At 71.7% G+C, this 57,671-nt stretch carries 46 protein-coding genes and 1 other RNA gene (1 of these 47 cut by a window edge); 25 read left to right on the forward strand and 22 right to left on the reverse strand.

Going from position 1 to position 57,671, the window contains the following annotated elements; translation table 11 throughout:
* The 4 genes from LO762_RS18885 to LO762_RS18900 form a co-directional block, all read left to right on the forward strand.
* A protein-coding gene (locus LO762_RS18885; RefSeq protein WP_230616853.1) for a penicillin-binding transpeptidase domain-containing protein crosses the window boundary here: on the forward strand, positions 1 to 1,216 show its 3' portion. Its footprint begins 746 nt before the window's first position; only the last 1,216 of its 1,962 coding nucleotides appear in the window; its start codon lies beyond the left edge, outside the window; its stop codon occupies positions 1,214 to 1,216.
* 106 nt (positions 1,217 to 1,322) lie between these two features.
* Positions 1,323 to 1,697, forward strand: a transfer-messenger RNA (tmRNA) gene (gene ssrA, locus LO762_RS18890).
* 664 nt (positions 1,698 to 2,361) lie between these two features.
* Entirely contained in the window at positions 2,362 to 3,192 is an 831-nt protein-coding gene (locus LO762_RS18895) for a hypothetical protein (protein WP_230616855.1), read from the forward strand.
* Positions 3,193 to 3,257: 65 nt separating this feature from the next.
* Positions 3,258 to 5,369, forward strand: a complete 2,112-nt coding sequence (locus LO762_RS18900) for an acyl-CoA dehydrogenase (protein WP_230616857.1) — start codon at positions 3,258 to 3,260, stop codon at positions 5,367 to 5,369.
* Positions 5,370 to 5,469: 100 nt separating this feature from the next.
* Here the strand turns inward: LO762_RS18900 and LO762_RS18905 are convergent, their stop codons facing one another.
* Positions 5,470 to 6,303 (reverse strand): hypothetical protein, encoded by an 834-nt coding sequence (locus LO762_RS18905; protein ID WP_230616859.1) that lies wholly within the window; start codon positions 6,301 to 6,303, stop codon positions 5,470 to 5,472.
* Between the two features lie 84 nt (positions 6,304 to 6,387).
* Positions 6,388 to 7,137 (reverse strand): FkbM family methyltransferase, encoded by a 750-nt coding sequence (locus tag LO762_RS18910; protein WP_230616861.1) that lies wholly within the window; start codon positions 7,135 to 7,137, stop codon positions 6,388 to 6,390.
* Positions 7,138 to 7,222: 85 nt separating this feature from the next.
* Here LO762_RS18910 and LO762_RS18915 point away from each other — a divergent pair, with 85 nt between their 5' ends.
* Positions 7,223 to 8,458: an acyltransferase gene (locus LO762_RS18915; protein WP_304523669.1), complete on the forward strand. Its 1,236-nt coding sequence runs from the start codon at positions 7,223 to 7,225 to the stop codon at positions 8,456 to 8,458.
* Positions 8,459 to 8,483: 25 nt separating this feature from the next.
* Here the strand turns inward: LO762_RS18915 and LO762_RS18920 are convergent, their stop codons facing one another.
* The 4 genes from LO762_RS18920 to LO762_RS18930 form a co-directional block, all read right to left on the reverse strand.
* Positions 8,484 to 12,446 (reverse strand): alpha-(1->3)-arabinofuranosyltransferase family protein, encoded by a 3,963-nt coding sequence (locus LO762_RS18920; RefSeq protein ID WP_230616863.1) that lies wholly within the window; start codon positions 12,444 to 12,446, stop codon positions 8,484 to 8,486.
* A 109-nt stretch (positions 12,447 to 12,555) separates the two neighbouring features.
* On the reverse strand, positions 12,556 to 13,725 hold the full coding sequence (locus tag LO762_RS18925) for a glycosyltransferase family 4 protein (protein WP_230616865.1): 1,170 nt from the start codon (positions 13,723 to 13,725) through the stop codon (positions 12,556 to 12,558).
* Positions 13,726 to 13,728: 3 nt separating this feature from the next.
* A complete protein-coding gene (locus LO762_RS32635) occupies positions 13,729 to 13,857 on the reverse strand; it encodes a hypothetical protein (RefSeq protein WP_255686732.1) in 129 nt (42 codons plus the stop codon).
* Between the two features lie 50 nt (positions 13,858 to 13,907).
* Positions 13,908 to 15,395, reverse strand: a complete 1,488-nt coding sequence (locus LO762_RS18930; protein WP_230616867.1) for a hypothetical protein — start codon at positions 15,393 to 15,395, stop codon at positions 13,908 to 13,910.
* 79 nt (positions 15,396 to 15,474) lie between these two features.
* Between LO762_RS18930 and LO762_RS18935 the strand changes: the two genes are divergently transcribed.
* From LO762_RS18935 to LO762_RS18945, 3 genes are all read left to right on the forward strand, one after another.
* Complete coding sequence (locus LO762_RS18935; RefSeq protein WP_230616869.1) at positions 15,475 to 16,446, forward strand: DUF3068 domain-containing protein; 972 nt, start codon at positions 15,475 to 15,477, stop codon at positions 16,444 to 16,446.
* An 84-nt stretch (positions 16,447 to 16,530) separates the two neighbouring features.
* Positions 16,531 to 17,643, forward strand: coding sequence for a nitronate monooxygenase family protein (locus tag LO762_RS18940; protein ID WP_230616871.1), 1,113 nt, complete (start codon positions 16,531 to 16,533; stop codon positions 17,641 to 17,643).
* 389 nt (positions 17,644 to 18,032) lie between these two features.
* The gene (locus tag LO762_RS18945; protein WP_230616873.1) at positions 18,033 to 18,575 is read left to right on the forward strand and encodes a Uma2 family endonuclease; all 543 of its coding nucleotides are present in this window, start codon (positions 18,033 to 18,035) and stop codon (positions 18,573 to 18,575) included.
* Positions 18,576 to 18,588: 13 nt separating this feature from the next.
* Here LO762_RS18945 and LO762_RS18950 read toward each other — a convergent pair whose 3' ends face one another.
* Positions 18,589 to 19,401, reverse strand: coding sequence for a crotonase/enoyl-CoA hydratase family protein (locus LO762_RS18950; protein WP_230616875.1), 813 nt, complete (start codon positions 19,399 to 19,401; stop codon positions 18,589 to 18,591).
* Between the two features lie 201 nt (positions 19,402 to 19,602).
* Between LO762_RS18950 and LO762_RS18955 the strand changes: the two genes are divergently transcribed.
* The 5 genes from LO762_RS18955 to LO762_RS18975 are packed head-to-tail and all read left to right on the forward strand — an operon-like array spanning position 19,603 to position 25,884.
* On the forward strand, positions 19,603 to 21,168 hold the full coding sequence (locus LO762_RS18955) for an acyl-CoA synthetase (protein ID WP_230616877.1): 1,566 nt from the start codon (positions 19,603 to 19,605) through the stop codon (positions 21,166 to 21,168).
* Positions 21,169 to 21,182: 14 nt separating this feature from the next.
* Positions 21,183 to 22,112: a Zn-ribbon domain-containing OB-fold protein gene (locus LO762_RS18960; protein WP_230616879.1), complete on the forward strand. Its 930-nt coding sequence runs from the start codon at positions 21,183 to 21,185 to the stop codon at positions 22,110 to 22,112.
* Positions 22,109 to 23,152, forward strand: a complete 1,044-nt coding sequence (locus LO762_RS18965; protein ID WP_230616881.1) for a thiolase domain-containing protein — start codon at positions 22,109 to 22,111, stop codon at positions 23,150 to 23,152. Before LO762_RS18960 ends, LO762_RS18965 begins: the two co-directional genes overlap by 4 nt.
* Positions 23,153 to 23,155: 3 nt before the next feature.
* Positions 23,156 to 24,313 carry a thiolase domain-containing protein gene (locus LO762_RS18970; RefSeq protein ID WP_230616883.1) on the forward strand — a complete coding sequence of 386 codons (1,158 nt, stop codon included), beginning with the start codon at positions 23,156 to 23,158 and terminating at the stop codon, positions 24,311 to 24,313.
* The gene (locus tag LO762_RS18975) at positions 24,310 to 25,884 is read left to right on the forward strand and encodes an acyl-CoA synthetase (RefSeq protein ID WP_230616885.1); all 1,575 of its coding nucleotides are present in this window, start codon (positions 24,310 to 24,312) and stop codon (positions 25,882 to 25,884) included. The genes LO762_RS18970 and LO762_RS18975 overlap by 4 nt, the downstream gene beginning before the upstream one ends.
* A 104-nt stretch (positions 25,885 to 25,988) precedes the next feature.
* Here the strand turns inward: LO762_RS18975 and LO762_RS18980 are convergent, their stop codons facing one another.
* Entirely contained in the window at positions 25,989 to 27,341 is a 1,353-nt protein-coding gene (locus tag LO762_RS18980) for a glutamate-cysteine ligase family protein (RefSeq protein WP_230616886.1), read from the reverse strand.
* A gap of 165 nt (positions 27,342 to 27,506) precedes the next feature.
* On the opposite strand from LO762_RS18980, the gene LO762_RS18985 reads away from it, so the two are divergent.
* Together LO762_RS18985 and LO762_RS18990 are read left to right on the forward strand one after the other, a co-directional pair.
* A complete protein-coding gene (locus LO762_RS18985) occupies positions 27,507 to 27,938 on the forward strand; it encodes a Zn-ribbon domain-containing OB-fold protein (protein ID WP_230616888.1) in 432 nt (143 codons plus the stop codon).
* On the forward strand, positions 27,935 to 29,125 hold the full coding sequence (locus LO762_RS18990; protein WP_230616890.1) for a lipid-transfer protein: 1,191 nt from the start codon (positions 27,935 to 27,937) through the stop codon (positions 29,123 to 29,125). The genes LO762_RS18985 and LO762_RS18990 overlap by 4 nt, the downstream gene beginning before the upstream one ends.
* On the opposite strand, the gene LO762_RS18995 is transcribed toward LO762_RS18990, so the two are convergent.
* The 6 genes from LO762_RS18995 to LO762_RS19020 all read right to left on the reverse strand — a co-directional run bounded on the left by LO762_RS18995 (position 29,122) and on the right by LO762_RS19020 (position 34,677).
* Positions 29,122 to 30,369, reverse strand: a complete 1,248-nt coding sequence (locus LO762_RS18995) for a hypothetical protein (RefSeq protein WP_230616892.1) — start codon at positions 30,367 to 30,369, stop codon at positions 29,122 to 29,124. The two genes, LO762_RS18990 and LO762_RS18995, sit on opposite strands and share 4 nt — an antisense overlap.
* Positions 30,366 to 31,022: a cyclic nucleotide-binding domain-containing protein gene (locus LO762_RS19000; protein ID WP_308104243.1), complete on the reverse strand. Its 657-nt coding sequence runs from the start codon at positions 31,020 to 31,022 to the stop codon at positions 30,366 to 30,368. The genes LO762_RS18995 and LO762_RS19000 overlap by 4 nt, the downstream gene beginning before the upstream one ends.
* Positions 30,908 to 31,444: an RNA polymerase sigma factor gene (locus tag LO762_RS19005; RefSeq protein ID WP_230616896.1), complete on the reverse strand. Its 537-nt coding sequence runs from the start codon at positions 31,442 to 31,444 to the stop codon at positions 30,908 to 30,910. Before LO762_RS19005 ends, LO762_RS19000 begins: the two co-directional genes overlap by 115 nt.
* A gap of 164 nt (positions 31,445 to 31,608) precedes the next feature.
* Entirely contained in the window at positions 31,609 to 33,378 is a 1,770-nt protein-coding gene (locus LO762_RS19010; RefSeq protein WP_230616898.1) for a dynamin family protein, read from the reverse strand.
* Entirely contained in the window at positions 33,368 to 34,282 is a 915-nt protein-coding gene (gene grpE / locus LO762_RS19015) for a nucleotide exchange factor GrpE (protein WP_230616900.1), read from the reverse strand. The genes LO762_RS19010 and grpE overlap by 11 nt, the downstream gene beginning before the upstream one ends.
* Positions 34,279 to 34,677 carry a hypothetical protein gene (locus LO762_RS19020; protein WP_230616902.1) on the reverse strand — a complete coding sequence of 133 codons (399 nt, stop codon included), beginning with the start codon at positions 34,675 to 34,677 and terminating at the stop codon, positions 34,279 to 34,281. The genes grpE and LO762_RS19020 overlap by 4 nt, the downstream gene beginning before the upstream one ends.
* Before the next feature lie 126 nt (positions 34,678 to 34,803).
* On the opposite strand from LO762_RS19020, the gene LO762_RS19025 reads away from it, so the two are divergent.
* Positions 34,804 to 36,609 (forward strand): Hsp70 family protein, encoded by a 1,806-nt coding sequence (locus LO762_RS19025; RefSeq protein WP_230616904.1) that lies wholly within the window; start codon positions 34,804 to 34,806, stop codon positions 36,607 to 36,609.
* A gap of 109 nt (positions 36,610 to 36,718) precedes the next feature.
* Positions 36,719 to 38,119, forward strand: coding sequence for a dynamin family protein (locus LO762_RS19030; protein ID WP_230616906.1), 1,401 nt, complete (start codon positions 36,719 to 36,721; stop codon positions 38,117 to 38,119).
* A 1,272-nt stretch (positions 38,120 to 39,391) separates the two neighbouring features.
* Here the strand turns inward: LO762_RS19030 and LO762_RS19035 are convergent.
* The 3 genes from LO762_RS19035 to LO762_RS19045 form a co-directional block, all read right to left on the reverse strand.
* Positions 39,392 to 42,976, reverse strand: coding sequence for a hypothetical protein (locus LO762_RS19035; protein ID WP_230616908.1), 3,585 nt, complete (start codon positions 42,974 to 42,976; stop codon positions 39,392 to 39,394).
* Between the two features lie 153 nt (positions 42,977 to 43,129).
* Entirely contained in the window at positions 43,130 to 43,342 is a 213-nt protein-coding gene (locus LO762_RS19040) for a PspC domain-containing protein (protein ID WP_230616910.1), read from the reverse strand.
* A gap of 359 nt (positions 43,343 to 43,701) precedes the next feature.
* Positions 43,702 to 44,355 (reverse strand): HAD family hydrolase, encoded by a 654-nt coding sequence (locus tag LO762_RS19045; RefSeq protein WP_374201579.1) that lies wholly within the window; start codon positions 44,353 to 44,355, stop codon positions 43,702 to 43,704.
* Between the two features lie 80 nt (positions 44,356 to 44,435).
* Between LO762_RS19045 and LO762_RS19050 the strand changes: the two genes are divergently transcribed.
* Both LO762_RS19050 and LO762_RS19055 read left to right on the forward strand, forming a co-directional pair.
* Positions 44,436 to 45,464, forward strand: coding sequence for a phosphotransferase family protein (locus LO762_RS19050; protein ID WP_230616914.1), 1,029 nt, complete (start codon positions 44,436 to 44,438; stop codon positions 45,462 to 45,464).
* Positions 45,461 to 46,549 (forward strand): hypothetical protein, encoded by a 1,089-nt coding sequence (locus LO762_RS19055; RefSeq protein ID WP_230616916.1) that lies wholly within the window; start codon positions 45,461 to 45,463, stop codon positions 46,547 to 46,549. The genes LO762_RS19050 and LO762_RS19055 overlap by 4 nt, the downstream gene beginning before the upstream one ends.
* A gap of 61 nt (positions 46,550 to 46,610) precedes the next feature.
* On the opposite strand, the gene LO762_RS19060 is transcribed toward LO762_RS19055, so the two are convergent.
* Together LO762_RS19060 and LO762_RS19065 are read right to left on the reverse strand one after the other, a co-directional pair.
* On the reverse strand, positions 46,611 to 47,561 hold the full coding sequence (locus tag LO762_RS19060; protein ID WP_230616918.1) for an LLM class F420-dependent oxidoreductase: 951 nt from the start codon (positions 47,559 to 47,561) through the stop codon (positions 46,611 to 46,613).
* A gap of 23 nt (positions 47,562 to 47,584) precedes the next feature.
* Complete coding sequence (locus tag LO762_RS19065) at positions 47,585 to 48,352, reverse strand: SDR family oxidoreductase (protein WP_230616920.1); 768 nt, start codon at positions 48,350 to 48,352, stop codon at positions 47,585 to 47,587.
* Positions 48,353 to 48,436: 84 nt separating this feature from the next.
* Here LO762_RS19065 and LO762_RS19070 point away from each other — a divergent pair, with 84 nt between their 5' ends.
* From LO762_RS19070 to LO762_RS19085, 4 genes are all read left to right on the forward strand, one after another.
* Positions 48,437 to 48,835, forward strand: coding sequence for a hypothetical protein (locus LO762_RS19070; protein WP_230616922.1), 399 nt, complete (start codon positions 48,437 to 48,439; stop codon positions 48,833 to 48,835).
* A 273-nt stretch (positions 48,836 to 49,108) separates the two neighbouring features.
* Positions 49,109 to 50,764, forward strand: a complete 1,656-nt coding sequence (locus tag LO762_RS19075) for a serine/threonine-protein kinase (protein WP_230616924.1) — start codon at positions 49,109 to 49,111, stop codon at positions 50,762 to 50,764.
* Positions 50,765 to 50,792: 28 nt separating this feature from the next.
* Positions 50,793 to 52,403, forward strand: coding sequence for a serine/threonine-protein kinase (locus tag LO762_RS19080; protein WP_230616926.1), 1,611 nt, complete (start codon positions 50,793 to 50,795; stop codon positions 52,401 to 52,403).
* Positions 52,404 to 52,449: 46 nt separating this feature from the next.
* Positions 52,450 to 53,673 (forward strand): serine/threonine-protein kinase, encoded by a 1,224-nt coding sequence (locus LO762_RS19085; protein ID WP_230616928.1) that lies wholly within the window; start codon positions 52,450 to 52,452, stop codon positions 53,671 to 53,673.
* Positions 53,674 to 53,692: 19 nt separating this feature from the next.
* Here the strand turns inward: LO762_RS19085 and LO762_RS19090 are convergent, their stop codons facing one another.
* The 3 genes from LO762_RS19090 to LO762_RS19100 all read right to left on the reverse strand — a co-directional run bounded on the left by LO762_RS19090 (position 53,693) and on the right by LO762_RS19100 (position 55,382).
* Positions 53,693 to 54,325, reverse strand: coding sequence for a hypothetical protein (locus tag LO762_RS19090; RefSeq protein WP_230616930.1), 633 nt, complete (start codon positions 54,323 to 54,325; stop codon positions 53,693 to 53,695).
* A gap of 69 nt (positions 54,326 to 54,394) precedes the next feature.
* Entirely contained in the window at positions 54,395 to 54,793 is a 399-nt protein-coding gene (locus LO762_RS19095) for a DUF6114 domain-containing protein (RefSeq protein ID WP_230616932.1), read from the reverse strand.
* Positions 54,780 to 55,382, reverse strand: coding sequence for a DUF6230 family protein (locus LO762_RS19100; protein WP_230616934.1), 603 nt, complete (start codon positions 55,380 to 55,382; stop codon positions 54,780 to 54,782). The genes LO762_RS19095 and LO762_RS19100 overlap by 14 nt, the downstream gene beginning before the upstream one ends.
* A 310-nt stretch (positions 55,383 to 55,692) precedes the next feature.
* Here LO762_RS19100 and LO762_RS19105 point away from each other — a divergent pair, with 310 nt between their 5' ends.
* Entirely contained in the window at positions 55,693 to 56,298 is a 606-nt protein-coding gene (locus tag LO762_RS19105) for a TetR/AcrR family transcriptional regulator (RefSeq protein WP_230616936.1), read from the forward strand.
* 152 nt (positions 56,299 to 56,450) lie between these two features.
* Positions 56,451 to 57,662, forward strand: a complete 1,212-nt coding sequence (locus LO762_RS19110) for a CdaR family transcriptional regulator (protein ID WP_230616938.1) — start codon at positions 56,451 to 56,453, stop codon at positions 57,660 to 57,662.
* Positions 57,663 to 57,671 lie beyond the last annotated feature (9 nt).

A 57,671-nucleotide genomic window follows, 5' to 3' on the forward strand; every position in this document is an offset into this window, starting at 1 on the left:
CAAGGAACTGGAGACCCAGCCGATCCAGGCCGACGCGCTCCTCGGACTCGTCGGCCCCGCCACCACCGACGTGCTCAGCCAGGTCGGCGCCCCCTACCAGCCGGGCGACACCGTCGGCTCGTCCGGGCTCCAACTGCTCTTCCAGCGGCGGCTGGCCGGGCTGCCCGCCGTCAAGGTCGTGATCCTCGACGCGCAGGGCGCCCGCCGCAAGGAGATCCGCGACTTCTCCGAGGCCGACGCCGAGGTCGCCGTCGCCGGGCAGGACGACCTGACCCCGCGCGACGCCCTGCCCGTCCGCACCACGCTCGACCGGAGCGTCCAGTTCATGGCCGAGAACGCGCTGCGCGAACTGGGCGTGCCCGCCTCGCTCGTCGCGGTGCGCAGCCAGACCGGCGAGGTGCTGGCCGCCGCCAACCACCTGACCGCCGGGAAGAACCTCGCGTTCGAGGGACTCTACGCGCCCGGCACGACCTTCTCGCCCGTGCTGGCGGCGGCGCTGCTCGCCAAGGGGCAGAAGTCCGACACCGCGTCGGCCTGCTCCGAGGAGGAGACCGTCGGCGGCGTGGTGTTCTCGACGTCACGTCCGCGCACCAAGTCCACGCTGGGCCTGAACGTCGCCAACGGGTGCCGGACGGCGCTCGCCCGCGACAGCGCCGCCCTCGACCCGGCGACGCTCGCGGCGACCCTGGAGAAGTTCGGCCTGGACGGCTCCGGCTGGGACCTGTCCAACGTCAGGCACGCGCGGGCCGAGGGGCTCACGCCCGTCACCGAGGCCGAGAAGGGGCTGTTCTCCGTCGGCGAGGGGGCCGTCAAGGTCAGCCCGCTCACCATGGCGCTGTTCGCCGCCGCCCTCCAGAACGGGACATGGCGCGAACCCCTGCTCATCCAGGACCCGCCGCCGATCGCGTCGGCCGCCGCCCGGTTCGTGGAGCCCACGACGCTCAACGAACTCCAGAAGATCATGGCGGCCGGGGTGCGGCGCGGCACGGCCAAGGCCGCCGTCGAGGGCCGCAAGAAGTACCAGGGCGGCCTGAAGTCCACGGTGACCGACGAGAACGGCAAGACCGTCTCCTGGTTCGTCGGCTACTACGGCAACACCTACGGGATCGCGCTGGCCATCGAGGGCAACGTCGACGCCGCGCGCGTCGCCTCCCTGTTCCTCAACGCCGCCGCCACCCCGCCCGCCAAGGCGACCAGCACCGACGGGGCGGCCTGACGGCCGTCCCCGCCGTCGGGGCGCCGGGGCGTCGGGGCGGCGGGAATGCCGTTGGCAGGCGGCGCGTTCACCAGATAGGCTCAGTGCCGTTGACAACTTCATACATGGGGGTGATCGGTTTCGACTGCGGTAGTCGTGCCAGGGGAAGCGGGCCGAGGGCTGCGATCACGACCTCGTTAATCCCGAGATCGCAAACCAACAAGTGCCAACTCTAAGCGCACTGAGTTCGCCCTCGCCGCCTGAGGCGAGTTAGCGACTCTGTCGGCCTGGGAGCGTCTCCGACCCAGGATCCGGCATCGTTAGGAGACTCAACCCACCGACCCGGTCGCGGGGCCGGTGGGAACACCAAACAGCGACTGAGCCCGTCAGTGACTAGCCTGCGAGAGCACTGGGGCCGAGAAAAACGCCATGCAAGGCTGCGCCCGGAGAAGACCTGACTCACTGCTGTAGGACCAGGGTTCGATTCCCTGCACCTCCACTCGCTCGAGCCGTGTTCGCGCCCCTTTGGGGCGCTCCCACGGCTCGTTTCCTTTGTCGGGGGGGCGACCCCCCGAGCCCCCCGATGTGGGGGCTGCCGCCCCCACGCCCCCGCTGTCGTGGCTGGGGTTTGGCTGTGGTTGCTGTGGAAGGGTGTGTTGGGGGATGGGGGTGTGTTTTTGGGCACTTGGGGTGGGGGGAATGTGGGGGTTGTGGGGGGTGGGGGAGGGGGGTTCTAAGTTGTTATCGACTTGCGGCGTCCAGAATCTTGATCTTCGCGTAGCCTGTGCCGCATGTCCGATCAGGGGGAGCTTTCGGAGCGTCCGGAAAAGGCTGAGGGTGGCGTCGTGGGTGACGGTCCTGAGGGTGTGGCGACGTCTGGGCCGCAGCCGGTGTTCGCCGAACCCACGTGGTCCGGGGACGCGCACTCGGTGATCTCTGGGGCGGAAGGCCCCGAGGGGCCCGAGGCGTCTGGTGGGCTTGGGGTGCCGCAGCAGGCTGGTGCGGTCGCGGGTGAGGGATACCCGGTTTCTGGTCGGACCGAAAATGCGGCTGAGGACCTTGGCGGGCTGGATGACGGGCCCGGGGTCGCGGGATACGCGGGCGTCGACATGTCGGGGCCGGCCGGGCCGGTCAAGGCGGGGATCCCGTCCAGCGGGAACTGGCGCATGCCCGAGTGGATGCGCGAGGAGACCGAGGCCAACAAGCAGGCAGGGGTCGAGAACACCGGGCTGGACGAGGGCGAGATGCGGCGCGACCGCGGCCGCACGTTCCTGTTCGCCGGGATGGGCGTCGTCGCCCTCATCGCCTTTGTCGCGCTCACCGTCACCGTGCTGAACCAGGACGGGTCGGCGGACGACGGCGACGCGCGCGTCGGGCCGTCGGCGAGCGGTCCGGCGGCGGTGCCGAGCATGACGCCGGAGCCGGGCACCGTCTACCCGCTGAAGCCGCTCCGGCAGTTCAAGGGCGCGGGGTCGCCCGTCACCGGCGTCATCGAGGACCAGGGCGCCCGGCTGCGCTACCCGGCGTTCGGGGGCAAGTGGACGGTCCCGACAAAGAAGAACAAGCTTTTCCAGAGCGGCTGGTCCGGCCAGCAGATCCTGCCCACGGAGAAGAAGGGCACCCAGCTCTGGTACGGGACGATCCTGTCCAAGGCGCTGGGCCCGGTGGAGAAGCGCGCCGCCGCCGGAGGCGCCGACCTGCGCGAGAAGACCGAGAGGGTCGCCGCGGGCCTGGAGAGCCGGCTCTACGCGTTCCCGCACAAGAGCAGGCCGTTCGCCTCCCAGGAGATCACCGTCAGCGGCAAGAAGGGCTGGCTTGTCGCTTCGGTGTTCAGCTTCGACCGGACGCCGATCGTCGCGAAGAGCGAGGTCGTGGTGACGGCGCTGGTGGACACCGGGAGGAAGTCGCCCTCGCTACTGTTCATCTCGATGCCGAACACGGCGAAGAGCCTGTGGCCGGACATCAACGCGGTGATCAACGGCCTTGAGGCGGGCTGACCCCTCCCGTCACCGAACGGCGTTCTAGTAACCTGCCCCTTACCCGAGGGTGAGGAGGCAGGTTCATGGCGATCGGTCTGACCGAGGAGCACGAGGCGCTCGCCGCGTCCGTGCGCGGATTCGTCGCGCGGCACGTCGGGGCGGAGGCCGTCCGGGAGGGGGCGGCGCGGCCCGCGTTCTGGCCCGCGCTCGCCGCGCAGGGGCTGCTCGGCCTGCACCTGCCCGAGGGGCACGGCGGGCAGGGGTTCGGGCTCGTCGAGGCCGCCGTCGCGGTGGAGGAGCTCGGCAGGGCGTTGGCGCCGGGGCCGTTCACCCCGACCGTCCTGGCCGGGGCGCTGCTCGCGGGGTCGGCGGCGGCCAAGGAGGCGCTGCCGGGCCTCGCCGACGGGTCGCGCACCGCCGCCGTCGCGCTCACCGCGGACCTGACGCGGGACGGCGACACCGTCTCGGGAGCCGCTGAGATCGTGCTGGGGGCCGCGGGCGCCGATCTGCTCCTCCTGCCCGTCGCGGACGGCTGGGTGCTGCTGGAGGCCACTGAGGCCGTTGTGGCGCCCCTTGAGGCGCTCGACCTGACCCGCGGCGTCGCGTCGGTCACGGTGGACGGCGTCGTGGCGGCCCCGGTGCCGGGCGTCGGCGACGCGCGGGCCCTGGCCGCCGTCCTGCTCGGCGCGGAGGCGTGCGGGGTGGCCGCGCGCGCCCTCGACGACGCGGTCTCCTACGCGAGGATGCGCGAGCAGTTCGGCAGGCCCATCGGCCAGTTCCAGGGGATCAAGCACAAGCTCGCCAGGATGCAGGTGCTGCTGGAGCGGGCCCGCGCGACGGTGTGGGACGCCGCCCGCTCCCTCGACCCCTACGCCGTCGAGGCGGCCGCGGCGCTCGCCGCCGACGCCGCCGTGGCGTGCGCCGCCGACAACATCCAGACGCACGGCGGCATCGGCTACACCTTCGAGCACGACGCCCACCTCGTCTACCGCAGGGCGCTCACCCTGCGCGCGCTGGTGAAGGGCGGCCCCTCGCCCGAGGACAGGCTCGCCGAACTCGTCCTCGCGGGGGTGCGCCGGGAGGCGGCGCTGGAGCTGCCGCCCGAGGCCGAGCCGCTGCGCGCCGAGATCAGGGCGCGCGTCGCGGAGTTCGCCGCGATGGACGAGTTCACCCGGCGCGGCCCGATGGCCGCCGAGGGATGGGTGGCCCCGCACCTTCCCCGGCCGTGGGGGCGGGACGCGGGCGCGTTGGAGCAGGTCGTCATAGCGCAGGAGCTGAAGGCGGCGGGCGTCAAGCCGGTCAAACTGCTCATCGGCTCGTGGGTGGTGCCCTCGCTCGTCCAGTACGGCACCCCCGAACAGCAGGAGCGGTTCCTGCCGCCGACGTTCCGCGGCGAGTTCCTGTGGTGCCAGCTGTTCTCCGAGCCCGGCGCGGGCTCCGACCTGGCGGGACTGCGGACGCGCGCGGAGCGGGTCGAGGGCGGGTGGCTGATCTCCGGGCAGAAGATCTGGACGTCGCTGGCACGCGAGGCCGCTTGGGGCATCTGCCTCGCCCGCACCGACCCCGACGCGCCCAAGCACGACGGGATCACCTACTTCCTCGTGGACATGGCCTCACCCGGCATCGAGATCAGGCCGCTACGGGAGGCCACGGGTGACGCCGTCTTCAACGAGGTGTTCCTGGACGAGGTGTTCGTGCCGGACGAGCTTGTGGTGGGGCCCGTCGGATCCGGGTGGAAGGTCGCGCGGAACACGCTCGCCAACGAGCGGGTCGGGCTGACCTCGACCTTCCAGCTCGGCGCGGACCTGCCGAAGCTCGTCCGGCTCATCGACGGGCTGGGCCTCGCCGACGACCCCGTGGTGCGGCGCGGCCTGGGCGCGCTGGCCGCCGACGAGCACGCGTTCCGGCTGCTCGGCCTGCGCGCCACGATGAAGCAGCTCTCCGGCACCGATCCGGGCGCGACGGCGACCGTGCGGAAGCTCGTCGCGATGGAGCACGGCCAGCGCGTCACCGAGTTCGGGTACGAGCTGCTGGGCACGTCCGGCGGCCTGACCGGCGGCTGGCGGGGCGACCTGCGCGCGCGCTGGACGCGCTACCTCCTGGCGTCCCGGGCCATGACGATCGGCGGCGGCACCACGGAGATCAACCTGAACGTCATCGGAGAACGCATCCTCGGGCTACCCCGCGACGCCTGAACGGGTCACGGCCCGGGGGCGGGCGCTCCCGACGAAGTCGGGGTCGCGAAGCGTCCGCCTCCGGGCCCAATCGAACACAGCTGCGGCCCCGAGCGTGTGCTCAGCGCATGTTGGTGTGGACGACGCCGACGCCGATCGCGCCCACGGTGCTGGCGCCGTTGAACGAGGCGATGACCGAGTGGTCCTTGGCGTCCGAGAGGCCCTCGATCTTGACGCCGAGCAGCTCCGCGCCCGCGGGGATCAGCCCGCCGATGTCCTCGGGCAGGTACTGCAGGAAGTTGCCGCCCGCGGTGAGGTCGAGGGAGTGCTTGTAAAGCTTGGTCTTCTTGTCGTACCGCGTGTGGACGCCGGGCAGCCGCTTGATCTGCCGGGTGATGAACCGGGGGTCGGCCTGGCGCTTCAGCTCGGCCACCTGCTCGGGCGTCAGCTGCTCCCGCTCGGCGGGTTGTTTGCCGACCTTGGTGGTCTGCACGCCGTTCTTGATGGTGATGACCGTGGTGCTCACCTTGCGCCACTTCTGGCCGACCAGGCGGCTCTTGACGCTCGTCGCCTTCATGGTGAACCTCGGCTTGAGCGTGAAGTGCGCCTCCTCCTGGGTCTGCTCGCTTCCGTCCGGCAGGAACGTCACGGTGCCGGTGTAGCGGGTGAAGGAGGTGAGCTGCGCGGGCAGCGGCCCCGACTCGCCCGGGATCTCGGGCTTGGGCATGGTCGGCGTGGCGGGCGCGGGCGGGAGGACGATCTCGACGGTCTCGGCTTTCGGCGGCCGCTTGGGCGCGCCGGGGTAGTCCTCGGAGACCGGGGTGATCGCGACGTCGCTGGGGGCGCCGCCGTCGAAGCTCGCGTCCACCCGCACCAGGCCGAGGACGGCGGCGGGGACGGCGGCCATGGCGATGATCGTGACCAGGCCGACGGTGCGGTCGGTACGACGATCCACGGTGTCTCCTCCAGGGGGGTCGGGCACGATTCAACACCACTTGACCCACGGGTAACAACGCCTGCCGGGAACGGCCTCTTGCGGTCAGCGCGCCCGAGAATGATGCCGGAAGAGTACCGAGTTGAGGTATCCCGTCCCGGGAAACAGTACTCGGCTGGGAAACGAACGGGTCAGGTGCGCGGCGTGGGCCGCCTGATGCGATGCAAGATCGAAACCCGACAGTGACTGCCAACGGCCGCCGGAGCGGACGAACCCCGCATATCCCCAGGAGTCCAGCAGGTCGACGACCGGGTCGAGCGTGCCGTGCCTGGCCTCCAGCTCCAGCAGCAGGACCGGCAGATCACCCCGCACGAGCCCCTCAGCGCCCCGCAGCGCCGCCAACTCGTGCCCCTCGATGTCGAACTTCAGGAACCGCACGTCGGCCAGCCCCAGGCCGTCCAGGGCGACGGTGGGGACCTTCGCGCCGCCGCCAGCCTCCCGCTCCAGCGTCGAGAGCCCGACGATCGCCCCGGCGGGCGGGGACCACAGGGTGGCCATGCCGTCCCGGTCGGACGCGGCCGCGGCGACCACCCGCACGGCCGGGAACGTCCGCCCCAGCAGCGCCGCGAGCTCCGGATCCGCCTCGACCGCGACGACACGGTCCGCCCTGCGGAGCAGCCGCGCCGTCCACGGCCCGAACCACGCGCCGACGTCCACCGCCGTGCCCCCCACCGGGACGAACTCGTCAAGGTGCCGCAACTCAGGCTCCGCGCGGGGGTACACGGCCCTCACGGCCGCGCCCACCAGACGCTTGGGCAGCACCCGCGCGACAGCCCGGGACAGGCGTTGGCTCATCTGCAGAACGTACCCGTCACCCCTCCCCTGACGGCACACTGGTGCACACCCCGAACCACCGGGGCGGATCGGACCTGGAGGCAGCATGGGCGGGCCGCGCAGGGTGCCCACCGGGCACCTCGACGCCCTGGACGGCCTGCGCACGGTCGCCATCGCCCTCGTCGTCGGCGTCCACGTGGTCGGGCCCACCGGCATGCTCAACGACCCGGGGATCGGCTGGCGGATGCTGGCGGCCGGCGGTGTGGGCGTGCCGATCTTCTTTGTGCTGTCGGGCTACCTGCTCTACCGGCCGTACGCGCGGGCCACCCTGGACGGGACGCCCTTGCCGGGCACGCGGGACTTCCTGCGTCGCCGGGCCCTGCGCATCCTGCCCGCGTACTGGCTGATGCTGCCCTTCGCGCTGGTCCTCCTGAACCGCGAGCACGCCGCCGACCCCGTGCTGTGGCTCCAGATGATCACCCTGACCCAGAACTACGACCCGAACCCCCCGTGGGACCTGACGGCGCTCGGCCTGCCCGGCCTCGTGCCCATCTGGAGCCTCTCGGTGGAGGCCGCTTTCTACCTGCTGCTACCGCTGTTCGCCCTGGGGCTGCACCGGTTCGCGCGGGGCTCACGGCGCCGGCTGCTCGGGGGGATCGGCGCGCTGTTCGCGCTGTCGCTCGTCGAGGCGCTCGGGCTGCGGTTCGTGGAGTACACGGGGCCGGTCTTCGGCTACGACCCGATCGCCGTGCTGTTCTACAACGAGCGGCTGCTACCGCGCTCGCTCCTGTACTTCGCCTTGGGGATGGCGTTGGCCGTGCTGGCGGAGCGTCCCGGACGGCTGAGCGAGGCCGTCGGACGCGCGCCCGGAATCGGCTGGACGGTGGCGGTCTCGGCGCTGGCGCTGCTTTCGACGCCGCTGGCGACCCCGCTGTTCGGCGGCGACCAGACGGCCCGGCAGTACGTCGTGTTCTCGCTGCTCACGGTGGTCGTCGCCGCGGCCGCCGTCGCGCCCGCCGCGCTCGCCCCCGACCACCCCTTCACCCGCGGCCTCCTGGCCAACCCCGTGATGCGCAGAATCGGCCTGGTCTCCTACGGGGTCTTCCTGTGGCACGCCGTCGTCATCGAAGGCTGGTACGCCCTCACCGGCCGTGACCACTTCGCCTTCGACTTCTGGCTGGTCCTGTCCGTCACCGTGCTGTTCTCCCTCGTCCTGGCCTCCCTCAGCCTCGTCCTCGTCGAACAGCCCGCCCAACGCCTGGCCCGCCACCTCCAGTCCCGCGCCCGCCGGAACCCGCCTCGCGAGGAACCCGCCCCGCGTCCCGTCTCCGCCGGGAACTGACTCCGGCGTCGGCTGGGCGGACGGTCTAACGGGCCGTCCGGGTGTCGTGTCCTACGGACTGTTCCTCTGGCGCCGCCTGGTCATCGAGGCGTAGGGCCGCATCGGGCGCGCCCCCTTGGTCTCGCTGGTCCTGGCGTCGTTGCGCCTTGGGCTGGCGGAGCGGCCTGCTCGGGGGGCGGAGGGTGAGGGTGATGAGGACGACGCAGAGGGCGGTGGGGAGGTGGTTGGAGAGGAGGGGGTGGAGGAGGGGGAGGCCCTTGGAGAAGAGGTAGGTGGCCAGGAGGGTCGAGGTGGAGGCAAGGGCGGTCAGGGCGAGGATGAGGCGGGCCGGGGGGCGGCGGCGCTGGAGGAGGCCCCAGGTGAGGAGGCCGCAGCCCAGGCCGAGGGGGCCCGCCGCCCAGAGGCCGAGGAGGGGGGCCGTCCAGGAGAGGTCGCGGTCCTTGGGGTGTGTGGGGAGGAGCGTGGGTGCGCGGCGGGAGGGGAGGGCGGCCAGGAGGGCGATGGCCAGGGCCATGAGGGCGCCGGTGAGGAGGGCCAGGCGGTAGGGGCGGTCGGGGGTGTAGGTGAGGTGGACGGTGCCGGACGCGTCGGCGGGGAGCTTCCATGCCTGGCGCCAGCCGTCCAGGGTGACGGGGGTGAGGGTCCGGCCGTCCAGGACGGCTTTCCAGCCGGGGTTGAAGTTCTCCGGGACGGTCAGGTACCCGCCGGACGTCGTACGGACCTCCACGGCCCGTTCGGAGGCGTCCCAGCGGGTGACGGAGGCGGCGGCGACGTCGGCCTTCGCGGGCGCCTCCCGGACGGGCCGGACGGCCGCCGTCGCGACGAGGAAGGACCCCGGCTCGGCTTCGAGCGTCTGCCCACCCGAGGGAAGGGACGCCTTCCCGCACGACGCGAAAGGCACGGGCCGCCCGGCGAGCACGTCTTCGACGGACCCGCCTACGAGCCGCGTCTGGAGCCGTCGCCCTCCGGCGGTGAAGACGGGCCCCGTCCCGCACCCGGAAGGCACCGACTTGGCGACGCCCAAAGGAGGCACGCCCGGTATGGACACGTCGGAGATCTGGATGCCGGGCGTGCCGGGGAACTCGACGGTGAGCGTCCTGGTCCGGATCGCGGCGATCCGGACGACGCCCTTGGGCGAGATGAACGTCTCCTGCGGCCCGCCCCTGTCGCCGGTGACGGTCACCCGGGTGACGCCCCGTCTGGCCGGGAACGTGAAGCGCAGCGAGGAGACCGTGACGGGCTCGGCGAACGTCCGGGTCAGGCTGGGGTCGTCGTCGCCCACGTCGGGCGTCCAGGTCGTCGAGGGGTCGCCGTCGAAGGCGGACCGGGCCTGGGCCGCCGGATGGTCCACCAGCGCCGAGGAGGCCCGGACGGCGTCCGTCCCGGTGTACTCGGCGGCGAGGCCGGGGTGGGAGACGATCGCGGTGCCCGTCAGCCTGACCTCGCCGCCCGGATGCGTGAACGCCCTGACGAACCCGGTGCCCTCCTCGCCGTGCGCGGCGAGGTAGCCCGAGCACACCCAGGCGCGGGAGCCGCGTGTGCAGCCGGGCGAGTACCCGTTCAGCCCGGTGAACAGGAGGGTGCCCGCTCCGTCCGGCACCGTGATGGCGCGTTCTGCTTTCACGCCGGGCACCCGCAGTTCGGTGATCCCGACCCTGGTGCCGAGGGTGACGGCCCGTTTGGTCCGCAGCCCTGTGATCTCCACCTTGAGCCAGCGGGTCTGCCCGGAAGGCACGCGCAGTTCCTGCGGCCGCGCCGTCTTCCTGACCTCCTGGACGATCCGGCCCGCCTCCGTCTCCACCGCGACCTCCGAGACCGACGGCCCCAGCAGGTCGCTGACGGAGAACGCGGCTGAGATCCGGCCCGGATCGCGCGGCTCTGTGAACGCCACCTTGAGCCACTCGCCTATCGCCCCGCTCCAGCTCGCCGACGTCCACTGGGTCGAAGGGTCGCCGTCCAGGGCGGAGAACGGATGCTGGGAGAGCAGGCCCACGTTGGAGCCCGTGGTGATGTCGGCCGCGCTGGTGGAGGCGGTGACGTCCTTGATGCCCCGGTATTCGGCGACGGAGGTGTGCGCCTCCCAGCCGGGCAGCGTGAAGTCCTTGGTGGACGCGTCGCCCAGGTACTCCTGGTCGGCGGTCATCGTGGTGGAGACGCCGCCGCGCAGGTCGGAGAAGGCGAGTTCGCGGCGGCGCAGCGTGTCGGTGGCGACGTCGGGGCCCGCGCCGGACCCGTCGGCGTCGTTGAGGACGACGGGACGGCCGTCGCCGAGCATGCCCTGGTCGGCGAGCGCGATCAGCGCCTCGGGCCCCCCGGTGACGCGCAGGGGCTCGGCCTCCACCACGGTGGCGCGCGGCGCGGCCGCCGGGATCTCGTAGATCTCGACGGCCCGGTAGCGCTGGTCGTAGGAGGCCGTCGCGTCCGAGAAGGGCAGGCCGACGTCCTTGCCGAACGCGGCGACCTTCCGGACGCCCGGCATGGCGTCGATCGCGTCGTGCACCCGCGACGGCCACGCCCCGGCCAGGACGCCGCGTTCCACGTCGTTGCGGACGAACAGATAGCGGACGCCCATCCTGGCGAGCACCTCGGCCATGCCGGGGGAGCCGCGCCCGGTGGCGAACCTGTCGTCGAACGTCTGGAGCAGCCGGGCCAGGCCGACCGACCCGCTCGGCGTGACGATCCGGCCCGCCCACCGGCCGGTGAGGAGCGACTGGAGGGGGTCGTCCATCATGCGGCCGTAGGTGTACTGCCCGAACCCCTGGCCTGGCACGGCGAGCACGGTGCCCTCGCGGGCGTTGAGCCAGCCCGCGGCCTCCCGCATGTACGACGGGACGCCGACCGGCGCCTCGCGGATCCCGAGCCCCGGGGTCACCGCCGGGACGGCCGTGAGCGCCACGAGGACGGCCGCGACCCGGTGGGTCCGTATCTTGACCGCGACCTGGGCCAGTCCGAGCGCCAGCGGCAGTCTGACGAGCGCGTCGAACTTGTGGAGGTTGCGCAGCGGCGCGAGCGGCCCGTCCAGGAGGTCGCGGACCTGGTCGGCGAGCGGCCCGCCCGGATGCCCGGAGACGATCACCGCGAGGCCGAGCAGGAGGCTGACGCCGAGGAACACGCGGTGCCGGGAGCGGTGGATCCCGAGCAGACCGAACCCGGCGAGGAGGCCGGTCGCCAGGACGAGCCACCAGGAGGCGGCGAACATGTTCCCGGCGGGCCACCACGGGCTGAACCCGGACGGCAGGTAGCCCGGCCATTGGGCCGCCCCGCGCAGGATGTTCGGGAGCGACGTCACCGAGGTGGTGGTCGTGGCCGTCTCGGTGTAGGGGAGGAACGGGAAGACGTACCGGCCCATCAGGAACGTGGGGGCCAGCCACCAGAAGGACGCGGCGGCCGTCAGCGGCACCCACCACAGCAGGAGGCGCCGCCGGTAGAACAGCAGGTACAGGCCGGGCACCAGCAGGACCGCGAAGACGGCCGTCGCGTTGATCCCGCCGCAGACGACGACGCCGAGCGCCGACAGGGCCGCCGCCTTCCGGGGCGAGCGGACCGTGACCAGCGGAAGCAGGGTCCAGGGCAGCACCGCCGTAGGCCAGAACTCCGAGGAGTTCACCCCGAGCAGCGTCTGCGCGCGGGGCGCGAGCGCGTAGGCGAACGCGGCGACGAGCCGCGCGTTCGGCCCGCCCAGGTCCATCGCCCTGGCCAGCCGCAGGACGCCGAAGTAGGCGGTGCACAGCACGAGCGCCAGCCAGAGCCGCTGGGTGATCCACGGGGGCGTCCCCAGGGCGTCGCCCAGAAGGTAGAACGGCCCCATCGGGAAGAAGTAGCCGTACGCCTGGTTCTGGACCTGCCCGAACGCGCCCGACGGGTCCCACAGGTGAAGCGCGCGCGCGAGGAACCCGTCGGGGTTCAGCGCCATGTCGAGCTTGGTGTCCGGCAGGATCCGGCCGGGCGCGGCCGCGAACGCGAGGGTGAGCAGAACGAGCGCCCCCACCCAGATCCGCACCTTGTCGCGCGCGGTGCGTTCGTTTGGGCCCGGGGGCAGGCGCTTCGCGACCCCGACTTCGTCGGGAGCGCCCGCCCCCGGGCCCGGGGAGGGCCCGTCAGAACGCATCGAGGTCGTCCCTGATCAGCCGGTGCAGCCGTTCGCCGCTCGCCTCCCAGGTGAACCCGGACGCCCAGGCCCGGCACGCGGCCCTGATGCCCGGTCCGCGCGCCTCAAGCTCCTTCAGGGCCCGTCGGACGGTGTCGGCGAGGTCCTCGTCGGGGGCGGCGAGCCAGCCGGTCTCTCCGTCCCGTACGGCGTCGCGCAGGCCGTTCACGTCGTAGGCGACGGTCGGCAGCCCGTGCGCGGCGGCCTCGATCACCGACAGGCCCCAGCCCTCGTGGCGGGACGCGGAGATGTGGAGGTCGGCGCCGGTGAGCAGGTCGTCCTTGGCCCGTTCGGAAAGGTAGCCGTGCAGCGTCACGTGCTCGTCAAGGCCGAGCGCGCGCACCCGCGCGGCGAGCCGCTCGTGCTCCTCGCCCCGCCCGACGACGTGCAGGTGGACGCCGGGATGGTCGGCGCGCAGCCGTCCGACCGCCGCGACGACCTCGTGCACCCGCTTGTGCGCGACAAGGCGGCCCACGCACACGATCGCCGGGCTCCCGGCGGCGTAACCGCGCGGCCTGGGCACGGGCGTAGGCGCGCCGTTCGGGACGATGTAGATAGGCCCGCGCCAGCCCAGCCGTCCGCGCAGCTCACGGGCGGTGGACGCGGAGACGGCCACCGTGGGCCGCCCCCGATAGACGACCTTGGCGACGGGCCCCTCGATCGTCCGCCCTACGGCCGCGAGGAACCGTCCGAAGTACACCGAGAACTGCGCGTCGTGCACGTGGTGGACCAGCAGGATGATCTTGGTGCGGGCGGCGAGGGCGAGCGGCGAGAGGAACGGGATGCCGTTCATGCAGTCGATCGCCACGTCGAACGCCGACCGGTGCCGCAGCAGCCAGGCCAGCACCAGCGGGTACCGGGAGTAGACGCCGCCCATCCTGACGATCCGGATGCCGTCCCTGACCTCGTGGCGGGCCTGGCCCGGCTCCCGGCTCGTCACGAACGTGACGGCCGCGCCCCGGTCGCGCAGCTGCTCGCCCATCCGCCACGCGTACAGCTCGGCGCCGCCCGCCGCGCGCTGCCACGGGTCGCGCCAGTTGACGATCGCCACGCGCAGCGGCACGGGCCGTCCGCCGAGGGAGCGTTCCGCGTCGTCGACCGTCCCCGATGACAGCGCCAAGGTCTACCGCTGGCCGTAGCCGAAGATGTTGAGCGGCTTGGGGTCCGGCTTGGCGGTCGCGGCGTTCACGATGGCCACGGACGAACCGGTCGCCAGCAGCACACCGGCGAGGATCGCGACGAGGATGCGCATGGTCGGCCTTTCAGTCCAGGGGGGCCAAGAGTAGAGCCATTTCTACCAAATCAGCCAGTGTGGTCGAGGCGGAGGACGAGGAGTGCGGGGCCGTCGAGCAGCGGTTCCGCTCCCGTGAAGCGCGCGCGCAGCGCGGCGGTGGAGGCGTCCTTGCTGATCACGACGTACCGGTAACCCGCCTCGGCCAGTGGCCGGGTCAGGCCGCCTGGGCCGTCGAGGAGGCGGGCCGCCTCGACGGCCAGGGGGTCCTCGTTGGCCAGAGTCCTGTCCCCGACGGTGAAGCCGTCATCCCAGACGACGTGCCTGGACACCATCCGGGGGAGCGGATCCATGACGGCCCTGCCATGGTTCCACTCGAACCTCCGATAGGCGCCCCACGGCAGGGAGAGGACCTTGCCTTCCACCGGATCGGCGTTGATCGCCTTCTGGGCGCGGAGCCAGTCGTCGGGGAAGTCCACCGAGCGGAGTGTGCCGAAGGCGCCCCAGGCGAGGCCCGGAAGGAGCGCCACCGGGACGATGACGGCCCAGGGCGCGGAGGCGGCGAGCCGTCCGAGGCCCACGGCGGCGGCCAGGGCGAGGACGCCCACGTAGAGCTGGCCGTCACGCAGGACACCGAACGCAGGGGTCCACTCCACGAGCCCGCGCAAGGCGGCCCGTCCAGGCCCGGTGATCCCGATCGACGCCAGAGCCAGGCCCACCGAGCCGGCCAGTAGGGCGGCCCGCTCCAGATCCGTCCGGGGGGCCCGGACGAGCGCGGCAAGGCACGCGCACACCAGGAGCAGCCGTAGCAGGGCGGTGAAGAAGCTCGCGTAGCCGGGCGGCACCGTCTCGGCGTTCCAGATGCCGCCCAGGGAGAGCAGGCTCCCGAACGTGCCGAAGGGCGTGTCCGCCCGCGCCGCGAAGAGGTCGACGCCCAAGGGGTCGGTCCGGGTACCGGAGGCTTGCAGCAGGGCCGGGACGAGCCAGGGCAGGGCGAGCACCACGAACGTCACGCCTGCCTTCACCGCGCCCCTACCGCGCATGACGACGAGGCCCGCCACGACGACGAGAAGGGTGAGGTTCATGGCGGCGAACCCGCCTATCGCGGCCGGAAGGAGAGCCGCCCAGAGCCGTCGCCTCCGCAGCACCGCGTCCAGCACCCAGGGCAGGCCCGCGTAGCCGAGCAGCAGAGCCCAGTGCCCCAGCAGCAGCCTTTCGGCGACGTAGGGATTCCAGACGTAGAAGACGGCGGCCGCGGCCTTTCCCGGCCACGGCCCCGGAACCAGCCGGGACATCCCCCAGGCGGCGAGAACGAAGATGGTCAGGAGGATGAATTGTTGGCTGTAAGGAACGAAGGAAAGGGCGGCCGCCACGGCGTCGCTCGGAACCTGCCGGGGGAACCCGCCCGTCGTCCCGAACATCGCCCCCGTCCGCGCCGGATCCGGCACGAACACCATGTCGTAGGACAGCACAAAGCCGGGGGCGAGCGCGGGCCCGAGCACGAGGAGCCCGGCCGCCAACCCGAGAAGCGGGAGAAAGTACCCCGGACGCAGTGTCACGGCCAGATACTAGGTCGCATAACAAGTTGTCTGACGCCTGAGCCCCGAATGTCCGCTCCGGTATGGTTACGGCCCAGTAATGAGGGGGCTGCACGGGGGCCCCACCAAACGCGCGGAGGTGCGGGCGATGCGGCGGGGCGGCTTCTTGCTGGTCATGCTGGGAGCTTTTTTTCTGACGCTCGCCCCGCTGACCCGGTTCTACGTGGCCGACAAGGTCGTCGCGGCGCCGCTGGACTTCCAGCAGAAGGTCACCCTGGTGGCCGCGGACGCGTCCTACTACGACCTGGTGACGAACAAGGTCAAGAAGGGCGCGGAGATCACCGGCGAGCTCAGCCTCTCCGGCGACGTCCGCAACGGCACCGACGAGGTGCTCGCCCTCGCGGGCACCTACTACCTGGGCCAGAAGGACGGCCAGCTCGCGCTGATCGAGTTCCAGCTTTCGCCCGACCGCCGCACCGGCCTGCTCACCAACGCGGCGGGCGCCAACCTCGACCGGGACCCGTCGGTCCGGCAGACCGGATATGGCCTCATGCTCCCGATCGGCGAGGTCGAGCGGCGCACCTACCAGGTGTTCGACCTGCCGACCGGCCGGACGTGGCCCGCCGTCTTCGCCGGGGTCGAGACGGTCGCGGGCGTCACCGCGTTCCGGTTCGAGCAGAAGGTCGAGCCGACGCTCGTCGCGAAGTCCAAGAAGAAGGTGGACCCGACCGTCGTCGGCCTGCCGAAGAAGGCGAAGGCGGTCAAGATCGACCGCTACTACGCGTCGACGAACACCTTCTGGATCGACCCGCGCACCGGCATGCCGATCAAGCTGCGCCAGGACGTCGACTCCACGCTGCGCACCGAGGACGGCCACGAGGGCGTGTTCATCAGGGCCGACCTCGTCACCCGGGACAGGGACGTGCGGGCGCTCGCGCGGCGTTCGGAGGACTACGCCGCGAACATCACGCTTGTCCGGGTGACGCTGCCGACCGTCGCGTTCGGCGCCGGGCTGGTGCTGCTCCTGGCGGGCGGCGTGCTCAGCCTCGTCGGCGGATCGCGCAAGAAGTAGAACCCGTTCCGGCGGCGCCGCTGGCACTGCGGAACAAAATAGAACATGTTGCAGTTTCTCCCCCGGGCGGGTTACCGTGCGGGGGTGCGGACACGTGTAACCGAACTCTTCGGTATCGAGTACCCGATCTTCGCTTTCAGTCACTGCCGCGACGTCGTCGCCGCGGTGAGCCGCGCGGGCGGCATGGGCGTGCTGGGTGCGCTCTACTTCACGCCGGAGGAGCTCGAACTCGAGCTCAAGTGGATCGACGAACACGTCGGCGGCAAGCCGTACGGGGTGGACGTCGTCATGCCGGCCAAGTACGAGGGCGCGGACCTGGGCGACGCCGAGGAACTGCTGGGCAAGCTCCAGACCATGATCCCGCAGCAGCACCGGGACTTCCTGGAGGACCTGCTCACCGAGCACGGCGTCGAACCGTCCGCCGAGACCGCGGGCCGGGCCCTGCTCGGCTGGACCGACCAGACCGCCCGTCCCCAGGTCGAGGTGGCGCTCAAGCACCCGATCGCGCTGCTCGCCAACGCGCTCGGCCCGCCGCCCGCCGACGTCGTCGAGCTGGCCCACCAGCACGGCGTCAAGGTCGCGGGCCTCGCGTCCAGCGCCCACCACGCGCGTAAGCAGGTGGACGTAGGCGTGGACATCATCGTCGCGCAGGGCACCGAGGCGGGCGGACACACCGGCGAGATCTCCACCATGGTCCTCATTCCGGACGTCGTGGACGCGGTGGGCGGCGAGGCGATCGTGTTGGCCGCCGGCGGCATCGGACGGGGCCGTCAGATCGCGGCGGGTCTCGCGCTCGGCGCCGAGGGCGTCTGGACGGGCTCGATCTGGCTGACCGTGGACGAGGCGGACACCCCCGAGCAGGCCGTGCCGAAGCTCCTGGCCGCGTCGAGCCGTGACACCGTCCGCTCCCGCGCCTGGACGGGCAAGCCCGCCCGCTTCCTCAAGACCGCCTGGACCGAAGCCTGGGAGTCCGACAAGTCCCCCGGCTACCTCCCCATGCCGATGCAGTTCATGCTGGTCTCCGACGCCCTCCGCCGCATCTCCCGCTCCGGCGACGGCGAACTCGTCACCTTCCCCGTCGGCCAGATCGTCGGCTCCATGAACCAAGTCAAACCCACCGCCCAAGTCGTCTACGACCTCATGTCCGAATTCATCGAAGCCACCGACCGCCTCAACTCCCTCGTCTCCGACGACTAACCCCAAACCCCCCACCCAAAGGCGCCCCCGCCCCCCTCCGGGGGCGCCTTCTTTTGGTGTGTCTTCGCCTTGGTGACCGAGATCGTGGAAATCTCGGACAGGGGGTGAATGCTTACGGTAGTTTCGCGGTGACTTTCGGCGGCTGTCGGGTGCCAGGAGGGGGCTTGCGTCCTATGCTGGCGGTGACGGGGAGGAGTGGCATGACAGCGCAACCCATCGTGAGAGGGAGCGACATGACGTCACAGCCCGGCGCGAACCCGCCTGACGCAGGTCAGTGGTTGTTGGACGCGTTTCTTCGTATGGAGACCCCCCCGGGGCTGCGTGCGGAACTCATCGAAGGGGAGATCGTTGTGTCGCCCATCGGAAGCTTGTCCAACGACGGTCAGTGGTTGTTGGACGAGTTTCTGCGCCTGGAGATCCCGGAAGGGTTCCGCGCGGAGCTCCTGGACAAGGAGATCATCGTGTCGCCACCCCCGTCGGGTAGGCACGAGCGCGCGATTTCCGCGATCATCACGCAGGTGATCCGGCGGTCTGCGGTCGACATGAGCGTTTCGGGCAACCGCGGCCTGCTGCTGCCCGGGGAGCAGGGGACGGACGTCAGGCACGTCATCCCGGACGCGGTGTTCGCCCCCGAGGAACTCGACGTGTTCAACACGGACAGCTCCTGGATGGAGCCGGACGGGGTAGCCCTCGTCGTCGAGGTCACCTCGCAGCGGCCCAGAGACGACCGACTCCTCAAACACCGCGCCTACGCCCGGGCCGAGGTGCCGCTCTACCTCCTGGTGGATCGCGACACCGAGACGGCACACCTGTACAGCGAGCCAAACCCGAACACCGAGACCTACACGCAGACAGCGTCCGCGCCTTTCGGCTCCCCCCTGCCGTTCCCCGCCCCCTTCTCCTTCACCCTCGACACCTCCCGATTCGACTAACCCCGGGCGGGGGTCAGGCGCCCTTGAAGTTGGGGGGGCGTTTTTCGCGGAAGGCTCGGGTGCCTTCCTTGGCGTCTTCGGAGGCCATGACCGCCCAGCCGATCTCGTCCTGGAGCTTGAGGGCTTCGGCTTCGGGGAGGTGGGAGGTTTCGCGGTGGACGCGGAGGATGGCCTGGACGGACAGGGGGGCTGAGGCGGCGACGGCCTCGGCGAGTTCGAGGGCGGTCTTGAGGGCGGTGCCGGGTGGGACGACCTTGTTGATGAGGCCCAGGGAGAGGGCTTCGGCGGGGGAGACCTCGCGGGCGGTGATGAGGATGTCCATCGCGGCGGCGTAGCCGATCTGGCGGGGCAGGCGGATGGCGCTGCCGCCCATCGGGAACAGGCCGCGGCGGGCCTCGAACAGGCCGAGGGTGGCGTTCTCGGCGACGACCCGCAGGTCCGTGCCGAGCAGGAGTTCGGTGCCGCCCGCGACGGCGTAGCCCTCGATCGCGGCGATGATCGGCTTGGTCGGGACGGCCTCCCGCAGCAGGCCCTTCCAGTGGTAGTTCTCGATCTCGGCGGCACGCTGCCGGACCCGCTCGTCGGGGGAGGGCGTGCCCATGGCCTTGAGGTCGGCGCCCGCGCAGAAGTCGCCGCCCGCGCCGGTGAGCACCCCGACCCGTACCGACGGCTCCTCCGAGATGTAAGCGAAGGCGTCGGCCATCCCGATGAGCATGTCGCTGCTCAACGCGTTCTTGGCTTCGGGTCTGTTCATCGTCACGATGACTGTGGGACCGTCCTGCTCCACGGTGCAGTGTGCGGTGCTGATCGGCAGCTTCTCCGGCATCGTCAGGGCTCCTCGGGGAACGCGGGGGCGGCGCGGCGATGGCCCCTGCCCGGCGGCAATAACAAGAACAGATTCTAGGTTCCCCTTCACCAGTACAACAAGAGAAAACATCCCCTTGCCGACTCAAACTAGAACGTGATCTACTCAGGTTCTGGACTTGAGTCTCACGGCACCCCACCCCCGAGTGCAAGGGAGATGGTCATGGGCACGCTGGGCTTCTGGCGGCTCGCGGAGAAGGATCCCGCGTGGATCGCCGCCGTCGACCCCGACGGCACCGAGTACACCGCGGGGGACCTGCTCGCCCGCGCGAACCGCCTCGTGCACGCGCTGCGCGGGCTCGGCCTGGCGAAGAACGACGGCGTCTGCGGCCTCGTCCCGAACGGCGTGGACGGCCTTGTGCTGTACCTGGCCGCGCTCCAGGCGGGTTGGTACTACACACCGATCAACTGGCATCTGACCGGCCCGGAGATCGGCTACATCGTCGCCGACAGCGAGGCCAAGGCGTTCTTTGTGCACGAGCGGCACGCGGCCGAGGGTGTGCGCGGCGCGGACGAGGCGGGCCTGGCGCCCGAGCGCAGGTTCGCGTTCGGCGACGTGCCCGGGTTCGTCCCGGTCGAACGCCTCACCGAGGGCCATCCGGACACCAAACCGGACGACCGCAGCAACGGCGCGACGATGCACTACACGTCCGGCACGACGGGCAGGCCGAAGGGCGTGCGCCGCACCCTCATGGGCATCGACCCGGACGACAGCGCCGAGCTGATGACGTTCCTGCTGACGTTCTTCGGCTTCACCCCGGGGATCGCGGCGGGCGGCGCCCACGAGGCCCATCTGGTGACGTCGCCGAACTACCACACGGCCGTCACCCAGTTCGGCGGCTCCGCGCTGCACATGGGCCACACCCTCGTCTATACGGACAGGTGGGACGCCGAGGACACGCTGCGGACCATCGAGAAGTACCGGATCAGCAACACCCACATGGTGCCGACGCACTTCAAGCGGCTGCTCACGCTGCCCGAGGACGTCCGGACGCGCTACGACGTCTCGTCCATGAAGTGGGCGATCCACGCGGCCGCGCCCTGCCCGGTGCCGATCAAGAGGCAGATGATCGACTGGTGGGGCCTGTGTATCTGGGAGTACTACGCGGCAACCGAGGGCGGCGGCACGGTCGCCTCGCCCGAGGACTGGCTGAAGAACCCCGGCACGGTCGGCACCGCGTGGCCGATCTCCGAGCTGCTCGTCGTCGACGAGAACGGCGAGGAGGTGCCGCCGCGCACCCCCGGCACGATCTACATGAAGATGGCGGGCGTCCAGTTCGAGTACAAGGGCGACCCGGAGAAGACCGCCAAGGAGCGGCTGCGGGACTACTTCACGGTCGGTGACATCGGCTACCTCACCGAGGACGGCCACCTTTTCCTGTCCGACCGCAAGTCCGACATGATCATCTCGGGCGGGGCGAACATCTACCCGGCCGAGATCGAGAACGAGATCATCCTCCACCCGAAGGTCGCCGACGTCGCGGTCTTCGGCATCCCGAACGAGGAGTGGGGCGAGGAGATCAAGGCGGTCGTGGAACCGGCCGTCGGCGTCGCGCCGGACGAGGCGCTGACGGAGGAGATCTTCGCGTTCCTCAGGCCGCGCCTGTCCCGGATGAAGTGGCCTCGGACCATCGACTACACCGACGCGCTGCCCCGCGAACCCAACGGCAAGCTGCTCAAGCGCAAGCTGCGGGACCCGTACTGGGCCGACCGCGCGACCTCGATCTGAGCCTGGAGTCCTCTTTGCCCACCAACCACGCACTGGAGTTCCCGGGCGGCTACACCCGCTCGGTCGGGCCGGTCATCGGGCGGTTCCTGTCGGAGCTGCGGGACGGGCGGCTCGTCGGCGTCCGGGCCGGATCCGGCCGGGTGATCTTCCCGCCGCTGGAGTACGACCCGGACAACGGGCACGCGGTCACCGACGAGTACGTCGAGGTCGGCCCGTCCGGGACGGTCGAGTCGTTCGCCTGGGTCGGCGAGCCGCTGCCGTCGCATCCGCTGGACCGGCCGTTCGCCTGGGCGCTGGTCCGCCCGGACGGCGCGGACACCGCGATCCTGCACGTCCTGGACGTCGGGGAGTACGAGCGCGGCGCGGCCCCGCCGAAACGGTTGAAGCCGGGCCTGCGGGTGCGGCCGAGGTACCGGGCCGCCGCCGAGCGCAGGGGCGACATCTCCGACATCGAGGCGTTCCAGCCCGAGGTCACGATGATCACCGCGCCGTCCCGGCTGGAGTACGACCTGAAGCCCGGCCGCGCGCTCGACCGGTTTCTCGAAGGCGTCTCCGAGGGACGGATCCTCGGGCACCGCTGCCCGGTCTGCCGGAAGGTCATGGTGCCGATGAAGGGCCTGTGCCCGAAGGACGGCGTGCCGACGACCGAGGAGGTCGAGGTCGCCGACACCGGGACCGTCACCACCTTCGCCGTCAACAACCTGCCCGACCCGCGCGCCCCGCAGGTGCCGTTCGTCTCGGCCTACGTGCTGCTGGACGGCGCGGACGTGGCGATGGTCGCGCTCGTCTCGGGGCTGCCCGCCGACCAGGTCCGGATGGGCATGCGGGTGCGCGCCCTGTGGAAGCCCCGCGAGGAGTGGGGACGGACCATCACGAACATCCGGTGGTTCGAGCCCATCGACGAGCCCGACGTCCCCTTCGACCGCATCGCGGAGTACATGTGAAAGACATCGCGATCGTCGCGTTCGCCCAGACGCGGCACAGCGCCGAGGACACCGGGCTCGCTGAGACCGAGATGCTGCTCCCGCTCATCTCGGGCGTCAAGGAGCAGGTCGGGATCTCCCGGTTCGGCTTCACCTGCTCCGGCTCCAACGACTACCTGCAGGGCGCGCCGTTCTCGTTCGTGTCCGCGCTGGACGCCGTCGGGGCCTGGCCGCCGATCTCCGAGAGCCACGTCGAGATGGACGGCGCGTGGGCGCTGTACGAGGCGTGGGTCAAGATGCAGTACTCCGACGAGGTGGACACCGCGCTCGTCTACGGGTTCGGCAAGCCGTCGCAGGGGTCGCTGCGCGAGATCATGTCACGGGGCTACGACCCCTACTATCTCGCTCCGCTCGGCGTGGACTCCGTCTCCATGGCGGCGCTCCAGGCACGTGCCTATCTGACCCGCTCGGGTGCCAAGGAAGGCGACCTGACGGCTGTCGCGGCCCGCTCCCGCGCCGCCGGAAGGAACAACCCCTACGCGCTGCACCTTGACGAGCCTTCGCCGGACGCGCCCTATGACGTCGCGCCTCTACGGGCCCATGACGTCGCCCCGGAAGCCGACGGCGCCGCTGTCGTCGTCCTGGCTACGGGCGACAGGGTCGCGGAGATCTCCGCCCGGACGGGTCTGAAGCCCGCGTGGATCCGGGGCATCGACCACCGGGCCGACCCGCACTCGCCCGGCGTCCGCGACCTGTCGGTGTCGCCGTCCGCGCGGCTCGCGGGCGCGAAGGCGGGCGCGACCGGCGTCGAGGTGGCCGAGCTGCACGTGCAGTTCAGCCACGAGGAGCTGATCCTGCGCGAGGCGCTCGACCTCGGCGACGACGTGCTGGTGAACCCGTCGGGCGGGCCGCTGTCGGCCAACCCGGTGATGGCCGCCGGGCTCGTCCGGATCGGCGAGGCCGCCGCCCGCATCCACCGCGGCGAGAACCGCCGCACCCTGGGCCACGCCACCAGCGGCCCGTGCCTACAGCAGAACCTCGTCGCCGTCCTGGAGGGCTGAGCCATGGGCAACCCCTGCGCGATCATCGGGATCGGCCAGACCCGCTACCAGACCAAACGCCTCGACGTGTCCATCGCGGGCCTCCTCCGCGAGGCGGCCGTGCGCGCGCTTGAGGACGCCGACCTTACGTGGGACGACATCGACTGCGTCGTCATCGGCAAGGCCCCCGACATGTTCGAGGGCGTCATGATGCCCGAGGCGTACCTCGCCGACGCGCTCGGCGCCGCGGGCAAACCCGTCATGCGGGTGCACACCGCCGGATCGGTCGGCGGCTCGACCGCGATCGTCGCCGCGAGCATGATCCAGTCGGGCGTGCACCAGCGGGTGCTCACCATCGCCTGGGAGAAGCAGTCCGAGTCGAACGCGACGTGGGCGCTGACCGTGGGCGGCCCGCACAGCACGTCGCTCGTCGTCGGCGCGGGCGGCTACTTCGCCCCGCACATCCGTGCCTACATCCGCAGATCGGGCGCACCCGACCATGTCGGGACGCTCGTCGCGGTGAAGGACAGGGAGAACGCGCTGCGCAACCCCTACGCGCACCTCCGCATCCCGGGCATCTCCCGCGAGATGGTCGAGAGCACCCCGATGCTGTGGGAACCGATCCGCTACCTGGAGACCTGCCCGTCGTCCGACGGCGCGTGCGCCATGGTCCTCGCCAGCGAGGACGCCGCCCGGCGCGCCCCCAACAAGCCCGCCTGGGTGCACGGGACGGCGATGCGGTCGGAACCCATCTTCTTCGCGGGCCGCGACACCGTGAACCCGCAGGGCGGCAAGGACTGTGCCGCCGACGTGTACCGCCAGGCCGGAATCACCGACCCCAGGTCCGAACTCGACGTCGCCGAGGTGTACGTCCCGTTCTCCTGGTACGAGCCGATGTGGCTGGAGAACCTCGGGTTCTGCGGCGAGGGCGAGGGCTGGAAGCTCACCGAGGCGGGCGCGACCGCGCTCGACGGGGACATCCCGTGGAACGCCTCGGGCGGCGTCCTGTCGTCCAACCCGATCGGCGCGTCGGGCATGATCCGGTTCGCCGAGGCCGCGCTCCAGGTGCGCGGGATGGCGGGCGAACACCAGGTCGAGGGCGCGCGGCGCGCGCTCGGCCACGCCTACGGGGGAGGCGCCCAGTTCTTCGCGATGTGGATCGTCGGAAGCGAGAAGCCATGACCCTCTTCCAACACGCCGACCTGTTCGAGGGCGTCGCCGACGCCCTGCCGGACCGGCTCGCCGTCATCTGCGGCGACGACCGCCTGACCTTCGCCGAACTCGACAGGGCCGCCAACCGGCTCGCGCACGCGCTGGCCGCCGACGGCGTCCGGCCGGGGCAGCACGTCGGCATGCAGCTCTACAACGGGATCGAGTACGTGACCGCGCTCGTCGCGGTGATGAAGATCCGCGCGGTGCCGGTGAACGTCAACTACCGGTACGTCGAGAACGAACTCCGCTACCTCTACGACGACTCCGACATCGTCGCGCTGCTGTTCGACACCGAGTTCGACGAGCGGGTCGCCGCCGTCGCGCCCGAGGCGGCCAAGCTGCGGCGGCTCGTCGCGGTCGGCGGGCCGACGACGGTGCCGGGCGCCGTCGAGTACGGCGCGTTCGTCGCCGACCAGTCCGACGCGCGCGACTTCCCGCCGCGCGGCGAGGACGACCACTACGTCATCTACACCGGCGGCACGACCGGGATGCCCAAGGGCGTCATCTGGACGGCGAAGAACATCCTGTGGGGCTTCGCCAACCCGACCTACGAGCCGCCCAAGACGCCCGAAGGCTGGGTCGCGCACGCCGCGAACAGCGGGCAGCTCATCATGATGGCCGTCGCGCCGCTCATGCACGGCGCCGCCCAGGTCGGCATGTGGATCGGCTGGTGGATCGGCGCGACCATGGTGTTCGTCCGCAAGTTCGAGGCCGACACCGTGTGGCGGGCCATCGAGCGGGAGAAGGTCAACTCGCTGACGATCACCGGCGACGCCATGGCCATCCCGATGGCGGACGCGCTGGAGCAGAACAGCTACGACCTGTCCGCCCTGTTCGCCTATGTCTCGACAGGGGCGATCATGACGGGCGCGGTGGCGGCCCGGCTCCAGGCACTCCTGCCGAACGTGATCATCATGGACCGGTTCGGCTCCACCGAGTCCGGCTCGACCGCGCAGGCCACACCCGGATCGTCACCCGAGAAGGGGCTGCGGTTCGCGCCGGACGCGCCCGACATCGCCGTCCTGGACGACGACCTCCAGCCCGTCAAGGCCGGATCGGGCGTCATCGGGCAGGTCGCGCGCAGCGGGTACATCGCGTCCGGCTACTACAAGGACGCCGAGAAGACCGCCAAGACCTTCCCCGTGGTGGACGGGCGGCGCTGGCTGCTCACCGGCGACCTCGCGACGGTCGAGGACGACGGAACGATCGCCGTCTACGGGCGCGGCTCGCAGGCCATCAACACCGGCGGCGAGAAGGTGTTCCCGGAGGAGGTCGAGGCCGTGCTGAAGACCCATCCGGGGGTGTTCGACGCGCTCGTCACCGCGATCCCGGACTCGCGGTTCGGCTCGCGGGTGGCGGCCGTCGTCCAGTTGCGGGCGGGCGCCACCACCGAATCCGACCTGGACGCCCACTGCCGCTCCCTCCTGTCGGGCTACAAGGTGCCGCGCACCTACGCGTTCGTGCCGGAGATGCGCCGTTCGCCCGCCGGGAAGGCCGACTACCGCTGGGCCAAGGAGACCGCCGCCAACGCGGCGGGCTGAACCGCACGCGGGCCCGTCCTCGGGCGACGGGCCCGCGCGCACCTTCCCTGGCCTGGGGGAGCTCTCGGCGGCGTCGGGTTGTCGAGCGTCTGTCCCGCGTGTGGTCAGCGCCAGCGGTGGTCGGTGACGTAGGCGGCGGGGTTTTCGGCGTATGTGGTGGGCCAGTCGGCCAGGAGGCGGTCGGCGGCGGTTTGGCCGGAGGCGGCGATTTTGTCCAGGGGGGCCAGGTAGGTCAGGACGTCTTCGGGTTCGCGGCCGGAGGCGACGAGGCGGGTCAGGCCCTCGTGGGCGATGGTGACGAGGTCGGCGCATTTCTGGCGGATAGGGATGCCGTCCAGGTGGGCTTCGAGGCCGTGGATCGCGACGTCGTCGATGAGGGCGTCCAGGTCGTCCACGGATCTGCCGCGCATCAGGGCGGCGGCCTCCTCGCGGGCGGTCGGGTCGTAGCCGAGCGCCGTCCACAGGGTGGGGACGGCGGCCCAGTCGGTGTAGTGGGGGCCGTCGGCGACGCGGAGTTCGAGGGTGTCGCGTAGCCGGACATACGGCCACAGGGTGGACAGCAGCGCCTTCCAGTCGGACTCGTCCGGGTATGTCCCGTCGCCGTAGCCGTGCTCCAGCAGTTCGCGGAACGCCTTGCCGTCCGGGGCCGGCGCGCTGATCCCGGCCACCCGCCGGAAGATCGGCGGCAGGCCGGTGAGCGTGTCGAGGTACTTGTCGGGATCAAGCGGATAGTCGAGGGAGTGCGGGAGGAACCCGGCGCGGGTGCGGTCCACTCGCTGCCAGACGCGCAGGCGCTGCGAGCGCAGGCCCGTCGGCGCGCCCTCCCAGACCGGGGAGTTCACGAACAGCGCCGCGACCAGCGGGGACACCGCGTTCGCCATCCGGTGTTTGGCGTCGCGGTCGGCCGGGTCGGTGTAGTCGAGCGTCGTCTGGACCGACAGGATGCGCGACATCGCGGCCCAGCCGGACGACCCCGGCACGTGCCTGTCGAAATAGCCGAGCATGAGCGGAATCTGGGCCTTCGGCGCCCAGGTGCGATGGCCGGGCCCGTTGTACGGCATGAGCGCGCCTGACAGCAGCGCGACCCCCGCCTCGGCGGCCAGGTGCGCGAGGCGCGTCATGTCCTCCCTGACGCGCGGCACAAGATCGCCGAGCCGGGGCGCGGGCGCCGAGCCGTACTCCAGCGCGCACCCCGACTCCAGCATGATCTCCGCGCCGTCCGGCCTGCGGAAGCCGATCAGCTCCCCGGCCTCGACGAGCGGCGTGCCCGTCCACCGCTCCGCGACCAGCGCGAGCAGCGACCGCACGCCCCGTGCCCCGTCGTACGGCAGCGACACCCCGCTGCGCGGATCGACGACCGCCGCCTCGATCTCCACCCCGACGAGCTCGGGCCGCCCCGGCACCCCCCGGAACGTCGAAGCCAGCCGATGCCCCGCCACCCGGCGCGCAGAACCCACCCCAAGCCCCTCTTCCCGCCCGACCGACCCCCTCTCCAGCGTCCCACAACCGCCCGTCGATGGAAGGCCCTTCTGCCCCTAACCACCCCCTCCCCCCGGGGTGTCGTGGGCGGGCGGGCACGGGTTATAGTCAAGCGGTCGCTTGGTTGGTTTTGGAGGTGTGCCTTGGGTCGGAAACCCGCGGTGGACGGGTGGTTCTCGGTCGATCCCGCGGCCCTGGTCGGGACACGGTGCGGCGACTGCGGGACGCCCTACTTCCCCCGGAACGAGATCGCCTGCCGCAACCCCGGATGCGCCGGGCCCAAGGACGGGTCGGAGCTGGCGCCCTACACCTTCTCGACCAGGGGGAGGATCTGGTCGTACGCCGACTCGCGGTACAAACCGCCGCCGCCGTACGTGTCGCCGGAACCGTTCCGGCCCTACGTCGTCGCCGCCGTCGAACTCGACGTCGAGAAGATCGTCGTCCTCGGGCAGGTCGTGCCCGGCGTCGGCGTCGACGACCTCGCGGTCGGCCAGGAGGTCGAACTGACCGTCGGCACGCTGTACACCGAAGGCGACGACGACCACCTCGTGTGGATGTGGAGGCCCGTGGCATGAGCGGAGACGTCGCCGTCGTCGGGACGGGCATGCACCCCTGGGGCAAGTGGGGGAAGAACTTCGTCGGCTACGGGCTCACCGCGGCGCGTGAGGCGCTCGCGGAAGCAGGGCTCTCGTGGCGGGACGTCCAGTACGTCGCCGGAGCCGACACCATCAGGAACGGGTACCCGGGGTTCATCGCGGGCGCGACCTTCGCACAGGCGCTCGGCTGGTCCGGGGCGCGCGTGTCGTCGTCCTACGCGGCCTGCGCCTCCGGCGCCCAGGCCATCGCGAACGCGCGGGCGCAGATCCTCGCCGGGCTCGCCGACGTCGCGCTCGTCGTCGGCGCCGACGCCGCGCCCAAGGGGTTCTTCGCGCCCGTCGGCGGCGACCGGCCCGACGACCCCGACTGGCTGCGCTTCCGCCTCCTCGGCGCCACCAACCCGCTGTACTTCGCGCTCGCCGCCCGCCGCCGGATGGCGCTGTACGGCTCGACGCCCGAGGACTTCGCGCTCGTCAAGGTGAAGAACGCGCGGCACGGCGCGGCCAACCCCAACGCGCGCTACCGCAAGGAGACGACGGTCGCGGAGGTGCTGGAATCGCCCGTCGTCGCGTCCCCGCTGCACCTTATGGACATCTGCGCGACGAGTGACGGCGGGGCGGCGCTCGTCCTGACCTCGGTGGAGTTCGCGCGCTCGCGGGGGCTGGCGCGGCCGGTGCGGATCGCCGGGCTCTCGACGGTGACGCCGACATTCCCCAAGACCGTCATCGACCTGCCGGACTTCGCCACGGACGCGGCCATGACGGTGCCGGAGCCCGCCCGGCCGTTCCGCGCCGCGCTCGCCTACGCCGCGTACGAGGAGGCCGGGATAGGGCCGTCCGACGTGTCGGTCGCGGAGGTCTACGACCTGTCCACCGCGCTGGAACTGGACTGGATGGAGGACATCGGCCTGTGCGCGCCCGGAGAGGCCGAATCCCTGCTCCGCGCGGGTGAGACGACCATCGGCGGCCGTATCCCGGTCAACCCCTCCGGCGGCCTGGCCAGCTTCGGCGAGGCCGTCCCCGCCCAGGCCATCGCCCAGATCTGCGAACTCACCCGCCAGTTGCGGCACCGCTCAGGCCCCCGCCAGGTCCCGTCCCCCAACACCGCCATCGCCGTCAACCAGGGCCTTTTCGGCCACGGCAGCGCCACCCTCCTCACCCACTAGATCGCCCCATCCCACCCCTCAACCCCCCGATCCACCCCAAAGCCACCAAACCCAGGACAGAACCCCTCCACGGTTCCCCCCGTCTCCTCCGTCAGGAACCCATCACCAGAAACCTCCGAAAGAAACACGTCACCGACAGTCAACGGCCCACCCAGGACAAACCCGTCCGAGGGCACACCCGGCCCGCCCGGAAGGAGGACGTCTCCGGAAGCCACCGGCCCGCCCAGGAGGAACACGTCTGAGGGGTCCGCCGGTGTGCCTGGTGGTAGCGCGTCGCCGGGAGCCGCTGGCCCGCCTGGGAGGAGGACGTCCGCAAACGACAGCGGCCCGCTTGGCGGGAACGCGTCGGTGGGGGTCGCCGGAGTGCCGGGGAGAAGCGCGTCGGGGGGAGGGAGAAGTCCGCTTGGGGGAGGTATGTCGGGGGTGATCGTTGATGGGGGGTTGGTGGGGATCGTCGGGTTCTGGGGGGAGGTGGGATCTGGGGGGAGGGGGATTCCGGCCAGGATCTCCGACATGTCGGGCATCTCGATGGGTGGGAGGGGCTCGTAGTCCGGTAGGTCCGGCAGCATGAGTTGGCTGAGGACGAGGAAGGGGATCGCCTCGGCTGCGACACCGACGATCACTGACACCGTGAGCGGATGCCGCGCGGCGAACCCCCTACCGCGTCCTGCCGTACGGTCGTTGGTCCCGGTCGTTTCGTCTGCGTCGTGTCCTGCGGTACGGCTCCTGGCCCCGCCAGCCTCGGCCGCGTTACGTCCTGGTGGGCGAGCCGGGGTTACGGGTGTCCCGGCCGTGTGGTGCTCTGTCGTGTGGCTTGGGGTCTCGGCTGGTTCGGCTGGGTGGTGTGTGGGCGTGCGGTGCTCGGCTTCCGGGAGGAGGGACGGGGGGAGGGCGGCCAGGACGGGGGTGGGGGAGGGGGTGGTGGCGAGGGTGGCGGTGAGGCGGAGGGCGGTGGTGACGGCGGGGCCGGTGAGGTCGGGGGTGGTGGCGCCCTCGGTGACGGCCGCGTTCAGGGGGGTGGGGGTGGCTCTCAGGGCGGTGAGGAAGGTGGGGATGGTCGGGGAGAGGGGGGTGTCCGGGGGGAGCAGGAGGATGAGGGTGGTGGACTCGTGTCTTCGGGGGCAGTGGGCGGGGTTGAGGTGGGCGGCGGACAGGGCGGTGTCGGCCAGGGCGTCGAGGTGGGCCGGGAGCAGGGGGGCGCGGGCGGTGAGGGCGATGACGACGCGGGAGGGAGCGGCGGTCACAGGGTCGCCTCCTTGAAGACGAGGTTTTCCAGGCCGGGACGGTCGAGCAGGACGAGGCGGCGGTAGCCGGTGGCCAGTAGGCGCATCTCGCGGACGCCGCCGAAGCTCACCCGGTACTCCGTCGCGGCCCGCAGCTTCGCCGCGACGGACCTGTGCACCGCGAGCGACGCCGCCGGGTCGTCGCGCAGGAAGTGGGTGAACTCCTCGGCGCTGAGCAGCCGGGCGGGCGTCGCGCGGGCGGTGAGCGCGGACGCCGAGCGCGGGCCGCCGTCCAGCGCGGCGAGTTCGCCGACGAGGTCGCCGCCGGTGCGCAGCGCGAGCAGCGCCGCCGACCCGCCCGGCGTCACCCCGACGATCTTGACGCAGCCGCCCGTCAGCACGAGCACGTGGCTGCTGAGGTCGCCTTCGCTGAACAGCCCGACGCCCGCCGGGTAGACCCGCTCGGTGCCGAGCCTGAGCAGCGCGGCCGTCGTGGCGGTCCCCAGGCAGCCGAGGAACGAGTCGGGCGGCCACGGCCGGTCCTGGGGTTCGCCGACGTTCAGGACGCCGCCAGCGTGAGCCTGAGCGCGTGCCTGGCCCGGTGCAGCCTGCTGCGCACGGTCGCGGTGGCGATGCCGCAGCGGCGCGCCACCTCGCCGTCCGGCATGTCGCAGTAATCACGCAACAGCACGACGTTCCGGTAATGCGGGGCGAGCCGCGCCAGCGCCCAGCGCAACTCGGCGTCGCGCACCGTCGCCGCCTCGGGTCCCGGTGCCGCGTGCGGCGGTTCCGGCATCCGCGCGACGGGCGTAGGCAGCCGCGACCGCCTACGGTGCTCGTCCACCGCGAGGTTGGCGACGAGCCGGTACAGCCACGTGCGCAGGGAGGACCGCCCGTCGAACGCCCGCGCCTTCAGCCACACCCTCAGCATCACCTCCTGACGCAGCTCGTCGGCCTCGTCGGCGTCGCGCGTCTGGTTCCGGCAGAACGCGTCGAGGATCGTGCCCGCCTGCGCGAGGAACTCCTCGAACGCCGTGTCGTCCCGCGCCGCGATGCGGCGCATCAGCGCCAGTTCGGCTTCGTTGTCCCGTTTCATGCCCGTCCTTCTGCCTCCGTTGGGACGGAAGGTAGGCCGGTTCCGAATCGGACATCCCATCAAAAGAGGGAATCCGCTCCGGGTTGTCGAGACCGTTACCGTGCCGGTTACGGTTCGCCGCTCCCGGTGTGATGGCAGGGGTCAGAGGGGCAGGTGCGACGCCCTCAGCGGGCCGCAGCGAGCCGGGCGGCCAGCGCTTCGAGCGCGGCGACGTCGGCCTTCAGCGCGGCCCGGCGCGGCGCCCGTTCGGTTTCGGCGGCCTTGAGGGTTTCCGCCCGCTCGGTGAGGGTCCGCTCCAGTTCCGCGCGCCGGGCGGCCAACCTCGCCGCGACGGCGTCACGCACCTCCTCCAGCATCCGGGCGATGCCGTTCTTGAGCTCTGCGGGTACCTCCTGGTTGAGCCTGCGTATGAGTGCGTGCAGGTGCCTCGTAAGGTCGGCGCGTGTCCTTGCCCGCTCCTCACGCAGTCGGCGCTGGCTGTGGATGCCGTGGCCGATGAGCCCGCCGATCCCGAACAGCACGAGCGGCGACAGCGTCAGCACGTTGCCGATCATGAACGCGACGCCCATGCCCGGCAGATACCGCTCGACCGCGGTGAACAGGGCGCCGCCCCGCTCGTCCTGGCCGCTCCAGCGCGGCGCGCCCAGGTCGTCGACGCCGGGCGGGCGCACGACGTGCAGGGTGAGCGCGTCCACGCCGTCGGCCGCGAGGTCGGCGGCGAGCCCGAACGCGATACGGTCGGCGCCGCGCCCCGCCGCCGTCTCCATCCGCGCCCACACCGCGCGCAGGCCCGTCTCGATCTCCCTGACGGCCTCCTCGGCGTCCTCAGGGTCGGTCTCGGCTATGAGCTCCTCGGCGGCCGTCTGGACGTCCGTGATGAGCCGCTGGTAGAGGCGCATCAGCTCCTGGTCGAGGGCGGCGAACTCGCGGGCGAGCCTGGTCCGCCAGGCGGCGTCCTCGCGGCCGAGCGCGGTGAGCGCGTCCCGGTCGGCGGTGATCTCCTTGAGCAGCGCCGGATCGCCCGCGAGCGCGAGCAGCCCGCGCCGCCGCTCTCCGGCGAGCCGGTTCAGCACCAGCGCGGCCGTGCGCGCCGCGTTCGCCCGGCGTAGGGCGGTGATCCGGCCTGCGACGCCTTCGATGAGGGCCGCCTCCAGGGGCCCGAAGCCACTCGCCTCTGCGCGCGCCGCGTCGCCCGTGCGGATCGCGTCCAGGCGGAACCTGCTACTGACGGCGTACCACGGGGCCTTCGCGAGCCTTGGGGCGTGCTCGGCGACGAGAGCCAGGTTCCGGTCCAGGACCGCGCGCCAGGAAGGGTACTTGTCGGTCTGGGTGAGGACGAACAGGACGGTCGCGACACGGTCGGTCGCCCGGTGCAGGAACGCGCACTCCGAGGCGGTCAGCTCGCTCGTGCCGCTCACCACGAACAGGACGGCGTCCGCGCGGTCCAGCGCGGCGAGCGTCACCGCGCCGTGCCCGGCGACGAGCCCGCCCACGCCGGGCGTGTCGTACAGGACGAGCCCGCGCGCGAGCGTCTCGGACCGCACGGTCACCTCGACGTGGGTGACGTCAGGGTGCGCGGCCTGGGCAGTCACCGGATCGAGTGCCGCGTACTCGGCGATCCCGCTCAGCCCTGTCTCGACGCGCTCACCTTGCGCGTCGACGGCCACGGCACCCTCCTGATCGCCGTAGCCGACCGCTATGTACGTGCTCGTGGCGAGGTCGGCGTCTACCGGGAGCAGCCCTGGACGTCCCAGGAGCGCGTTCAGCAGCGAGCTCTTCCCGCGCTTCTTCTCCCCGACGACGACGACCCGCGCCGCCCCGTCCGGCAACCCCGCCAGCTCCGCCCTGACCGGATCGGCCGTCCCGGCGAGGCCCATCCGCCCGGCGGCGTCGGCGACGGCGGCGAGGACGTCCTCGATCCGGTCAGCGGACACGGTCGTCGTCGAGCATCCGGTAGACGACGACCTCCGGCTCGCGCAGCACGGCGCCCCGGTCGAGGTAGCCGACGAGCTCCGTGCTCGCGATCGTCTCGTTGTGTTCGGGCACGTCCGTCTTGCGGAAGGTGAGGGATTTGTGCCGGTAGGGGTCGAACCGTTCGCCGTCCGGCGTGTAGACCGTCACCCCGACCCGCTCCAACTGCCGGTTGACCATCCGCCACAGGCCCGGGTTGTGCTCCTGGAGCCGGTCGGCGAGGTCGATGAGGGCGCGCACCAGCAACGTCCGCTCACGCTCGGCAGCGGCGCGCTCAGGGCGCTGCGCGCGCCACGCCCGCTCGGCCTCCGCCGCGTCGGGACGGCCGTCGCGCGCCGCCGGGAGCATCCGGTCGCGCAGCGCGTACCAGCACAGCAGCGCGCCCAGGACGAGGCCCGTGGCGAGCGTCGTGACGAGCGTGACCGTCCCACGGAACCCGCCGCCGTCCTCCACGGGCCGCGGCGGCTGGACGCCCTCGGCCTGCGTGTTCACGTAGACGTCGAAGCCCTCCGCCTTTCTGCCGTTGAAGAGCCACTTCCCGTCGGAGTGGTGGACGACGTCACGGATCTTGTCACCGTTCTGGTCGGGGGCGAGGCCCAGAAGGCGGTCGGGGCCCACGATGGTGCCGCTCTTGTCGAGGATCTCCATGTCGGAGCCGTAGGTGAACCCGGACTCCGGGTTGTAGATGCGGCCGTCAGGGGCGAGGAGCGCCTTGTCTTTCAGATCCAGGGGAGCCTGCTTGCCCGACTCGTCGATGAGGAAGCCGCCGGGATCGAAGGAGAAGCCCTTCGGGAGCTCCGGCTTTGGCGGGGCGAGGTCCGGAAGGGCGGCGGCCAGCCAGGACAGCGCCTCGTGCGCCAGGCTCATGAGTCCAGGCCGTACGTCCAGCGGGCGTAGTCGGTGTAGACGCTCGTCGTGTTGATGTCCGCCAGGCGCGGCCCCGCCGTCGGGTCCCGCTCCGGATCGGCCACGGGCGGGGCGTCCTCGGCCGCTGCGAGCGCGTCGTGGTAGGCGTCCATCGCGGGCGCCAGCGTGGCGTTCAGGTCCGCCAGGAAGTCCGTGTGGACGCCCGCGGGCTCCGCAGGCAGCGACCCGATGTCCAGGATCGTCTGGTACGCGCCCAGCGACGCGTCATGGGTCAGCGCCGTGATCGCGTCCAGCGTCGGGTTCCCCGTGAGGACGGGCGGGGCCGGCGGCTGGAGGTCGTCCAGGCCCGCGTACTCGGCGAGCGTCATGTCATGCCCGGAGAAGTCCGGTTCCATCGGGTTTGCCTCCCGGTGCGTTGGCGGTTCTGCCCGGTTGGACGGATCCGGAACGCACCGGTGTTCCCGGAAACAGCCGGGTCGGTCCGTCTCGTCCAACCCTGTACTGAGAAAGGTGGTGACCCCATGGCCGGTTGGGTGCTGGCGATCGACTTCGGCACGTCCTTCAGCACGGCCGCGACGCTCCGGGACGGCTCGATCGACCTCGTGGAGGTCGGGAACTCGCGCTATCTCCCCTCGGCCGTCGCGCTCGGCGGGGACGGGGACCTGATGGTCGGAACGGCCGCGCTGAACTATCGCAACAGCTCCCCCGAATCCGCTGAAAGGTGCCCGAAACGGGCGCTGTTGCTGGGGCACGCCGTCCGGCTCGGCGGGACCGACGTGCCCGTCTCGTCCCTCGTGGCGGCCATCTTCCGGCGCTTCGCGGCGGAGGCCACCCGGATCCACGGCGGGCCACCCGAAAGGCTCGTCCTCACCCATCCGGCGCGCTGGGGCGACGTGGAGACAGCCGTACTCAAGGCGGCGGCGGCTGAAGCGGACCTGCCTGAACCGTGGCTGACATCCGAACCCGTCGCGGCCGCCACCTACTACGCGGCGCGCCACCGGGTCGAGGAAGGCAGGTGCGTCGCCGTGTACGACCTCGGCGGCGGCACCTTCGACACCGCCGTCCTGCGCCGCGCCGCCGACGGGTTCGAGCAGGTCGGCGCGGCGGGCGGGCACCCCAGGCTCGGCGGCGAGGACTTCGACGACGAACTGCTCGGCCTCGTCGCCGAACGGGCCGCCGCCGCGTCGCCCGCCGACTGGGAGGCGCTGCACCGCGGACCGGAACCCGCGGTGATGCGACGGCTCAACCTGCTGCGTTCCGACGTCACGAGGCTCAAGGAGGAGCTGTCGGAGCACCTCCAGAGGGAGATCCCCGTAGACGGGTTCGCCGAGGCGGTGCAGGTGCAGCGTGCCGAGTTCGTCGCGCGCATCACCCCGCACCTGCGCACCACCATGGTGGAGCTCGCCGCCACCGTCGAACGCGCCGGCCTCGCCTTCGCGGACCTCGCCGAGATCTACCTCACCGGCGGATCAAGCCGCGTCCCCCTGGTCACCGACCTGTTCGCCGAGACCTTCGGCCGCATCCCCTCCGTCGAAGGCGACCCCAAAACCGTCGTTGTCATTGGCGCCCTCCACTCTTACCGGGCCGCCACCTCCCCCACGTCCGCCCCCGCCTCCGTCACGGCCCCGCCCGCCGACGAGGACGAGCCGCGGATCACGCTGCCCCGCCCCGCGCGGCGCCGCCGCCGACCCGTCGCCCGGTCGGGGATCGCCGCCCTGCTCGGCGTCGCCATCGTCCTCGGCGCGGCCGGCGTCCACGCCGCCATGGAGGACGACTCCAGCTCCAGCCGAACCCACGCCCTCGACGAAGACGACCCGTCCGACTACCCCGACGACGAGCCCGACGAGCCCGACGAGCCCGACCCCCCGTCCCCGTCGCGCTCGCCCTCGCCGTCGCCCGAGGACGAGCCGAGCCGCTTCGACGACCCCAGCCCGTCCCCGCGTCCCACCTCTGATCGGCCGGGCGGATACAACTTCTGGGGCGCGGACGACGAGTCCGACCCGCCCGCGCCGTCCGTCCCGCAGGTCTACTTCCGGTGGAGCGGGTCCGTCGTGTACTGGAAGTGCGACTTCACCGTGCGCGCCGGCGCCGGCTCGGTCCCGCTCTCCTTCACGATCGTGAACAACTCCTCCTACGACACCTACCTGCACGAAGTGGACACTGCGGGCGTCTACACCGGGGGCCGTGCCTACGTCGGCTCAGGACGCAGCATCTATCTCACCGACGCGATCTGGGGTAAGGCGTACGTCCTCGCCGACAAGAACGGAACCTGCCTCGGCAAGTTCGGCCTGAACGGTGCCTACCCGTCCCAACTCGTCATCAGCTAAGCCGACATGAACCCTTCACAGGACGCATCCGGCGTCCCGATCGTCCTTGACTGGGGGTAGGGAGATTTTCTGCGAGACGCTGGTGGAAGCCTGTGCGAAGGCGCGGCCGGTGCTCACCGGGCGGGCCGCGGAGACGGTGGACGCCGTGGTGGCGCGGTTGGCGGAGGAGGCGTTGCGGGTCGCCGTCGGGGGGCGGGTCAACGCGGGCAAGTCGACGCTGGTGAACGCGCTGCTCGGGCAGTCGCTCGCGGCGACGGACGCGACCGAGTGCACGACCGTCGTCACCTGGTTCCGGTACCACCACCACAACCGGGTCGAGGTGACGCCAAGGACGGGCCCCGCCTACCACGTGCCCAGCGCGCCCGGAGGCGGCGTGCCCGCGGACCTCGGTAGGCCCGCGGCGCAGGTGGCGCGCGTCGCCGTCGAGGTGTCGAACGCGGTGCTCAAACGGCACACCGTCGTGGACACGCCCGGCCTCGACAGCCTGACCGGCGGCGGCGCCCTCGACCGCGACTCGCTCGCCGCGCTCGCGTCCTGCGACGCGCTGCTGTTCGTCATGCCGCATCCGGGGCAGCGCGAACAGGAGTCGCTCACCGCGCTGCGCGCCGCCATGGACGGCTCCGGCCTCGCCGTCCGCAACACGCTCGGCGTGCTCAGCCGGATCGACCAGCTCGGCGACGGCTACGGCGACCCCTGGCCGCAGGCCGACCGCATCGCCACCCGTTACGCGGCCCGCCTACGCGGCCTCGTCTCCGACGTGATCCCCATCGCCGGCCTGCTGGCGGAGGCGGCCCTGGGCGATTCCTTCACCGAGTCGGACGCCTTCGCCCTCCAGGACTTGGCTCACGCCACCTCGCCCGAGCTCCGGGGGCGCATCCTCTATTCGCCGGAGGATTTCCTCGCGGAAGCCCCCGTCGGGGGGGAGGCCCGTGCCCGTCTCCTCTCCCTGCTCGGCCTGTACGGCATCGGCGAGGCCCTCGCCCTCGTCGACGACGGCGCCCGCGGCGCCGTCCGGATCACCCGCGCCCTCCGCGCCCGCTCCGGCATCGACCGCCTCCTCGACACGATGCGCACCACCTTCACCGAGGACGCCGACGTGCTCCGCGCCCAAAGCGCCATCACCGCCCTGGATCCGGTCCTCTGGTCCCCGTCCACCCCGGCCGAAGCCACCGCCCTGTCCGCTCTCCGCGCCACCCTGGACCGCCTCCGCCGCCTCCCCGCCCTCCGCCAATCCGAGTACGCCACCCTCCTGGCCGAGTTCCACGCGGGCCGCCTCCCCCTCCCACCCCCCGCCGTCCAGGACCTCATCGACCTGGCCACCGCCCGCACCGACCCCGCCCGAGTCGGCCTCCCCCCCACCGCCCCCACCTCCGAGATCCCCCCCGCCGCCGACGAACGCATCCGCCGCTGGCGCCGCCTCGAATCCGACTACCGCCTCCCCCTCTCCCGAGCCGCCCAATCCCTCCGAGAAACCTACGAATCAATCTATTACCACTACAAAACCCCCTAACCCCCACTCCCACCCCCCCCACGCACCCGCTCCACTCCCACGCACCCACCCCACTCCCACGCGCCCGCTCCACTCCCATGCGCCCGCTCCACTCCCATGCGCCCGCCCCACTCCCACGCGCCCACACCACCCCCACGCGCCCGCCCCACCTCCACGCACCCACCCACCAGCCCCTTCCCCAAGCCGCCCTCCTTCCCTCCTTCATCCAGCCCCGCCACCCCAAGCCTCGACCCGACCGCCCCACCAACTCCCGATCCCGCCCCCCTTCACCGCCCCCATCCCGCCACCCCACCAAGGCCCCAGCGCGCCCCGAGCTTCAGCACCACCAACATCCGAGGCCCGAGGCCCCCGCCCCCATCAGCCTCACCGCACCCCACCGCCACCCCAGCCACCTTCATAGGCCGCCCACCAGTCCAAGACATCGGGACCTCTACCCCTCTCCCACCCCCGATCCCGCCCCACCGGTCCCACTCGTTCCCCACGCTCAACCATCGCCGACGCCCAAAGCCCCCGCCGAGCCAGATCCACCGTGCCGTACCCCGTCACAGTTCTCTCCCGCCCGCCCCGTCGGATTCTTCCCAACCGCAGCCACACTCCACCGTCGCCGACGCCCAAAGGCCCCCTCGGCCCAGCTCGCGGCATGTGCCGACATCTTTCCGCGTGGCAGTACCGAGCTCCCACCGCCCATGTCGATCGCTGCGCGGTCCCCTCCACCCGCTTCGGCACCCATCCGCACCCGCAGCACGCCAGCATCCGGCCACCCGAAGCACCATTCTCCGCGCCGCAGAAGTGCCGACGCCGTCGCACCCTCGGCAGCGGCGCTTCACCTCCACCCGCTCCGGCGCCCATCCCCACCCGCAGCACGCCAGCATCCGGCCACCCGAAGCACCACTCTCTGCGCCGCTGAAGTGCCGACGCCGTCGCGCCTCCGGCAGCGGCGCTTCACCTCCGCCGGTCCACCGGCGCCGGTCTTGCCCGCTCTCACCATGGGCCCACTCGTCTGCCGAATCTCCCCGATCCTCCGGCGCGGCTCCCCTTTCCGTCGGCAGCGACGCTCCGGCGTCCCGACGCCCAAAGCCGCCGCCATCGGCCCTACTGAGCTTTGCTTCTGCTTCCCAGTCTAATGTCGCTGGCTGCCTGCTCTGCTGGGTTCGTGTCTTCGGCTGCCGCTGTCTCTTGGTGGTCTGAGGGTGTGTTGGCGTCCGGCTGTGTTTTGGGTGTTTGTTCTTGGTTGTCGATGTTGTGTGTTGGTTTGGAAGGGTGTTGGTGGCTTTACTGCGTTGGTGACGGGGATTCGGGCTTGCCTCCGTTGTGGGGGTGATTGTCGGGTGGAGTTGTTGTTCGGCCTGAGGTGTTGGGCTCGGTTCTTGTGGTTGGTGGGGTTTCGGGGTTGTTGGGGTTTGGGGCTATTGCTGGGGTGGGTGTGTCGGGTGTTGGGGTCTCGCCGTGGGCTGGGGGCGGGGTGGTGGTGCCCGTGTTGATGGTTGAGCGGGACGCGTCGGCTTGTTGTGGGATGGCGTGGTTGTCTGGGGGTGGGTTGGTGTTTGGGGTTGTTGTGGTGGTTTGGCAGTCTTTGGTCTTTGGGGTTTCTGGCGTTGGGGGGGCGAGGGGGGCGGCGGGTGGGTGTTCTGTGGGGCTGGTGTTGGGGGCTTTGTGGTGTGTTGTGCTTGTGGCTGTGGGGGAGCTCTCCGGCGGGGTGGGGGTGCCGTGCGCTGTCGGCTCGTTCTGGGTTGTGGCCGGTCCGGAGGCGGGGGCGGGGGTGTGCGGGGGTGTGATGGCGGGGCCGGGTTTGGGGTGCGGGGCTTCGTGCGCTTCCGGAGGGGTGCTGGTGGTTGGGTGGGTTGTGGCTGGGGTGTTCTCGGGACTTGGGGTGTCGGGTGTTCCCGGGGGGACGCTGGTGGCTGGGTGGGGTGTGGCGGGTGTGTGCTTGGGGGATGCGCCTCCGTGGGTGGGGGCGCTCAGGGGGGTTGCGGGTGGTGGGGTCTCGAATTCTGGGGCGCTCTGTGTGCCTGGGGTGGCGCCATCGGCTGGGTCGGTTGTGGTGGGTGCGGCTGGAGGGGTGGTGAGGAGGGTGAAGCGGGCGGCTAGGGAGCCGAAGAGGGTGGAGTCGGGGGTGAGGGACTGGGTGGAGGGGATGTCGGACGGGGGGCCCAGGATGATGATGCGGGGGGCCAGCCAGAGGAGGTAGAGGGCCTCGACGGGGTCGTTGTCATGGTCCAGGACGACGACGTCGAAGGAGTTCGGGGCGGGCGGGACCGTGACGGGGACCTGGTCGCGGGGCATGATCCAGAGCGGGAGGGACTCCGGGGCGGGGTGGGCGCCGGCGCGGCGGAGGGCCCAGGACCATGCCTCGGCGGCGGCCAGCGCGGACTTGGCCTCGGCCGCGAGGGACTCCGTGCGGGCCAGGTCCTCCTCGGCGCGGGCCTCGGCGGCGGGCCGGGGACGATCCGCCAGATAGGAGGAGATATAGGCCCAGCGCCACGCCTCGTCCCACTCCTCGGGCACGATGACACCCGCCGTGGCCAGCGCCGGATGCGCCTCGGCGAGACGGTTCAGCAGGGCGGTACAGCGGGCCTGGACGCGCTGCTCCTCGCGGGCCGCCTCCAGCGCGGTGAGGCAGCGCTCGTAGGCGGGCAGATCCCGGGCGGACAGGGCGGCGGCCGCGGCCGTCAGCTCCGGAGGGGCGCCGCCGCGCCGGATCTGGAGCTCCACCGCCTGCCGCATCGAGGCGAGCGCCGCCCACGCCGTTGACGCGCGGCGCCGGATCCGGACGGTCTCCAACGCGCCCCGATAGGTGATCCACTCCTCCGGGGACGTCAGCGGCACCGCGAGGCCGACGTGCCGGAGCAGCCCGGCCGTGTCGGCGATGGCCCGCAGCGCCGTCCTGACCTGCGCGAGCCGCGTGTACAGCCCGGCGAACTGGGCGACCATGCCGTCGAGCGCCGGTGTCTCGGTGAGCGAGACGCCCGCCGCCGACCACGCGCCGACCAGATCCTCGACGGCCTGCCTGCCCTCCAGCGCGGCGATGACGACGTCGAGCAGCTCGGCGGTGGTGGGCGCCTCGCCGTCGACGGTGGCCTCGGTGAGCAACGGCTCGGCCCGCCGCTGCACCGCCGGGCGCAGCGGGCCGCGCTTCAGCGTGCCGCCCGACGCCAGGTGCTCGCGCAGCTCGCGCGCCGTCGTGATGAGCTCGCCTTCGGTGCCGGTGGGCAGCAGCACCCAGCGCGCCCCGACCATGCGGAGCGCGCGGTCGGCGACGGCGGCCCGCGCGCCGAGCTCGGACAGCCGCTCCCAGCCGGGGGACGGCCCGGCCATGCCGTCGCGTAGCGCGCGCAGCGCCCAGTCCCTGCTGTCCCAGCTGACGCCCAGTTCGGTGAGGGCGCGGTGCACGGTGCCCGCCGCTGCCTCCAGCCGGTCGATGACCGCGGGATCGCGGTCGGCGAGCCGCTGGGCGAGATCGCCCGCCGGGTCGGGCGCCGGGATCTGCGCGACGCTGACGAGGGCCCGTACCTGGTCGACGCCGGGCAGCGCGCCCGGCTCGGGCAGCAGCTGCGCGGCCCGCGCCCGCCGCTGCGGGGTCTGGGTGGCCAGCAGCCCGGCCAGCTCGGCCGCCTCGGCCGCGCTGAGCGGCGGGCGCTCGGGCAGGCCGGGGATGACCGGCATCCACCGGTGGCCGGGCCGCAGCAGCGCCTCCAGCTCCTCCAGCGAGCCCCGGTAGCCGGGGCCGAAGTCGTAGGAGACGTCGGCGCGCAGCTCGGCGAGCAGGGTGCGCAGCCGGGCCGCCTCGGCCTCCAGCGCCTGCGCCCGCGCGCCGTGCTCGGCCAGCGCCCGCTCGTACCGCTCGGGGTCGTGCGCCGCGACGCGCTGGGCCAGCGCGCGCAGCCGTTCGTCAAGATCGGTGCGGCCCCCGGCGACCGTCACCGCCAGCCCGGCCAGCTCGGGTGGCAGCGACTCGCGCAGCTCGTGCGGCCGCGCGGAGACGGCGAGGACCCGCTGGCCGCGCGCCAGCAGCGCGGTGAACAGCCCGCCCGCCGCCTGCCGGTCGGGAACGTGGGCGAGCCTGTCGTTCTCGCCGGGGTGCAGGAACCGGGCGATGCCCGGCGGGACTTCGGCGCCACCCGAGGTGAGCGCGGCGAGCATCGCGTCGAGGTAGTCGATGAGGGACAGGTCGGCGTAGGAGCGCAGCACCAGCGCGGGCGCCAGGCGGACGCGCGGGCCGGTGGCCTCGGGGTCGTCGGTCCAGTCCTCGCGGAAGGGCACCGGCTCGTCGAACGCGAACCCGCACCACTTGCGCAGGATGTCCGCGGCGGACGCGCGCAGCGCCGCGCCCTGCCCGGAGCGGACCGCGTCGCGCAGCCAGTCGGTGCGGGCGGCGCGGAACCCCGGCAGGCCCTCCAGCAACTCCCGGTCGCGCAGGACCGTCGGCCGCTCGGACAGGACGACGTCCACCCGCTCGGTCTCCGGGTCCAGCCGGATCCGGACGGGGGTGAGCAGCAGGTGGTCGCGGACCTCGGTGCCGTCCTCCGCCGTCCAGGTGAGCAGGCCGGTGGCCAGCACGAGCTGCCTGCCCTCGGGGATCTCGGCGTGCGCGCGCAGCGTCCGGTACCAGCGGCGCAGCGCGAGCCAGCCGTCGAACTCGCTGAGCTCGGCCGGCGGGGTGAGCGGGATGGGGGGCAGACCGAGGAGCGCCTCGCCGGGGCGTGCCTCGGTGTGCACCGGCAGCTCGGCGGGAAGCTCGGCGAGCCAGTGCACCTCGTCGTGGCCGTCGACGTCGAGGACCCGGAGGCGCTGGGCGCGCGCCAGGTCACGCAGGAAACGCAGCAGGTTTCCCGTCTCGTCTTTCAGCTCCCCGCGCACGCCCCCTCCTCCCGATCCCCGATCTAACACGCCGCCCCACAAAACTCCAAGAGGCGCACGGCTGTTCGACGCGGGAGGCCGCGCGCACCACGCGGTAGCGTACGGTGACACGATCGGCACGTTGAGCATTTTCGCGCGTTCGGGATGGCGGTTTCAACCGCCGCGGCGCCGGACCGCCTCCGCGGAAGGGATCATGATCCACAGCACGACGTAGACGAGGAACTGCGGGCCGGGCAGGATGCAGGACAGCAGGAACAGCACCCTGACCAGCGTCGGGCTGATCTCGAACCGGCGGGCGAGGCCCGCGCACACTCCCGCGATCATCCGGCCGCCGGGCTCGCGGCCCGGCCGGTACAGCGTCGACATTTCTTTTCCTCCCCGATGCGTTCAGGACCGGTGCGTTCGGCGCGTTCGGTCCATGCACGCTCCACGCTAGGTTTCCCGCGCGCCCCGCGAATCCCCTGCTCGGATGGTCCTCGATTCATCCTCACGGGTTAAGGAATCGCCTCTAGGGGACGCCGACTGCCGCGCCCGCGGTACCACCGATCACACCGAATCCCCGCAACCGCGCCGAATCGCCCAGCCGTGTTCCGCACAACGTCTACCGCGCCGAGATGACCCGAGTCCGTCCCGCTGGGCCGAACAGGGCCCAGCCGTCCGCGCGGCGCCCGCCGAAGCGTCCAGGCGAAACCAGGAGAATTGACCGGCCGTCGCAGGTCAGGGCGTCAGGGTGTGGTGAGGAGGGCGGTGAGGGCGTCGAGGTCGACGAGGGTGTGGGTCGGCGGGGTGGGGAGCGGGGTGAGGGCCTGGACGTGGGCCCAGGGGCCGCGCAGCAGGAAGGCGGTGCGCAGGCCCGCGGCGGCGGCCGGGACGATGTCGTTGTCCACGCGGTCGCCGACGTAGAGGATCTCGGCGGCGGGCAGCCCCGCCTCCTGGCAGAGGCGCGCGAAGAAGGCGGGGGAGGGCTTCTCGACGCCCCACTCGGCGGACATCGCGGCGAGGTCGGTCTCCAGTCCGAGCGCGGCGAACCGGGCGGCGGCCTCGGCGGGCTGGTTGCCCGCGACGCCGACGACGTACCCGTGCCGGCGCAGGGCGGCGAGGCAGCGCCGGGCGTCCGGGTAGAGGTCCCGTTCGTCGAAGCCGTTCGGCACGCCGGCGGCGCGCCGGGCCTCCTCCTCCGCCGCGAGGTCAAAACCGGGGCGGAAGTGCTCGAAGACGGCCATGTGGGGCTCGCCGCGCGCGATCACCCCGCCGAGCACGGCGTGGAAGGTGTGGCGGGGGACGCCGAGCCAGTCGGCCCAGGCGTCGTAGATGCGGCCCTCGTTGATGAGGGTCTCGCCGACGTCGAAGAAAACCGCCTTGATCTCCACTTCTCGCATCTTAGGGGGCCTCTTCCCAGCGGGGACGCGAGGGTTTACCTTGCGGTGATATGACCAAGCGCTAGTTAGGTGGTGTTCACTTGCCCGTACCCGACCAGCGCGACCCGGAAGTGACGCGCGCCATCCTGGACTCCTGGCTCGTCGACCGCCTCCCCGGCGCCCGGGTGGACCGGCTGGAGACCCCGTCGACGAGCGGCTTCTCCGCCGAGACCCTGCTGTTCTCCGTGGGCGGCGCGGACTACGTCGCCAAGGTCGCCCCGACCGGCTACCAGATCTTCCCCGAGCCCCGCTTCGAGGAGCAGTACGCGGTCCTGCGCGAGCTCCACGCGCGCGGCCTGCCCGTGCCGGAGGTGTTCTGGTACGAGCCGGACGCCTCCCTGTTGGGCGCCCCGTTCTTTGTGATGGCGGCGCGGCCGGGGCGTGCGCCCTCGGACATGCCGCCCTACCACCAGGAAGGGTGGGTCACCGAGATCGCGGAAGAGGAGCGGGCGGCCCTGTGGGACGCGGGCCTGCGCGCGATGGCTTCCGTCCACCACCAGGACGTCAAGGGCCTGGAGTACGTCGACCAGACCAGGTACGGGCCCACCGGATGGGGCCAGCGTCTCGCGTACTACGAGAACTACCTGAAGTGGGCGTACACGGGGACGGTGCCCGTGGCCGAGCGGGCCCTGGAGTGGCTCCGCGCCCACCCGCCCCGTGAGGAGAGACCGCCCGCCCTGCTCTGGGGCGACTCCAGGATCGGGAACCTGCTGTTCGTCGAAGGCGAGGTGACCGCCATCCTCGACTGGGAGATGGTCACCCTCGGCCAGCCGGAAGAGGACCTGTCCTGGTACCTGTACCTGGACCGGCACCACCGCGACGCCGTCGGATCGCCCGGCCTTCCCGGCTTCCCCACGCGGGCGGAGACGATCGCCCGTTACGCCGCGCTCCTTGGCCGCGACCTGGACGACCTCCGCCCCTACGACGTCCTCTCCGGCCTCAAGTTCGCCGCCGTCATGGCCCGGATAGGCCAGCTACTCATCCACTACGAGCTCGTAGGCCCCGACGACCCCTTCCCCTACGACAACACCGCGACGAGGCTGCTGCACAAGGTGCTGGAGGAGCTGTGACGCTGTCCCCCCTGGACGACCACCCCGTCCACCAGATCTCCGGCGTGATGCGCCACGTGGCCACGTCGGACCGCAACTTCTACGACCGCTACTACTTCAACTGCCACCCCTGCTCGGACGAGATGATGCTCATCGTCGGCGTGGGGCAGTACCCGAACCTCGGCGTCACCGACGCGTTCGCGGTGCTGCGGACGGGCACCGAGCACCGCGTCGTACGGGCCTCCCGCGAGCTCGGAGCCGACCGCATGGACACGTCGGTGGGCCCGTTCCGCGTGGAGGTCCTGGAGGGCCTCAAGCGGCTGCGGGTCGTCCTGGAGGACGAGGGCCACGGCCTGTCGTTCGACCTGACGTGGGAGGGCACCGTCCCCGCGACGCTCGAACCCCGCCACTACCTGCGCTGGCAGGAACGCGTCATGTTCGATTCCACCCGGATGGCGCAGACCGGCCGCTGGAGCGGCGTGATCACCCACGGCGACACCACGGTCGACGTAAGCCCGGACCGCTGGTGGGGCACCCGAGACCGGTCCTGGGGCATCCGTCCCGTAGGCGAGCCGGAGCCTCTGGGCGTCCAGGTCAAGAACGCGGGGACTTTCTACTGGATGTACGCGCCCATGCAGTTCGAGGACCACGCGATCCTCACGATCGTGCAGGAGGACGAGAAGGGCAGGCGCCTGTTGGAGGAGGCCCTCCGGGTGTGGTCGGACCCGGCGCGGGAGGCCGAGTACCTGGGGCGCCCCGAATACCGGCCCGTCTACGCGGAGGGGACGCGTGACGTCGTCTCCGCGACGATCTCCTTCGCGCCACCCGGAGGCGAGCCCTTCGACGTCCAGGTAAGCCCGCTGCTTCCGGTGCACATCATGGTCGGCACGGGTTACGGCCTGGAACCCGACTGGAAGCACGGCATGTACCAAGGCTCCGAGCCCGTCGTCCAGTCCGTCCTGCACGACACCCAAAAGGAGGCCGACCGCTTCTGGGGCATCGTCGACTCCGTCGCGCGCTTCACCTACCCCGCGCCGAACGGCCCAACAACGGGCTACGGCCTCTTCGAGTACATGGCCCTGGGCCCCCACCCGTCCTTCACCTGACCCGCCGCGCACGCGCACGCGGGTGGGCGGCTCCTCCAGGGGGCCGCCCACCGGCGGACGGCTAGGGGGCGGTGGGGGCCAGGGCTCGGACGGCCTCGGCGCCGGTGAACTGGGAGGTGGGGAGGGGCATGAGGACGGGGGTGGTGAGGCCGTTGGAGACGTAGGACCTGATCTGGGCACGGCAGGATTCGGGGGTGCCGTGGATGACGAGGGCGTCGACCACCTCGTCGGGGATGGCCTTGAGGGCGCCCTGGCGGTCGCCGGAGGCCCACGCCTCGTGCATGGGGCGGAGGGCCTCGCCGCGGCCCAGCCACTCGTGGAAGGCGCGGTAGACGGGGACGTTCAGGTAGGACGCGATGAGCCAGCGGCCCAGGTTGCGGGCCTCCTCGGCGTCGGAGGTGGGGGCGACGAAGAGGCGGGCGAGGAGTTCCTTGTCGGGGTGGAACGCCTCGCGGACCTGGGCGACGTCGGTGGCCGACAGCCAGTTGGTGATGGCCGCGTCGGCCTCGCGCGCGGCGAGCCTCAGCATCCCGGGACGCAGCGCCGCCAGCGCGATCTGCGGCGGCACCTCCGGCGCGGACTCCAGCCGGAACCCCTTGACGCCCAGGGCCTCGTCGGTGACCTTCTCGCCGGACAGGGCGCGCCGCAGGAAGCGCAGCGTGTCGCGGACCTTGGCGAACGGCTCGGTGAACGGGATGCCGTTCCAGCGTTCCACGATGGTGTCGCTCGACGTGCCTATGCCGAGGATGAAGCGGCCGGGAGCGAGGTCGGCGATGGTGGCGGCCTGTTGGGCGAGCAGCGCAGGGCCGCGCGTGTAGACGGGCACGATGGCGGGCCCGAGCCTTAGGGTCGGCGCCCACTGCGAGGCGAGAGCGAGTGGAGTGAAGCCGTCGTAGCCGTTGGTCTCGGCGGACCACACGTCGGTGTAGCCGAGGCCGGCCAGCTCCTCCACCAGCGCGCGGTGGTCGGCGAGTTTGACGCCGGGCAGCGGAATGGTCAGTCCCCAGTTCATGCGAGCCTCCTGCTTGAAGGTGGTCAGGCGATCGCCGGGCGGATCACGGAGCCGCCGTCGACAACCATGGTCTGTCCGGTCATCCAGGACGAGCAGTCGCCGGCGAGGAACACCGCGGCCTCCGCGATGTCCTCGGGCACGCCCAGGCGGCCGAGGGGGAGCGCCTTGGCGATGGCCTCCTCGTTGCCTTCCCAGAGCCCGGCGGCGAGCTTGGTTTTCACCAGGCCGGGCGCGATGGCGTTGACGCGGACGCGCGGCGCGAGCTCGACGGCGAACTGCCGGGTCAGGTGGATGACCGCGGCTTTTGTTGAGTTGTAGTAGCCGATGCCGTGTTCGGTGACGAGGCCGCCGATGCTCGCCATGTTGATGATCACGCCGCCGTGCTCGGCCATCGCGGCCTTCCAGGCGAGCTGTGTCCACAGCACGATGGCGTACTGGTTGACCTCGACGGTCTTGGCGGCGCGCGCGGCGTCGATCTCGACCATCGGGCCGAAGTGCGGGCTGGTGCCCGCGTTGTTGACGAGCACGTCGAGGCCGCCGAAAGCGGTGAGGGCCGCTTCGACGGCGGCGGTGGCGGCCGCCTCGTCGGCGACGTGGGCCGCCTTGGCCAGCACGCCGACCCCTGGATGGGCGGCCTTGAGTTCGGCGGCGACCTCGTCGAGCGCGTCCTGCTTGCGGGAGGAGAGCACCACGTTGGCGCCCTCCGCCGCGAGGGCGAAGGCCGTCGCCTTGCCTATGCCGCGTGACGCGCCGGTGATGAGCGCGGTCTTGCCTTCGAGTCCCGTCCGCATGGTCAGCCTCCCGAATGTGGTTCTGGGCACTCTATCGGCTAAGTGACTCGTGGGTTACTTCGCCCCCGTGGCATGGTGGGGTGCATGACGCAGACCGCTGACACCCCACCCCGCCGCGGCGACGCGGCGGCCCTGCGCCTCAGCGCGGGCCTCGCCGCGATGGGGGCGCTGCACTTCGCCGTGCCCCGACCCTTCGACGCGATCATCCCCGAGTCGCTGCCCGGCACACCGCGCGCGTGGACGCATCTCAGCGGCATCGCCGAGATCGCCGTCGCCGCCGCGGTGGCCAACCCCAGCACCCGTCGCCTCGGCGCGCTCGCCGCCGCCGGGCTGTTCGCCGCCGTCTTCCCGGCCAACATCAAGATGGCCCGGGACTGGAAGGACAAGCCGAAGCCTCTGCGGCTCGCCGTGCAGGCCCGCCTTCCGCTCCAGGTGCCGCTCGTGGTCTGGGCGCTGTGGGTGGCGCGCAAGGCCGACGCCTAGGGGCGCCTCCCCGCGGTCCCGGAAATCCGCGCGGTGATGGACAGAAATCCCGACGGCGGACATACCAGAACACTATGCTGGGCGCGACCGTACGCCAGTGATCCAGTGCGTTCCGCATCCGTCCCCGACCGGGAGGAGTCCCCGATCCCTCCCCGACCTCGCGCGAACATCCGCCGCGGTTCCGGCGTCTAACGCAACCAGAGCGCACTCCCGGACGCGACGCGGACGGGACGCCGCCCTTATGCACCTTCGAACCTGGATATGGTCGCTTCTATGCCGAACGAGACCCCGAGTGACCGGATATTGGCGCGTCGGTACCGGTTGCACACGCAGGTCGGCAGGGGCGGCATGGGCACCGTCTGGCAGGCGTTCGACGAGGTCCTGGGCCGTGACGTCGCGGTCAAGGAGGTCATCCTTCCGCACGGTCTGACCGACGAGGAGCGCGACCTCCAGCACCGGCGCACGTTCCGCGAGGCGCGGACGGCGGCCAGGCTGGCCCATCCGGGGGTCGTCACCGTCTATGACGTGGTCGAGGAGGACGGTCGGCCCTGGATCGTCATGGAGCTGATCAAGGCCGACTCGCTGGACAGGGTGATCAAGGGCGAGGGCACCCTCGGGTACCGGAGGGCCGCCCGGATAGGCGGCCAGATGATCAGCGCGCTGCACGCCGCGCACGAGGCGGGCGTCCTGCACCGCGACGTGAAGCCGTCGAACGTGCTGCTGGCTCCGGGCGACCGGGCGGTCCTCACCGACTTCGGCATCGCGACGTCCACCGGGGACGCCACGCTGACCGCCACCGGCCTCGTGATGGGATCGCCCGCCTACATCGCGCCCGAGCGCGCGCGCGGCAAGGTCGCCGGGTCCGCCTCCGATCTGTGGTCGTTGGGGATCACCCTGTACGCGATGGTCGAAGGCAAGTCGCCGTACGAGCGGCCGGAGCCGATGGCCTCCCTAATCGCGATCATCACTGACGACGTGGTCGTCTCGGAGAAGGCGGGCCCGCTGTGGCCCGTCATCGAGGGGCTGCTGGACAAGAACCCCGACACCAGGCTCACCGTGCACGAGGCGGGCCGGATGCTCGACGAGCTGGCCCGCGACGGCAAGCTGAGCGGCGAGCACCAGGTGGCCGTCGCGCTGCGGTCCGAGGCGCCCGCCGAGGCCGCGCCGACGACGGCCGAGCGGCTGCCCGACGACGGCCTCGACCTGTTCGGCGCGCGCACCGAGGCGGCGTCCTCGCGCGGGCCGTCCCGCACCACCGGCCTGATCGTCGCGGTGATCGTGCTGGTCACCGCGATCATCGTCGGCGGCATCGCGCTGGCGCAGAGCTTCACCGGCTCCGGGGGCGAGGCCGAGGGCGGCGAGAACGCCGCGAAGCCGCCGTCGGTCAGCCAGCCCGCCGCGTCCGGCACGGACGGCGCCACGCCCACCTCAACGCCGACCACGACCGTGACGCCCACCGCGGCCGACGGCGCCCCGCCCGCCGGGTTCCGCCTCCACCAGGACGCCAGCGGCTACTCGGTGTTCGTGCCGAACGACTTCGGCGAGCCCGACCGCCGCGACCCGCTGAACCACTACTTCGACGGCGCCAACGGCCTGCGCGTCCAGATCGGCCAGACCGACCAGCCGGGGCCGAACGCCCTGGCCGACTGGGAACAGCAGGCGCCTAATAACGGGTTCACCGGCTACCAGCTGATCGGCATCCGCCCGTCCGGCGCGGAAGGCAAGCCCGTGGCCAGCACCGACGGGGCGGCCTCGGCTGATTGGGAGTTCACCTTCCAGGGCAGCAGGGGCGGCCAGATGCGCGCGCTCAACAGGGGGTTCGTCATGGGCGACATGGGCTACGCCATCCTGGTGATGGCGCCCGCGTCGTCGTGGGACGAGACAATGGCCCGGCTCGAACCGCTCTTCGCGAGCTTTAAGGGCAAATGACACAGCAGGCGACCGATGGGGACGGCGGATGACGCAGGGCGAGGGGAGGCTGCTCGGCGGACGCTACCGGCTGGAGTCGGTGCTCGGGCGGGGCGGCATGGGCACGGTCTGGCTCGCCGGCGACGAGGTGCTGGGCAGGTCCGTCGCCGTCAAGGAAGTCATCGCGCCGCGTGGCCTCGACGACACCGCCCGTGACGTCCTGTACCGGCGGATGCTCCGCGAGGCGAGGGCGGCCGCCCGGCTGAGCCACCCCGGCATCGTCGTCGTCCATGACGTGGTCGAAGAAGAGGGCGCGCCTTGGATCGTCATGGAGTACGTGCGGGCGGGCACCCTCCAGGACTCCATCGACGCCAGCGGCCCGCTCCCGGCGGGACGGGTCGCCGAGATCGGACGCCAGGTGCTCGGCGCGCTCCGGGCCGCGCACGCCGCCGGGATCCTGCACCGCGACGTGAAGCCCGCCAACGTCATGCTCGCCGACGACAGGGTGATCCTCACCGACTTCGGCGTGGCGCAACTGGAGGGTGACGCCACTCTCACCCAGACGGGCATCGTCATGGGATCGCCCGCCTATCTGTCGCCGGAGCGCGCACAGGGGCTGAAGCCCGGCCCCGCGTCGGACCTGTGGGCGCTCGGGATGCTCCTGTACACGGCGTGTGAGGGAGTCCCTCCCTTCGAGCGGCCCGAGGTGCTCTCCACCCTCGCCGCGGTCATGATGGAGCCGCTGCCGACCCCGACCCGCGCGGGCCCGCTCGTGCCGGTGATCGTCGGCCTGCTGGAGAAGGACCCCGAGGCGAGGCTGGACGGCGCGACGGCGGCGGAGATGCTGCACCGGGCGCACGCCGAGGCCACCACGATGCCCGCGACGCCGCCGCGGCGGATGCCGGACGCGCGGCGCAGCGGCGACACCTACGATTCGCTGTTCCTGCCGCGCGCCTCCGCGATGGTCACCACGCCGGATCCGGCGCGGCACCTTCCGCGGCAGCCGCCGCCCGCGCCCCGTCCGGCGGTCGTCGAGGTGCCCGTCGCGAGGGACGAGACGCTCTTCCGGCCGACGGAGCAGGTCACCCCGGCCCCGCCGCCGCCCGCGCGTCCCCCGGCGCGGCGCGGCTTCTCCTGGCGCCTCTACGTGGCGCTCGCGGCCTCGGTCGCGGTGCTGCTGGCGGGTGGCCTCTACGCCTTCCAGGAGCGGATCTTCGGGGGTTCGGACGGCTACCAGCGCAGGGACGCGTTCGGGTTCACCGTCTCGGTGCCCAAGGGGTGGCTGCAGAGCAAGTACGACCAGAGCGCCCGCTATGTCCGCTGGGAGGACCCGGACGGAGAGGGCTACTTCCAGTTCGACCTGCGCGACTGGTCCAACGGCAGCCCGGGACTCGCGCCCGAGGACTCCTTCACGCAGTACCCCAAGCAGTTCAAGGACTACCGGAAGCTGTCGCTGAAGCCGGTCGACGTCGGCGGGCAGCCGGGCGCCGAGCTGCGGCACCGGTTCCGCGAGGAGGGCACCAACCGCCTCATGCAGGGCGTGAACCGCCGGTACGTGGTGAACGACGAGCATGTGGCGCTGTTCACCGTCTTCCCCAGGGAGGGCTGGAACCAGTACAAGGCGATCGCCCGGTTTATTCTCGATTCATGTGAATCGTGAGAGGGTGGTGCACCTGTTCTCCTTCTCTTGCGGCTTAGGGGACGTTATGGAACAGGGGCCGGGGCGGCCACTCGGCGGCCGGTACCGACTGCTGGGCGAGATCGGCCGCGGCGGCATGGGCGTCGTCTGGCGTGCCCGCGACACCATGCTCGACCGGGACATCGCCGTCAAAGAGGTCACCTTCGGGCCGGGACTCTCCCAGCGCGAGAAAGACGTGCTCAAGCAGCGCACCCTGCGTGAGGCGAAGGCGTCCGCGCGGCTCAACCACCCCAACGTCGTCACGGTGCACGACGTGGTGGAAGAGGACGGGCGGCCCTGGATCGTCATGGAGCTCGTGGAGGCGCGCTCGCTCCAGGACATCCTGGACGTCGAGCGCACGATCGCGCCGTGGCGGGCGGCCGAGATCGGACGGCAGGTCCTGGAGGCGCTGCGGGCGGCGCACGGGCGCGGCATCCTGCACCGCGACGTGAAGCCGTCGAACATCCTCATCAACGAGGACCACCCCGTGCGGGTCGTCCTCACCGACTTCGGCATCGCCCAGATGGAGGGCGACGTCACGCTCACCCAGACGGGCCTGGTCATGGGTTCGCCCGCTTACATCCCGCCGGAGCGCGTCCAAGGCGAACGGGCCACAGCGGCGTCGGACCTGTGGTCGCTCGGCGCGACGCTGTTCGCCGCCGTAGAAGGCCACGCGCCTTACGAGCGGGCCGACGCGATGGCGGTGCTGTCGGCGGCCCTGTCGGAGCCCGCGCCCAAGCCGAGGCACGCGGGGCAGCTCACCCGCGTCCTGGAGGGCCTGCTGACCAGGGAGCCCGCCGCGCGGATGACCGGTGACCAGGCGCTGCCGCTGCTCACCGACGTCTCCTCGTCCCGGCCGAACGTGGCGCCGACCCAGTTCGACGAGACGGTGCTGGACCGGCCGCGCGCGGCCCGCGACGTGGCGCTGGAGACGGTCCTGGACCCCGGGCCGTCCCGGCGGATCCCGCGCGTCGTCGCCGAGCCGGAGGCGCCGCACACGGTGCTGGAGCCGCAGAACTGGGAGCGGCCGTCCGCCCCGACGCCGACCCCTCCGCCGCAGCCCTACGGGTACGCGCAGCCCGCCTACCAGACGCCGCCCCCGATGGCGATGCACACGCCGCCGCCCGTGCCCGCGCCCTCACCCGCCCCGGAAGGCGGCTCCGGCACCGGGCACACGGTGATCATCGTGGTGTCCCTGACGGTCGCGGCCATCGCGATCGCCGTACTCGTCGCCTTCCTCCTGCTGCGCTAGGCGAGCGCACCCTGAGGGCTCAGCCCTGGACGACGAGGCCCTTGACGGCGCCCGCGGCCGCCAGCACGACCGAACCCTCGATCGTCACTCCCGTGAAGGACATGACGGACGGGACGAGCGGGGGCGGCGCGTCCGGCGTCAGCGTCATCGGGAGCAGCCCGAACGCCCTACCGGTGATCTTGGTGGCGTACATGGTGACGGCGCCGGAGAACACGAACTCGCGGGCCGTGAGCGTCGTCCGCTGACCCGACGTCTGCCTGACGTTCGTGAGCGTCGCCGTTGTCATCGAGAACCTGAGCAGCCGGACGGTCCCCGTCGCCGTCGGGAAGCGCACGACGCCGTCATAAGACAGGCCGGTGTGGGTGAGCGCGTCCGCGGTGAGCGTGACGGCCTGCGTGGAGATCGTGAACGGGGCTTCCGCCTTGACGGCCTTGGTGGCGGGCGCCGCGCAACCGGCCGCCTCCCACTGCCGGTAGAACACGACGGCCTGCTCCGGGGTGACGGACGCGGCGTCGCTCGGCACCTCAGGGCAGGCCGTGTCCGCCGCGGCCGCAGGCTCGGCCCCGTGAGCTGGGGCGGCGTGCAACGCGGCGTACAGGGCGGCGCACAGCAGGGTCGGGAGCACGGTGAGGGCCAGGGGCTTGGCGGGCACGGATGAGGCTTTCGGGTCAGGGGACGGGGACGGCGGGCCGCGTCGGGGCTCAGGGAAGTTCAGGGAAGGTCAGGGCAGCAGGCCGGGGATGATCCCGTGGTCGGACGGCGCCCGCTCACGGGCGCGTGTGGGCGCCCAGGCGAAGATCAGCCCGGCGCCGACGACGCCGAGGAGCAGGCCGACGAAGAACCCGCCGAGGTTGGATGTCGGGAACGAGGCGAGCGCCGCGACCATCGCGACGATGCCGTAGAAGTGCCGTTGGACGGGGTGGGTCCAGGCCAGGGCACCCGAGGTGATCAGGAGCGCGCCCGCCAGCCACGAGGCGACCCCGGGCATGCCCTGGTGGATGCTGACGTTGAGCGGCGCGAAGGGCACGGAGATGAGTTCGACGCCCGCGAGCACGACGAACACACCGCCCCAGAAGGGGCGCGTCCGTCGCCACAGGCGGAATCGGTTATTTGCAGACATCGCCGCTTCCGCCGAAGCCGAGCTTCAGGTTGGGGAGCTTGAAGACGCCCGCGGTGGTGGTCCACGCCGTCTGGGAGAGGTTGTTGATCACCACGGTGTCGGCCTGCTGGCCGAACATGCCCGGCTGGTGGCTCCGGATCTTGCCCGCGGCGTCCAGGGTGGAGGCGTCGCGGCCGATCTGGATGTTGGTGAAGGTGGCGTCACCGGAGAGCTCCTCCACGTCGAGGACGAGGTTGCGCGCGGTGACGGGGGCGCGGGAGTTGCCCGCGGTGAGCCGGAGCGCGAACGGGCCGAGCGCGACCGACTGGCACATGTTGAAGATCTTCGCTTCGGCGATGCCGGAGACGGCGACCGGGGTCGGGCCCTTGCCGTAGGGCTGGATGACCCTGCCGAACTGGACGAATCCCTTGCCTTCGAGCCGGTCAGCGGTGATCTTGAAGCTGCTGCCGGAGACGGCGAAGGAGGACGCGAGCGCGCCGGACGCCGTGGCGACGCCGAAGGCCCCGACCACGATGCTCGCGGGGACCATCATCAGGCTGAACCGCTTCCAGTTGACCTTGCCGGTCTCGGGGCTTGCCGATTGCTTCATGTGCGGGTTCCCAAAACTCACGATGGATGGGGTGATTCTTGACACACCAGTCAAATGCCGGTCGAGCTACTTCCAAGTTCTTACTTTCGGCAAGTCGAAGAAACCTCACCTATGCCTCATGATCAGCAGAGATACCCGTGACTCCCATGGTCAAACTCCCAAAGGTCTAGACCAATCCGAGGGTAGGGGGAGTCTGAGCGGGTCGTCAGACGGGTCAGATCATCGGTGGGAAAGGCGATCACGCGGGACCCGGGGTGACCGGGCGTGCGCGGGTGCGCGAAGATGTTCTTGGAAAAGTGGAGGTGCCACCTTGACCGGCGACGTACGGATCACTGTGACGCGCACGCTGAGCCGGGATCAGCAGGCCAGGCGCGCCCGGCTGGTCCAGGCGGCGCACGCCCTCGCGAGCGAGGGCGGCTACCCCGCCGTGACGATGCACGACGTCGCGGACCGGGCGGGGGTGGCCCGCGCGACGGTCTACCGGTACTTCTCCTCCAAGGACCACCTCCTCACCGAGGTCGCCGCCGACTGGGCGCGGGTGATGGACGACCTCGCCGACGTGCCGGGCGCCGATCCGGTCGAGCGGCTGCGCGGCATGCTGGAGGCGCTCGTCGCGATCGCCGCCGACAACCTGCCGCTGACCAGCGCGATCGTGCAGGCCGCGACGTCCGGGGACGCCGGGGTGGACGACGCCCGCAACGAGTTGTTCCGCTACATCCGCGAGCGTTTCGGCGCCGCGATCGACCCCGACCGGACGATCGACGCGGTGGCCGGGGTCCCGGTGGACGACGTGGAGGTGGTGATCGGGCACGTGGTGCTGGCGGCGCTCATCGGCCTGACCACGCTCGCCAGGCCGCGCGAGGAGGTCAGTGCGATGGTGGGCACCGCGGCGAGGCTGATCATGGGGGGTCGCTGACCCGTCGCCCCTCCCCCTTCCGCTCTTGTCACATGACTGACAATCCGCCCGGCGGTTTTGTCCGTCACGGTGGTGCGCGCCCTCTTACGCCCAGGTAACTTGCCATCCGCAACAAAACGGAAAAACGGGCGATACCTAGGGGAGGTGAGGCCGTGTCCATCACGCTGGACGGTCCGTCGCACAGGACGTTCCCGCAGTTGCCCGGCGACTGGGAAGCCTTCTTCGCCCCGTTCCTCGGCGGCGTCGCCGACGAGATGATCGAGGAGATCAAGGCCGGGGTCCCCGAGTTCGCGCGGATGGAACCGGCCTACGTCACGAACATCAGGACCGCCGTAGAGGGAGCGCTCCAGGACTTCGTCAGGCTGATCACCGACGCCGACGCGTCCCTGGACCGGCTCACCGAGGTGTTCCGGTACATCGGCTGGGGCGAGGCCAGGGTCGGCAGGAGCCTTGACGACCTCCAGGTCGCGATGCGGATCGGCGCGCGGGTGGCGCTCCGGCGGATCACCGCGGAGTCCGAGCGGTACGACCTGCCCCGCACGTCACTGGGCGAGCTGGCAGAGGCGATCCTGCTGTTCCTGGACGAGCTGGCGGCCGCCGCCTCGGCGGGCTACCACACGGCGAGCGAGCAGGTCGCGGGGGAGCAGACGCGCCGCCGCCGCAGGCTCATGGACATGCTTCTGGCCGACCCGACGCCCTCGCCCTCCGTCCTCGCCGACGCGGCGCGCGACGCCGGGTGGCGGCTGCCGAAGAACGTCGCGGCGGTCGCCCTGCGCGAGCGCCGCACCGAGGAGTACCTCCAGCCCGCGCTGCCGCCCGACGTGCTCATGGACCTCAACCGGCACGAACCGTGCCTCGTCGTGCCGGACCCGGACGGTCCGGGCCGCAGGCAGGCGCTGGAGACGGCGCTGCGCGAGTGGTCGGCGGCGATCGGCCCGACGGTCGAGCTCACCGAGCTCAGCGGCTCGCTGCGCTGGGCCCGCGAGGTGCTGGCGCTCGCGCACCGCGGCGTGGTGCCCGACGACGGCCTGATCCGCTGCGTGGACCACCTGCCGACCCTCGTCGTCTTCAAGGACGAGGAGCTGGTGTGGACCGTCGCGCGGACGAGGCTCGCGCCGCTGCTCGACATCCGCGCCCGGCACCGCGACCGGCTCGCCAGGACGCTGCTGGCGTGCCTCCAGAACGGCTTCAACGCCACCGAGGTGGCCGCGCGGCTCCATGTGCACCCCCAGACCGTCAGGTACCGGCTGCACCAGCTTGAGGAGCTGTTCGGCGACCAGCTGTACGACCCGGAGGCGCGGATGGCGTTCGAGATGTGCCTGCGGGTGTGGCTGACCCTGCACGCCGAGGGCCGCGAGTCCTGAGTCCTGACG

This window comes from Actinocorallia sp. API 0066, from assembly GCF_020991275.1.
Classification (GTDB): domain Bacteria; phylum Actinomycetota; class Actinomycetes; order Streptosporangiales; family Streptosporangiaceae; genus Actinocorallia.

Excerpts from the sequence above, each read along its gene's own strand:
- LO762_RS18970 (WP_230616883.1), top strand. The coding sequence starts at position 23,156 with ATGGGCAACCCCTGCGCGATCATCGGGATCGGCCAGACCCGCTACCAG.
- LO762_RS19020 (WP_230616902.1), bottom strand. The coding sequence starts at position 34,677 with ATGGAACCGGACTTCTCCGGGCATGACATGACGCTCGCCGAGTACGCG.
- LO762_RS19100 (WP_230616934.1), bottom strand. The coding sequence starts at position 55,382 with ATGAAGCAATCGGCAAGCCCCGAGACCGGCAAGGTCAACTGGAAGCGG.
- LO762_RS32635 (WP_255686732.1), bottom strand. The coding sequence starts at position 13,857 with ATGCGCATCCTCGTCGCGATCCTCGCCGGTGTGCTGCTGGCGACCGGT.
- LO762_RS18955 (WP_230616877.1), top strand. The coding sequence starts at position 19,603 with ATGGGCACGCTGGGCTTCTGGCGGCTCGCGGAGAAGGATCCCGCGTGG.
- LO762_RS18900 (WP_230616857.1), top strand. The coding sequence starts at position 3,258 with ATGGCGATCGGTCTGACCGAGGAGCACGAGGCGCTCGCCGCGTCCGTG.
- LO762_RS18915 (WP_304523669.1), top strand. The coding sequence starts at position 7,223 with ATGGGCGGGCCGCGCAGGGTGCCCACCGGGCACCTCGACGCCCTGGAC.
- LO762_RS19085 (WP_230616928.1), top strand. The coding sequence starts at position 52,450 with ATGGAACAGGGGCCGGGGCGGCCACTCGGCGGCCGGTACCGACTGCTG.
- LO762_RS18895 (WP_230616855.1), top strand. The coding sequence starts at position 2,362 with ATGCCCGAGTGGATGCGCGAGGAGACCGAGGCCAACAAGCAGGCAGGG.
- LO762_RS19005 (WP_230616896.1), bottom strand. The coding sequence starts at position 31,444 with ATGAAACGGGACAACGAAGCCGAACTGGCGCTGATGCGCCGCATCGCG.
- LO762_RS19075 (WP_230616924.1), top strand. The coding sequence starts at position 49,109 with ATGCCGAACGAGACCCCGAGTGACCGGATATTGGCGCGTCGGTACCGG.
- grpE (WP_230616900.1), bottom strand. The coding sequence starts at position 34,282 with ATGAGCCTGGCGCACGAGGCGCTGTCCTGGCTGGCCGCCGCCCTTCCG.
- LO762_RS18935 (WP_230616869.1), top strand. The coding sequence starts at position 15,475 with ATGAGGGGGCTGCACGGGGGCCCCACCAAACGCGCGGAGGTGCGGGCG.
- LO762_RS19045 (WP_374201579.1), bottom strand. The coding sequence starts at position 44,355 with ATGCGAGAAGTGGAGATCAAGGCGGTTTTCTTCGACGTCGGCGAGACC.
- LO762_RS19060 (WP_230616918.1), bottom strand. The coding sequence starts at position 47,561 with ATGAACTGGGGACTGACCATTCCGCTGCCCGGCGTCAAACTCGCCGAC.
- LO762_RS19095 (WP_230616932.1), bottom strand. The coding sequence starts at position 54,793 with ATGTCTGCAAATAACCGATTCCGCCTGTGGCGACGGACGCGCCCCTTC.
- LO762_RS19080 (WP_230616926.1), top strand. The coding sequence starts at position 50,793 with ATGACGCAGGGCGAGGGGAGGCTGCTCGGCGGACGCTACCGGCTGGAG.
- LO762_RS18990 (WP_230616890.1), top strand. The coding sequence starts at position 27,935 with ATGAGCGGAGACGTCGCCGTCGTCGGGACGGGCATGCACCCCTGGGGC.
- LO762_RS18975 (WP_230616885.1), top strand. The coding sequence starts at position 24,310 with ATGACCCTCTTCCAACACGCCGACCTGTTCGAGGGCGTCGCCGACGCC.
- LO762_RS19070 (WP_230616922.1), top strand. The coding sequence starts at position 48,437 with ATGACGCAGACCGCTGACACCCCACCCCGCCGCGGCGACGCGGCGGCC.
- LO762_RS18910 (WP_230616861.1), bottom strand. The coding sequence starts at position 7,137 with ATGAGCCAACGCCTGTCCCGGGCTGTCGCGCGGGTGCTGCCCAAGCGT.
- LO762_RS19040 (WP_230616910.1), bottom strand. The coding sequence starts at position 43,342 with ATGTCGACGCTGTACCGGCCGGGCCGCGAGCCCGGCGGCCGGATGATC.
- LO762_RS18950 (WP_230616875.1), bottom strand. The coding sequence starts at position 19,401 with ATGCCGGAGAAGCTGCCGATCAGCACCGCACACTGCACCGTGGAGCAG.
- LO762_RS19065 (WP_230616920.1), bottom strand. The coding sequence starts at position 48,352 with ATGCGGACGGGACTCGAAGGCAAGACCGCGCTCATCACCGGCGCGTCA.
- LO762_RS19025 (WP_230616904.1), top strand. The coding sequence starts at position 34,804 with ATGGCCGGTTGGGTGCTGGCGATCGACTTCGGCACGTCCTTCAGCACG.